Here is a 57,671-nt window from a genome sequence, read left to right as displayed (position 1 = left end):
TTGGTTCCATCTAACAAATACTGGTGGTTTGAATTGAAAAATCCGTCTATATTCATTTCTTCTACAGGAGGTGGTGTCTTTGCACCATATTTATACCTTCTTTCCGCTTCTGTTGTGTTAGAGAATGATAGTAAAACAATGACACCTACAATGATTGCGGGGATAATACGAAATGCTAACTGTTTCATTTTTTTCATCACCTTTCAACTGAGTATTCCTTTTAATAACACTTCAAAAGGTTGAAGGGTTACGAAAAATTTTTAAAAAACCGTAACCTTTCTTCGTGATAATTGTTTATTAAGTAAGACCTTACACAAAAGTTGATAGCTCACTAAAATTTTAGGTCTATGGTGTGGCTCAATCTAAGAATAAAAACATACTATTGAACAGCCAAAATGCCGAAAGAGGAGGTAATATATTTTATCTAATCACTCTTAGTTGTTGGTAGTAGCTTTGATTAAAAAAGTTAAAAGGAGGAGTAAGTTTGAAAAGGAAAACTTTAGTATCAAGTTTAATTATCTTGTTTGTGTTAATGGGTACAGCCTTTTCCTCTGTTTCTGCGGAATCAAACAACAAAGTCGATAACAACAACAGAGTTAGTAACGTCACCATCAATGAATATCAATGGGCCAAAAAGATGAATGAGCTATCAAGAGAGGAACTAAAAGATAAGGGGCTTTCGAACGAGGAAATAGATTCAATCAGAAGCTATAAGATGAAATTTAAAGATCACTATAAGAAAATGGCAAATATTCCTGAAAGTCAATTAGAGAATTTAGGTTATACGAAGGAACAAAGTTGAATTACTAAAGAAAAATAGAGGTAACTCTAACTACACCGAGGATGAAATGGTTTCTATGGCTGCTTCGGTGAATGTAACTCTTACAGTTGATAACTTTTACTATGATTCTAGCACTAACAGAACTAAAGCAAGATTGGATAGTAGGTTTCAATGGTCAGGTGTACCTTCCTTTAAAATGACAGATATTTTGGCTATAAGTTGGAATAACTATATGCAAACTGGAAAAGTAGGTGGAGTAACATATAGGCATATTTACGGAACACAATCTGATTACTTCAAATCAGCCACTTATTTACCGCCAGAGGGTGGCATGGAGTCTTATGGTGGTGGATATAAATGGAGTGTTTCAGAGCAAGACAATTATTTCTATACGTACAAAGGATATGCTATCTTTGTTATTGAAAAGGCTAACTACAATCATTTAGAAGCTTACACTGCCTATGGACACCAACAGGGTTATGCAAAATTATCATTTTCTGTACGTTCAGGAGTGGATGTTCAGTTCAATTTGCAGCGTAAAAACATTGGTGATGATTATTTTAGTGCAAGATATCCTTAAAAAACTGTAAGGTAATGTTCATTTTCAAACAAATTTTCCCTTTAGATAGCTGAAATAATCTATCTAAGGGGGACTTGAATGTTATATACTGGTTTGATCGAATATAATTATAAAACTTAAATTAATGTTATTATTGCTCAAAGGAGGTTGTGCTTTGAATAAGACTACACTTATTAAGATAACGGGTGGTTTAATAGTCGCATTCATTCTTATATTCACCTTTTTTAAAGCTTTCCACTACTTTTCATACAAGGAAGTGATTGAACAAAAAACACCCCCTCTTAATGTAACTGAGAAAAAAGACTTCGAGAGTTTGAGTAACGAAACGGTTCAGACACTTCAAAAGATGGGTTTCAACGAAATAGGGATAAGCACGATTAAGGAGTTATCGGGTGATTCACCCTTAAATGAAGTTATTACTTATTTAGAAGAGTTTGATAATCAGCAATTAAACATTAAGGATTTAAAGTCGATGGAACTTATCCTCAATTCAGAAAGAGAAGAAGGCGACAATCTTACTATTAATGTAAAACCTATAGCGAGTTTTTATACCAACAGTGAAAATGATGAGTATGAAACCTATTACACCAAAGTTCATTTTGCTGTTAACGTTAATAATCCTATGGTTTTCCAATCAAAAGATACATTTCAATTAGGTTTTAATGAGTGGTATCGAATGTTTGGATATGCAAAACTTCATTATGTTTCTAAAAGCGGGGAAAAGTATGACGAATACCGGTCAACGGTAAATAGTAGTACTAGAGAAGAAATGATAAAATTTGATGTGAGGAAAAGCGTAGATGGTACTACATATTATCTGTCTGGAATTACAGGGATTCATATTATTAAAGGATTAAATCATTTATCGCTTTATGCAGGATATAACCATTCTAAACTAATCAAAAATCAACCTATAAAGCAATACTGGGCAACATGGAATTAAATATTGAAAGTCATTTTAATTTTGTAATAGAAGGAGATTCTGTTTTTATAGTGGATCTTCTTTTTTCTTTAACCTGAATCCTAAAAGGAAAAAGTATAAAGGAAGTAAAAGAAAAACTAAGCAAAAAGGTAAAAGAAAATAAAGAACAAGATACTTTTACAATAAATACGGACTATTCTAGTTATACTAATGACGGATGGGATGATGCTGACGGTATTTGGCAAGGACAAACTTATATAATTTATGATGGGCTGACCTACAACGGTACTGAGTTCGAATATCGGCTATACAATAAATTCCGTTGGGACCAACAACCACGCGCAAACAAGAAAGATTTATTCGCTATCTCTTGGGGAAGTAATGCAACAAAAGTTGCATCACTTGACAGTAGCTCTGTTTATTGGAGATATGAAGATATATACGGTTCAACAAAATACGATTATTATAACGTTACTCATGATCCAACGGATTTAGAAGGTACTGATTGGTCATTTGATTTAGGTGAAACTTATACTGCTTTAGAGATTAACGGATTTGGAAAGGAAACATTAAGGATCCCGGAATCTAAGAGAGGACAAACCTTTACATTTGCAGGTGGATATTTCCATCCTTGGTATAGTGAGAAAGGTTTCATTTCATTCTGCGGAGTCGGGATAAACTTTTCGACACACACTGGCGATAAATGGGCATGGGATGAAAGTTTTGAGATTGGTAAATAAGAAGTAGAAGAGGTCTAAAAAGCAAGGAGAGAAATTATGCTCTACACTTTTTTAGTTATTCTTGGTTCATTTATATTAGGATTTATACTGTATCAAATTTCACCGATTCAAGTCATTTTTGAACACACAGACCTTTTAGGGATGTTTCAAATTGCTAACTTCATAATTTTGGTTGTTATTTTGTATCTGTTATTGAAAAAACGTAGTGAGTAATAAATTCTATATGTTTTATTAAATCTTAGTTCGGAAGTGATCTTATGTCTAAAAATAGGCGCCTTATTTGGATATCCCCCTCTGTTAGGATAGATGTCGTACGATACTTTAGTATTATAGTATGAATTAAAAAAGGGCACAAACAACCTGATCGAATTAGAAGACAGTATCCAAATATAACTAAAATGAGGTACAATAGAGTTAAGCACGAGACGTTGTGAGGGTGGGGACCACTCACTTTGACCTCTGGACACCAATTTTTAATGTAAGCATTAATTGGTGGAAGGAGGGATAATATTGGAAAACATCGCGGCAATATTTCTGATACTGTTTGCAGCTGGAACATTCTTTGTTACATTGCTCCAATACATCATGAATCTCATAAAAGATATGATAGACAAGAAATGAACCCCACCCCGCTGACTCGCAATCAATAGGGTAGGGTTCTTTCTTTGCTTCCTTGTTTTAAGGTAGTCCAGAGGGGATCTCCTCCCGAACTGCTTACCGTGCTAACCGAGAATGTGTCCTGCATTCTCGGTTATTTTATGTTTTCTTATAAGTAATTATAACCTCAAAAATAAGAAATGTCTAATTACCTACAAGCTGACAAAAGCTTATAACAGTATTCTTTCATTGCATCATCAGTACTAACAAGGTTATCCGTTAATACAGGTGGTATGAAAGTTACATGATACCATTGACAATGACCACTATAGGAGTTTTTTAATTCCCTAGTCACTTCCATTGTTCTTTTATTCACTTTGAATTTTGATTCATAAAATTTTTTCTCCTACTTTTAGAGTGGTATGTTCTGCAGTATCGTCCAAAATATCTGCTTCATATACAATGCCTTCTTGAATCACAAAAGGGGGGTCTTCTCGCCCGTAAAAAGATAAAGGATAAATAAATATTTAAGCCACGCTTTAATTGCGTGGCTTTCAATTGTTCCCCTGTGGAAAACTCTCGCTTTGGATTGGCTGCATTAACTTCATTACGACATCCTCCTTTTGTCTTATCGTTTACAGGTTCATATCGCGCTAATCATAAAAGTTTTTTTGTGAGGCAAAATATGTCTAGAACGTACTGATTACGTTAATCCGTCGAGAAGGAGGTTTGTGTAATGCACACCATGTGGAAGGGTACCATCAGCTTTGGGCTTGTGAATATTCCGGTCAAGCTTCATGCAGCGACAGAAAACAAGGATGTTAAACTTAGACAACTTCATAAAGAATGCCAATCACCGATCAAGTATGAACGAGTTTGTCCTGTTTGTGAAAAAGAAGTCAAGAACGATGAGATCGTGAAAGCATATGAATATGCAAAAAACAAATTTGTTATTTTAGATGAAGAAGAACTTGAGGAATTGAAAAAAGAGGAGACAGATCGATCGGTAGAAATCATGGATTTTGTCCAATTGGAGGAAATAGATCCAATTTATTTTGAACGTAGCTATTACCTGTCCCCAAATGAAGGTGGATCAAAAGCATACACATTATTAAGAAAAGCATTAAAAGATACTGGGAAAATTGGTGTAGCAAAAATGATGATTCGGTCAAAGGAACAACTGGCTGCCATTCGAGTATATGAGAACACATTAGTTGTGGAAACAATTCATTATCCAGATGAAGTAAGGGACGTACAAGATGTTCCAAACGTTCCAGAAGAAGCGGAAACGGCAAAAAAAGAGCTTGACACTGCTAAAATGTTAATTGAACAACTCACCACCACATTTGATCCAGAAAAATATAAAGACGAATACCGAACAGCATTGCTAGATTTAATTGAGGAAAAGAAAAACAAAGATCAAACCACAACTGCCAAAGATAAACCAGTACCTGACAATGTGACAAACTTAATGGATGCACTTCAAGCATCGTTAGACCGAGCCAAAAAAGATAAACCGAGTGCCAAGAAAAAGGCAACGACAGGCAAGAAAACAGCAGCATCCAAAAAAACAACTCCAGCGAAAAAGAAAGCACGAAAAAATGCATAAATGGTGGGGATAATTCCCCGCCGTATTAAAATAAAATAAACCTGCGAACCCACAGTTTAGAAGGCTGTTGATTTTGATAATTCCCCACCGTATTACAATAGTAACGATTTTTTCAATTACATAACAATTGGATTTTGTTCTGCTTACAATTGGTTAACGACGGTTCAAATTGTTTCATTACTATGCGAAAATTTGGTAAACAGGGTAGAAAGAAAGGAAATCCCCTGCTATTAAATTTTCTAAAAAGGAATGAGACATATGCAGCGTGATGCTTATATGGATAATGCAAGGCTGGCCTTGATCTTCCTTGTAGTCTTTGGGCATGTCATTCAACCGATGGTAAGTGAATCAAAAGCAATCGAGACCCTGTACCTCTGGATTTACTTTTTTCACATGCCCGCTTTTATTTTTCTTGCTGGTTTTTTTGCAAAAGGATTAGGTGATTTTACGTACATTGCGAAACTTGCAAAAAAACTGCTGTATCCGTACTTGTTTTTTCAACTTTTTTATACCGCCTATTTCTTTTTTATTGACAAAATCGACTGGTACAATACCTTGTTTTATCCACAATGGGCGCTTTGGTTTTTGCTAAGTTTGTTTTGTTGGCATATTTTGTTACTCCTGTACAAGCGGATATCCCCCCTTATTGGGATTATGACTGCAATTCTAGTCGGTATTTTCATTGGTTATATGAGTGATATTGGTCACATGTTCAGCCTGTCTAGAACCTTTGTATTCTTTCCATTTTTTTTAATCGGATACTGGGTAAAGAAGGAACACCTCGCACTACTTAAAACAAAAGCGGTTCGGCTAACAGGAATAGGCATCCTACTCCTTGCAGCAATAGGTTTAGCGATTTCACCTAGTTTTTCAGTTGGGTGGCTTCTTGAATCCAAATCCTATGCCACTTTAAACATGCCAGTGTACGGTGGTTTTATCCGATTAGGTGTGTATATACTTGGGTTTGCCATGTCAGTCAGTGTATTCGCGTTTATACCGAAAAAGCAGTTTCGATGGACCAGCCTCGGTCAAAGGACACTATATGTTTATCTGCTTCATGGTATTTTTATCTGGTTGTTTAGGACAACAGACTTGATACAGGTCGATAACCTATTAGACTTACTTGGTGCGGGAGTTGTTTCACTGACCATCGTTTTTGTACTCTCAAACAAATGGGTGGTAGGTATATGGCAGCCAGTTGTGGAAGGGAAATTAACATTCTGGAAGGAACTCCTTAAGCGCAATAAGAAAGTAAATTCGGCAATGAACGATCGAATGAACAAAAAGGGAACCAACACCTTTCCACAGAAAACGGGAAGTACCGTTAATCACAACTATTATACAAGGTAGGGTGATTCAAGAGTTCAGCTATTAGCTGCTCTCTTTTTTTTCTTTTGAAAAAACAGAATTCTAATGATTTTGACCCCCATAAAGATTTATTAAATACGAAAATTTTAAGAAAAAAGTAAAATTTTATTAAAATAAAGTTTAATTGGTTTTTTTGTAGGGTAATGAAGACATGGAGTTAACTTTGGCTATAACATAAAGATTGTACATAATTCTCTTCATTTTAATTTTGGGACATGAGTTTATAAACGAGAGGAGTGGTTGCTACTACATAGTAAATTGGAAATGATAGTCCATTAGTTCGATTTTTTAATGGCAATGGTAGCATAAAAAGGGAAATAAGTTGGAAAAAGACGGATGGTATTGTAATTAATTGGGTTTTTATGGGGTGAAATTCAGTGTATTCTAATATTATTTCTTAAATTTTGTTGAAAGTAGTAATGTGAAAGCGCTATACTTGATATAGTATACATAATCGGACGGGGTATAAAAGTACATATTCGGTGTTAGGGGGAATCGCTTCATATGATCAGCTTTAATAGCTTTGTGGGAGATATGGAGAAAGAACTAGAACGAAAGCTCATGGAAAACGAGTTAGAATTTGTACAATGGTTGTATGCTCGCTATGAAGAAGAAGAAGTAGAAGAAAGAATAAACGCTTAAAGCAATAGAATGAACGATACGAATGACATAGCATCGAGTGAAAGGTCTTGGGTCATGGGATACGACCGCAAGGCTTTTTTGGTTTTCTATAAGAGGATGTTCAAAATGAGGTTGGTGTACATTTCTGTTATACTATAAAAAGAAGGGAATAAAGTGTGGGAGATGATCAACGTGGCAATTTCCAATCGTGCTGTGTTAAAGAAAATGCAAATAGAAATTCAAGAGGCTCTAAGAAAAGAGCATACAGAGTTTGTGAGGGAGCACATTCGCGCGGTAAGGTTATTGTGTGATTTGGTTTTAGAGGAAGATAAGACTAACTCAGAAAACCCAAGCAAAAAAGAGCTGGATGCGATGATTGGTGATTCCACACAACCATTGAAACAACAAAACAATGTGATTTCGGATTCAAAAACCGGGGTACCAAAAATCAATGCTGAAGAGGCTAATGGGGAGTCTATTTTTGACTTTTAATTTCTTGAAGGGGATGTTAAACACTCGCTAGCGAACTCGTTTCAGCAGGCTGAAACATCGGGGAATCAGATGGAGTCTCGACTCCACCTGATTGGAAATTCCCACCTACGCTTCGCTTATAGGTGGGGGGGCTAAAACCATTTAAAGATAAAAAGAGAATTTCCACTAAATGAAAGGGGATAGGCATGAAATTATTTTTAATACTAGGTATTCTTAATGGCTTTTTGGCAGTGACTCTTGGTGCGTTTGGAGCACACGGACTTGATGGGAAAGTCTCAGACAGTGCACTAAAAATATGGGAAAAGGCAGTCAATTATCAAATGTTTCATACGATGGCGCTTTTTTTAACAGCTTTCTTAGTTGGAAAGGTACAAGCATCGAGCATTACAACGGCAGGATGGCTATTTTTTGTAGGTATTTTGCTTTTTTCAGGAACGTTGTACATATATGCGCCAACTGGTATAAAAGTGTTTGCGATGATCACCCCAATTGGCGGACTAGCCTTCCTCATTGGCTGGTTATTTCTTGGGTATGGTATCATAAAGTATTTGTAGTCCGTTGGTTTAAAAAAGAAATAAAAACCCTTGCTGTCTATTTGTTTAACAGCAAGGGTTTTGTATTGATAGTGCGTGTTCTATCTTGGTGGGTATGCTGCCATCTGCTGGTTGTTTGCATTAGCGTACGGATATTCATAGTTTAACTCTTCATCAAATGTAACGTAGTCCAGATACACCATTAATAGAAGGTAGCGTTTTCCTGATTCAGGGTCACTAAGAATGATATGATCCCTTCCAGCTGCCTCAACAATACCTTTAAAAACCTTCGCATTCCAGCGGTCATTGTTTTCGAAAGTCATATAAACTGTGGCTTGCTTTCCACGGTTTAGACGCAAAATGTTTTCGATGTACGATTGCTCAGCTGGTAATAATCCAGGTGCATCTGGGACTGATGGTACACTGCCTGTAGGTCCTGCAGGATATGGATAACCTTGGAAGTTGCCTTGCTGGAATCCTGGTGTCGGTGTTTGTGGATAGTAATATGGGCTTTGTCCATAGCCACCAAAATCATACCCTGGAAAAGCGTATTCAGGAGCATTTGCACCACCATATCCTGGAACCCCCGCAGCTCCGTAGCTGGGAACCGCACCAGCGCCATATCCTGGAACCCCCGCAGCGCCATAGCCAGGAGCACCTGCTGCATCAAAGCCTTGAGCCCCCGCAGCGTCAAACCCTGGAACTGCTGAAGTATACGGATTCCCTCCCGATGCTTGAGGATTACCCTCAGACTTTTTCCTTTCATTACTCATATTGAAACCTCTCCCTTCAAATAATAGAGATAAGGGCTGTCGGTACAACCCCCATCGCTTTAACTATTGTGTGAATCACTCACAACCTTGTATTTTTATGTGGCTAGCCGTGAGTTTAGTAAACGGCTGGACACTCGGCTGCTGTTGGTGCAAAGAAACAGTGGGACTTATATCTTCCCGTGTTCCATTGTCCGAACCATTGTGCTGGACAACTACCCTCTGGACGGAAAAACCATAAGGAATTACTAGCAGGATCATATTTCATTCCGTTAATTGCCTTCCGTGCTTGACGTTTATCTTGCTCTCTAGCCCTTTGGTAAAAATATCCTTTTTGAGTTGCTTCAAAACCTCCTGGACTTTGATAAACCATTTTTCTTATCGTAGTAATGTCAGTAAAATCAAGGCATTTAGATCGAACACGGTTCACCCCAGTATTGCCTACCATTAGCATACCAAGTCGACCGTCACCTTCAGCCTCAGCTCGCATTAAACGCGCCAATAAAGCTACATCTGCTTCTGTGTATTGTATTACAGCCATCTAGTCACCTTCCTTTAGAAGCAAGAAGTATATTAATAGAACATATATCTTTACGCATACATTCTCTAATAACTATCCATATGCAAAAGGCGCTCAAATGATGACACGAGCACAAGGGATTTTTGTGATCGCTTTTTTGATGATGGTAACTCCAAGTGAATGAATGACAAAATTCAAATTTAGATATCCATGCGGACTGAGAGGCCCTTATTTTGAGTAAACGGCATGATTTCCATGGTTAAGCGGACTCACAGGCCGCTATTTGTTCGAAAAGGGCTATTTACGGCTGGCTTTTCGGCAATTAAGGGCCTCTCAGTCCGCGAACCCCGTCAAAACCACGGTTTTCTGCCAAATAGCGTCCTCTGAGTCCGCTAAAAATTCGATGCGGACTCAGAGGCCCTTATTTTGAGTAAACGGCATGATGTCTACGGTTAAGCGGACTCACAGGCCGCTATTTGCTCAAAATGGGCTATTTACGGCTGGCTTTTCGGCAATTAAGGGCCTCTCAGTCCGCGAACCCCGCCAAAACCACGGTTTTCTGCCAAATAGCGTCCTCTGAGTCCGCTAAAAATTCGATGCGGACTCAGAGGCCCTTATTTTGAGTAAACGGCATGATTTCCATGGTTAAGCGGACTCACAGGCCGCTATTTGCTCGAAAAGGGCTATTTACGGCTGGCATTTCGGCAATTAAGGGCCTCTCAGTCCGCGAACCCCGCCAAAACCATGGTTTTCTGCCAAATAGCGTCCTCTGAGTCCGCTAAAAATTCGATGCGGACTGAGAGGCCCTTATTTTGAGTAAACGGCATGATTTCCATGGTTAAGCGGACTCACAGGCCGCTATTTGCTCGAAAAGGGCTATTTACGGCTGGCTTTTCGCCAATTAAGGGCCTCTCAGTCCGTGAACCCCGTCAAAACCACGGTTTTCTGCCAAATAGCGTCCTCTCAGTCCGCTGAACCCACCAAAACCCTGAATTTGTGCCAAATAGTGTCCTCTGGGTCTGAAGTTACCGAACAACAAGGTAATTCAATGTTGCTACAGGACGTCGCGCCTTCACCGAATCACTGACTTATCGTACGAGTGAGGGAGGCTCACTATAGCTTTAGCGCTGAAACCAGTCAGAGACAACTATTCGATCGTTATCGACATACAACCTCTATAAAAAAAGCTTCCTCTCTACATGTTTATGTAGTAAGAAAGCTTTCCATTAATCCAAATTCTGTTGTGGGGTTGCTTCAAACTCCGCATAGATAATAATGTGAAGTTTCGCCTATATCACTTTGTTATATTTGCAGATAGGAAGGGATTTCTTCTTTTTTTAGAATGTTCCCAACGAAAAATGCGCCGAATTCAGCGTAGCGCGCACTTACTTCATCAAATCGCATTTCATATACAAGCTTTTTAATTTCTAATACATCATGTGCAAAAAGAGTGACACCCCATTCCCAGTCATCAAATCCCATTGACCCAGTAATGATTTGTCTAATTTTCCCGGCATACTTACGACCTGTCTTACTATGTTCATACATCAGTTTCGAGCGGTCGTCCTTTGGCAGCATGTACCAGTTATCATTGCCTTGACGACGCTTGTCCATCGGGTAAAAGCAAATATGGTTCCATTTCGGCAACGTAGGCTTTAATCTAGCTTGGATTTCTGGATTTTGTTCAGGATCTTCGCCACCCTTTGCCATATATTTTGAAAGTTCGACAACAGACACATAAGAGTATGCTGGAACGGTATAGGCAGCAAATGTTGACTTATTAAACGCAGTTTCGACCTCTTGTAGCTCCTCCATTGTCGGACGCAAGATCATGAAAATAATATCAGCCTTTTGGCCGGTAATCCTGTACAAGGCATGACTACCATTTTTGCTACTTTCTACATCTTCCCATTTTGACACTAGCTGTTGTAATTCGTTGATCGCTGCTTGACGCTCTTCATTAGATGCAAGCTTCCATGACGTCCAATCAATTGTTCTTAAATCATGTAAACAGTACCAACCATCCATCGTTTCGACTGCTTCTGGCATTGCGAACGCCTCCTTTACATTTTCTAACACTGATTTTAATATAACACAATTGGGGAATGATAAACACGGTTAGCCCATCGGACGGCTATAGTCTTATATTATTGTCATGATTTTGACAAATATGGTTTTGTTCGTTTAATCATGCATACATAAAGATGGTGCAATCTCGGTAAAAACGAATTAGTTTTAATCATACACAAAAAATCGTATCATATATAACAGGATATTATCTAGGAGGGTTAAAATGAGTGATTTATTTTCTGATTTAAAACAAAAAATTGTTCATAAGAATAAGCGGATCGTATTTCCAGAAGGTTTAGATGAAAGAATTTTAACCGCAGCTAATAAACTAGGTGAAGAAGAATTACTTAAACCTGTATTAATTGGAAACAAGGATAAAATAGCACAGAAGGCTAAAGAAATGGAAACAGAACTGGAAAATGTCGAAATTATTGATCCAACTCGATATGATAAGATGGATAAAATGGTTCAGAGCTTTGTTAAACGTAGAAACGGAAAAGTAACCGAAGAGGATGCTCGCCGTATTTTACAGGATGAAAATTATTTTGGAACGATGCTTGTCTATTTAAGTGAAGCAGACGGCCTTGTTAGTGGTGCTGCACATTCAACCGCAGACACAGTTCGACCTGCCCTGCAAATTATTAAGACGAAACAAGGAATAAAAAAGACATCTGGCGTTTTTATCATGATTCGTGGAGAAGAAAAATACGTTTTTGCTGACTGTGCCATCAACATAGCACCAGATAGTCAGGATCTTGCCGAAATTGCGCTTGCAAGTGCTGATACGGCAGCGCTGTTTGATGTAGATCCCCGCGTTGCAATGCTAAGTTTTTCAACAAAAGGCTCAGCAAAATCGGAAGAGACAAGTAAAGTGGCAGAAGCGGTGAATATTGCCAGAGCAAACAATCCGAGTTTAGTTTTAGACGGCGAATTTCAGTTTGACGCAGCCTTTGTCCCATCGGTCGCAGCTAAGAAAGCACCGGATTCAGACATCAAGGGTGATGCCAACGTATTCATTTTTCCAGGTTTAGAGGCAGGGAACATTGGCTACAAAATCGCGCAACGACTCGGCAATTTTGAAGCAGTTGGTCCTGTTTTACAAGGATTAAACCGGCCAGTAAACGACCTATCAAGAGGTTGCAGTGCAGAAGATGTTTACAAACTAGCAATCATCACAGCAACACAATCACTAGAAAGCTCAGAGTAAGAAAGGCTTAAATCAGGCGATCACCCGAAAAAGAGGTGATCGCCGAAAAGTCAAATAATTGTTGATTTGCTAGCCGACCGGATCCCAATTTGCAGCATCCCGACCAGTCCGAGCACCCGCCCGACCCCAGCTCCCAGCTGGATCTGGCCATCCGTCCGAATCGAGCGCTCCTCCTACTTTATCCAAGTATTTTCTCATTCCTTTCCACCATCAAAGCATAGCGCTTTTGATACCATGCCAGTTCTTCCTCGATTAATTCATCCTGTGTGTATGTGCCGTTACAAAGCCTATCTAAGGACTTTTTTACCCGTTCGACTACTTCTCCTACTGTTATTTCCGTGCTTAGAAGTTCGGATAAGGACGCCATCGTATCAGGTACAACTTCAGGGTACTCAAAACGAGTGGTTCCGATTTGATCACCAAGTCCAACTGCATAGAAATCGCGAATGAGTGCTGCCCTGCTAGAACCACTGCCGTCTACACACAAATAAATTTGGACAGCACTCCCATTTTTAACCCTCCGTTGCGAAATCCCGGCAAATTTTAGCCCTTTCAAGCTTAGGTCATAATCCCCTGGGCAGTATGATCCTCTGACCTCACCTACCTCTATTTCCTTTGTTATATCGGCAAAAAGTTCCTTAATAAACCAAACCATTGCATCATACCCAGTATGGATATCGATTTGCTTTGCATCCGGTAAAACAAGCGAAAGATTTAACACACCAGCATCTAATAAAACAGCAAGTCCACCCGAGTTTCGGACGATTGCACTATATCCCTGTTTTTTCAACCATGAAAGCCCTCGCTCTATGTACGGTAATCTTGCATCAGGAATACCAAGTACAATGGTTTTTTCATATACCCAAAGCCGAGCAGTTGGAGGTGAAATCGTTTCTCCAACAGAAATCGTGAGTGCATCATCGATAGCAAACGATTCCATGGCAGGTGGGATGCTTAAAGGATCCGTACTTTCCTTTTGTTTGGCAGGAGAGGTGGGACGATCAATTGCTATTACATCCATATCCCCGCTTCCTACCTTTGATGTTGTATGATCTATTATTCGAAATGTATGATGTTTAAAAAATTGATTCCATTTATCCACAAATACGCACACCCTAACTATATTTTAAGAAGTTGTTCAAAAAGTCACCAAATGATAAGCGGCGCATCTCTTCGTTGGCTTGTTTTTCCGTTACTCACGTATTAAAAGCATATCCTTAGAAAAAGAAGAACACTTTTTCTTCGTGCGAGGTAATGCTTTCGAAGCAACAAGCTTTCGCTACGTTACTCAAAACAGCGCCGCCTTGACCTGCTTGCTTCTAATTTGCCGACTTTTTGAACACGCATTTTAACAAATATGCATAAAAAACTTTTTGTTATCTCCTATCTATTATATAATAAACCTATCGAATAGAAACGGGATGGTCAAAAAATGACATATAAAGACCAGCAATTAAGTGAAGAAAAGGTGTTTAAGGATCCAGTACATCGATATATCCATGTTAAAGACCAAGTAATATGGGATTTAATTGGTACACCAGAATTTCAAAGACTCAGGCGAATCAAACAGCTCGGAACCTCTTATGTAACCTTCCATGGTGCCGAACACAGTCGATTTAATCATTCTTTAGGAGTGTATGAAATCGTCCGTCGAATCCTTTCCAATTTTGAGGGGAAGCCCTTCTGGAATCAAGAGGAGCGATTGCTTTGCTTATGTGCGGCACTGCTTCATGACCTTGGCCATGGGCCGTTTTCTCACTCCTTTGAAAAAGTTTTTAAACTAGATCATGAAGCATTTACAAGAGCGATAATTTTAGGGAATACGCATGTCCATCATATATTGCAAAGGGTGGAACAGAATTTCCCGCAAAAGGTAGCTGACGTGATCAACAAAACGTATGAGGATAAGCTTGTCATTAGTTTAATCTCAAGCCAAATCGACGCAGATCGAATGGACTACCTGCAGCGTGACGCCTACTATACAGGGGTGAGTTATGGACACTTTGATATGGAGCGGATTCTTCGGGTCATGCGTCCGACAGAGGATCAATTAGTAATAAAAGATACTGGAATGCATGCAGTAGAGGATTACATCATGAGCCGATATCAAATGTATTGGCAGGTTTATTTCCATCCTGTTACTCGAAGTGCGGAGGTCATTCTATCTAAAATTTTACACCGATCAAAATATTTATTTGAAAACAACTACACATTTAAACTCAATCCGATCCATTTTTTATCCTTTTTTACAGAACAGGTGCAATTAGAAGAATACTTGAATCTCGACGAATCGGTTGTACTTTACTATTTCCAAATGTGGAAGGAAGAAGAAGATCCGATCCTCAGTGATTTGTGTAATCGTTTCATTAACCGACAATTGTTTAAGTATATCGAGTTTAATCCAAATCAACAAATGGTCGCGTGGCAAGAGTTGTATTCTTTGTTCCAAGAGGTGGGGATCGATCCATCGTATTATCTGGTTGTTGATTCTTCCTCCGATTTGCCATACGATTTTTATCGGCCAGGTGAAGAGGAAGAACGGCTGCCGATTCATTTATTGACGAAAAAAAATGAATTACGAGAGCTGTCCAGATTGTCAGACATTGTCGAATCCATTTCTGGTAAAAAAAGAACGGATAATAAGCTTTATTTTCCACTCGATTTTTTGGAAGCATTACCAAGTGGTAGTAAAGCAAAAAAAAGGATTTTTGAAATACTGCGGTGAAGCTGAGACTTCCAAGGGGCATGGGTGGTTATCGAACAAGCAATGCAGGAAAGAGATAAAGAAAACGCATCAAATAAGAGAGCAGCAGTCTTCCAATGGGAATTAAGGCCCGGCTCTTATAAAAGAAAAAGGAAGCATGGCGTCATTCCATTGAGTGGCTGCTACGCTTCCTTTTTTAGTTTTCAGTCAATCAATTAGACGTTTTCCTGCAACACCGTAGTCATTTTTGGACATTTCTTCAATGAAAACGGTGACTTTTTCCTTTGACGCTCCCGTTGATTCTACAACAGCATCTGTTACTTTTTCTACTAAAGCTTTTTTCTGATCATCGTTTCTTCCTTCTAACATTTTAACAGTTACATATGGCATTCGTTTAACCTCCTCAACTATTTCAGTTCAAAAAGTCGCCGCCTATCATTTGATGACTTTTTGAACCTCCTCTACTAGTATTCCCGATCATGAAACGAAAAACAAGTTGTAAGTACGAATACAAGCAAATGTCCAATTGTTCACGAACCACAGAAGATGATACCGGTTATGGAATTATGCTACAATATTTAACACAGTCATAGCATGGAAGGAGAATCATGAACATGAGTGAAGATCAATCCCCTAAAAAGAAAAATAATGCGTTTACGATCATGAAGGATGATTCAACAGATGGACATGGTGGGTATGGGGTAGGCTCTATCAGCTTAGAGAATGTATCCCCTGTTATCATTGATCCAAATGAAGATCGCGCATTTGTTGATATGGGAGCAATGCATGCCAGAAGTGAAGTGGAACGACGTGTTAAATTTTTACCAGATAAAGATGCAGTGCCGAATGGTAAACTATACTGGATTGTGTGGGTAACTGTGGATCGAAAAGAATCGGGTCCATACTATGCTGGAGTTGCAGGAAGTGAAATTCGTGTAGATCGACCGATAAAGCGTGCCTACAAATCGATGCCAGAACATGTGACACATTTAGATAAATCGATGAAGGGAAAAATCATTGTCGACCATATGGATGATCATTCAAAAAAACTACTGAGGGATTTCCTGAAGGAGTTTCGACCAGAGTTGTGGGAAAACTCGACGGATGAGTTAAAAAATGCTTTATGAGGTTGTTCAAAAAGTCACCAAGTGAAAGGCTACGCATCAGCTTGCCCACGACGCTTGTTACTCATTTACTGGCTTTTTGAACACGTAGATTTGAACAAATTGTGACTGAATTTTGAACTTTTCTTAAAACAATTGAGGTTTTCGTTTGAAATTTGTACAATAGAAAACACATGGATTATACATGTTTACTAGGACAAAGAAAAAGGTCGGATTCTTGCATCCGGCCTTTTTCTTACTTAATTCATGGAATTTTAATCTTTAAGTGGATTAGACCCTACCTGATTCCCCGATGTTTCAGCGTGCTGAAGCGAGTTCGCCTCTTTTCTCCCAAGCAATATGTCGTCAAGAGAGCATATCCTTCAACAACTCCCAGAATCCTTTTTTCTTTTTGCTCTTGTTTGGTGCGTTCTCCTCTTTACTTTTGTCTTGCTCCTTCGGCTTTTGTTCCGTACAGTAGGATGTTGGTTGAGTACCTTCAACAAAGTACATAAGGCGCTGCGGCTCACAATTACGTGTGGCAAGGTCTCCTGTTTTTGGATCGATCAACACAGAAATAACACCATCAGGCTTTTTAAATTGTTTAGTTGGAATTCCCTCATGAGCCTCTTCCATAAATCCGGCCCATATCTCCTTTGCATATTGTTTCTCCTGTGTTTTTTCAATCGGTTTATTCTGATCATACCCAGTCCAAACTCCTGTAACAATATCGGGGCTAAAACCGATCATCCAGCTATCCGTGTCGGTTGTACCTGATTTCCCAGCGTATGTCCTAGTTAATTGATCGGCAATCGATGCTCCAGTCACGCGCATGTATCCATTAAGAGATTCGTCAAACATCCCTGTCATTAGTTGGCTAAGAATGAACGTTTGTTTTGGATCTAATACAGGATCTTTCTCGGGAAGTTCTTTTTCATAGATGACATTCCCTTTAATATCGGTTATTTTTTCTATCGTATAGGCATCTACAGGAATCCCTCCATTGGCGATTCTACTGTATCCAGTTACCATCTCTTCCACGGATACGGAGGAAGTTCCCAGTGCGAGCGATGGAACGGGCTGTAGTTTGCTATCAATGCCAAATTTCTTCGCTGTTTTGACAAGACGGTCCGGACTTAAGTAAAGGTTCGTTTTCACCGCATAGATGTTATCTGACAAAGCAAGTGCTTGTGCTAGTGTTATTGGCTCATAGGCATAGTATCCGTTGTAGTTACTTGGTTGATAAACTTGACCATTTGCTAGTTTAAAATTAGTCGGTTTACTCATTAAAGTCGTAGTAGGCGTATAACCGCTAGTTAACGCTGCGTAGTACAAAAAAGGTTTGAACGAGGAGCCGGGCATCCGCTTTGCCTGTACGACTCGATTAAACTGACTCTTCTCATAATTGCGTCCTCCCACCAATGATAGAATACCACCTGTTTTTGGGTTCATAGCTAGTGCGCCGACTTGCATCGTTGCACTACTCTTCATCTTTTTCTGGATTTGTTGCTCGAGTATGCGCTGTTTATCGCGATTAAGAGTAGTGTAGACCTGGTAACCACCCGACCTTATTGTTTCGATATCTTCATCTAAGATGTTCTTCAATTCTTCTAGGACCACATCTTGGAAATAAGGTGCGACTGCAATTTTTTTTCTTTCCTTTTGTTTGCTGAGGGCAAGTTTTTCACGAGTTGCCAAATATTTATCTTGTTCCGTAATTTGACCGCGTTCTTCCATGGCTGCTAATATTTGCGCTTGTCTTTCTTTGGCATTTTCGTAATCTCGGAATGGAGAGTAATAGGATGGGCCTTTTGGAATACCAGCCAATAGCGCAGATTCAGCTAATGTTAATGCATTCGCAGACTTGTTAAAAAAATATCGACTAGCAGCCTCAATCCCATATGAGCCATGACCATAGTAAATCGTATTTAAATAACCTTCTAAAATTGTGTCTTTATCGTAAAACATTTCCAGTCGAATCGTATAAATGGCTTCTTTAAACTTTCTTGTCCACGTTTTTTCCTGGGATAAATAAAGGTTTCGGGCGTACTGCTGGGTGATGGTGCTTGCTCCTTGGACCATGGACATACTTGTTAAATCCTGAAATGCAGCAGACAATATTCGGGTAAAATCAAATCCGAAGTGCTGATAAAAATCACGATCCTCTGTAGTTAAAGTTGCTTGAATGAGCGAAGGAGAGATGTCCTCTAAGTCGGTCCAATAGCGATTTTCCATTCCATGCTCTTCCCCGATCACCTTGCCTGATTGGCTGTAGTAGATCGTGTTCTGGTCATTTTTTAATGGTGGTGGTCCAAGGAAATAACTGACTGTTAGGACACTAACCATTGCTACAATACTAATAAACACCAACAAAATCGTACCAATGACAGTCCACCTTAAGGCTTTATTTTTAATGTTTCCATACTTGTTTAATGTTTTTAACATCGGGAACTCTCCTAAATAAGAAAAAAATATACGAAAAAATATTATGTTCTTATCATTATAGGGGAAAATAGAGAGAAATAAACGTTTGGAAATTACTTGATTTTTTCATTCGTTTCTCTATAATTTTAAGGAATCAGTGAATATTTGAAGGCATCGTTTGAACAACGATTGAAAAGGAGTTTTACTACATGGATTTATGGTTTACTGAAAAACAAACAGAAAAATTTGGTATTACAGCAAAAGTGAAACAAACATTGCACACGGAGCAGACGGATTTTCAAAAGCTGGACATGATCGAAACAGAGGAATGGGGAAACATGCTTGTGCTTGATGGCATGGTAATGACAACTCAAAAAGATGAGTTTGTCTATCATGAGATGATCGCACACGTTCCATTATTTACACACCCCAGTCCAAAACATGTGTTGGTCGTTGGTGGTGGTGACGGTGGGGTAATCCGCGAAATTCTCAAACATAAACAAGTGGAAAAGGCTACATTAGTAGAAATAGATGGGAAAGTAATCGAATACTCCAAAAAATACATACCGAAAATTGCAGGTGCATTAGATGATCCACGAGTAGAGGTGAAAGTTGCCGATGGATTTAAGCATATAGCCGAAAGTAAACGAGCTTATGATGTCATTATGGTTGATTCAACGGAGCCAGTTGGACCTGCTGTCGGTTTATTTACAAAAGGGTTTTATGATGGGATATCAAAAGCTCTGAAGGAAGATGGTATTCTTGTCGCACAAACGGACAACCCGTGGTTTAAAGCAGATTTAATAAAACAAGTATACGGGGATGTGCAAGAAATTTTCCCTATTACAAGACTGTATACGGCGAACATTCCGACCTATCCGAGTGGGCTTTGGACATTTACAATGGGAAGTAAAATCCATGACCCGTTAAAGGTGAAAGAGGAGCGCTTTACAGAAATCGAAACGAACTATTATACAAAAGAACTTCACTATGCATCCTTTGCACTTCCGAAGTTTGTCAAGGATTTAACCGAGTAAGGGGAGGGAATCAAGAAATGCGGTTTGATGAAGCATATTCTGGCAAAGTATTTATTATGGCTCGACCAGACCATAAGCAGGCAGATGCCATTTTATACGGTATGCCAATGGATTGGACAGTAAGTTTTCGACCAGGTTCTCGATTTGGACCTAGCAGAATTAGGGAAGCTTCCATTGGCTTAGAAGAATATAGCCCATATATGGACAAGCACTTAGAAGAGGTGAACTACTTTGACGCTGGAGACATTCCACTACCATTTGGGAATCCGAAACGCAGCTTGACGATGATTTATGACTATGTAAAAAAAATACTCGACATGGACAAATTTCCATTAGGACTAGGTGGAGAGCATCTCGTTAGCTGGCCGATTATACAAGCAGTATATGAAAAATACCCAGATATAGCGCTTATCCACATTGATGCACACGCAGACCTAAGGGAAGAGTATGAAGGAGAACCACTATCCCATTCCACACCAATTCGGAAGGCATGTGCATTAATCGGACCTTCCAATGTGTACTCATTTGGTATTCGTTCTGGCATGCGAGAAGAATTTCAATATGCGAAAGAGAGTGGTATGCACATGGCAAAATTTGATGTTGCTGCCCCGCTACGAGAGATTCTTCCATCATTAAAAGGAAGAAATGTATATGTAACGATTGATATAGATGTGTTAGATCCAGCTTATGGACCTGGGACTGGTACAGCAGAAGCAGGGGGAATAACATCAAAAGAACTGCTCGAGGCCATTCAACTTATTGCAGAAGCACCGATTCATGTGATTGGTGCAGACCTGGTCGAAGTTGCGCCGGCATATGATCCGACAGAACAAACTGCCATTGCCGCAAGCAAGTTTGTCCGCGAAATATTGTTAGGCTGGGTAAATAGAGCTAAATAATTGTATTATTTTATATAAATATGTCGAAAATGAACACCTCGTGGTACAATAAGGAAAATAGTAAGGTGTGGTAACGATGTTCAATAACCATCATGATATGAAATCCTTGGATGGGCAACAGCCTTTGATGAATAAATCGATCTTTCAGGAGCAATTTGTCGTGAACGGTGAAGAGCTCCCACTAAATCTTATCATCAAAATGTTGTCCGCGAGATACGCGCCAGCTGAAGTAATGGAGTTGATGCGTGCTGTTTGTCTCCATGTAACATCGGATGACAATTTACGTGTTAGCTTAGAATTTTTGTACACAAACGGATTTTTAGACGACGTAGCCATATTGATAAACAAAAACAAGCAGGTCCATAACGCCAGAAATCACAATTGGGCTAGTGTCTATCAAGTAATTTTAGATCGACGTAAAAATAGAACAAAACCACACCGGTATTTGTCCATGCTGAGCAGCTTAAAGCTAGAAGAAGATGTGCTTTTATGCTTGCGTGATTTTTTACACGTCTATGCTTATTATGAAATGTGTCAATACGGAATGCTTGGAAAATATTTAGATTCTTTAACAGAAAACCTTGCAACGATAGAGGAACCACTTATAAAAGAACTTTTCTCGTTGCGGTTAGATGAAGTGCTATTGACCTATCATTGGAAAAGAAACGAAATGGTGATGGCTAGAAAATATGGTTTTCGTCTGTTAAACAACACATACAACCCCAGGAAGAAAACGGATATTCATAATACGATGGCCCTAGGCTATGTGTTTGATCGCTACCAACAGGCAATGTCTCACGCCAATGAAGCATTAACCATTGCCCATTCCATAAACCATAGCCCAGGTGTCTACGGTATCACCAATTATACGATTCCATTTATTTCGGCCTATCATGGGGTAACGGACGGGGTCACTTCTGATGATGAAGCGGAACAAGCCCATCTTGCATTAGCTAGAGGTGACAATGCAGCGTGTATCGAAATTATTGCTAACATCGAATTTAAAACACCCTTTCAAATGTATTATTTAGGAAAAGCAATGCAGGATAAGCGATTATTAGAAAAATCTTACGTGCGGTTTATTGAAGAGCGGAGCGACTATTTTTTTGCTAGACTACCACTCCTCGAGCTTAATAGGCTAAACTAACAAGCGCTTCCGAATAGTTGGGAGCGTTTTTGCACTTTTGGTAAAATAGAATTAGAATATTTCATATGACTGACATTTGGATGGGAGTTTACAAACGTGGTGCAAAAAATTCCAGTCTCAATAGACTTAACAACCGAGATACGAGAGCTAGATCATGTAGAATCGATAACGATAGAAGAGTCGGGTACCTTAATAAAAAAGGGAAATATAAACGTTCTGACCTTTGTTGAGCACAGAGAAGAGGCAGAGGATATTCTAGCGTTGATCACAATTCAACCTGGTAAAGTAAGCGTAAAACGGAGTGGTGGTGTGGAAATGCACCAAGTATTTAAAAGAAAGCAGACAACAGAAAACGTTTATCGCCACGAATATGGAACCTTACATATGGAAACCTATACGGATCAAATAAGCTACCACCAGCTTGGCAATCAAAAAAAGGGAGAGCTTTTTGTAAGCTACCAGGTCAAGTTGAACGGTGAACAGAAGAGAAAACATCGATTGACGTTATCTTTTAAGGAGGAAACCAAGGATGAACATTATGGAGGAGACACAGAATAGATTAAAATTTGAAATTGCTCAAGCCGTTTTAAAGGCAGGTCTCGCAACCGAAGAAGAACTACCGGATGTTGTGCTCGATCAGCCTAAGGATAAAACACATGGTGATTACGCTACCAACATCGCGATGCAGCTAGCTAGAATCGCAAAAATGGCACCAAGAAAGATTGCAGAAGACATTGTGGCACAGTTTGATGAAACAAGAGCATCGATCAAAAAGATGGAAATAGCGGGACCTGGGTTCATTAACTTTTTTATGGACAATCATTATTTAACCAATCTCATCCCGAACATATTAAAAGCTGGGGAGACATACGGTAAAACAAACACTGGAAACGGTCATAAAATCCAAGTCGAATTTGTTTCTGCTAATCCTACAGGGGATCTGCACTTAGGGCATGCGCGTGGTGCGGCTGTTGGTGATGCACTGTGCAACATCCTAGAAAAAGCAGGCTATGATGTCCAGCGCGAGTACTATATTAACGATGCTGGTAATCAAATGATGAATTTGGCGCTATCTGTTGAAGCTCGCTATATGCAGGCACTAGGGGAAGAATGGGACATGCCTGAAGATGGTTATCATGGAAAGGACATCATCGAGTTAGGAATGGAAATCGCGAATAAGGATGGAGATAAGTGGGTCCACCAATCCGAAGAAGCACGCCGCAAATTTTTTCGTGAATATGGTTTATCCTATGAGGTACAAAAACTAGAAAACGATTTGAGGCAATTTGGCGTAACCTTTCATAACTGGTTTTCCGAAACGTCTCTTTATACAGAAAATAAACTGAAACCAACACTTGAAAAGTTGAAGGAAAAAGGCTATATATACGAGAAAGACGGTGCAACTTGGTTTCGATCAACCGACTTCGGCGATGACAAAGATCGTGTCCTTATTAAACAGGATGGAAGCTACACGTACTTAACACCAGATATTGCATACCATAAAAATAAATTAGATCGTGGTTTTCAGACGTTAATCAACATTTGGGGTGCAGATCATCACGGTTATATTCCGAGAATGAAGGCGGCCATTCAAGCATTAGGGTACGAGGCCAACACATTAGAAGTAGAAATTATTCAAATGGTGAACCTTTTTCAAGATGGACAGAAGGTGAAAATGAGTAAGCGTACAGGAAAAGCGATCACATTAAGAGAGCTTATGGAAGAAGTTGGGGTTGACGCAATGCGTTATTTCTTTGTAATGCGCTCTAGTGATTCCCATCTCGATTTTGACATAGATGTAGCTCGCTCCCAGTCAAATGAAAATCCTGTTTATTATGCCCAATATGCACATGCTAGAATTTGTACGATGCTAAAGCAAGCACAGGAAAAAGGTTTAGATGTTAATGCACAGTACAATGCTTCTCTTCTCATCACAGAAAAAGAAGAAAATCTGCTTAAACGTTTAGGGGAATTCCCGCAGGTTGTCGCCGATGCCGCAGAAAAACGGACACCACATCGGATCACCCAATACATTTTTGAATTGGCTTCAACATTACACAGCTTCTATAACGCAGAAAAAGTGTTGGATCAAGATAACATCGAACGGACGAAAGCAAGGATTGCCTTAATGAAAGCTGTAAGGATCACACTTGAAAATGGCCTTACACTTATTGGTGTCAGTGCACCAGAAAAAATGTAAAACACAAAAAACGGAGTATTCGAACATGAATCGAACACTCCGTTTTTTTACGTATAGTGCGTGTTCAAAAAGTCGGCAAATTAGAAGGTCGACTAATATCGCCACGTCCTGTGGCAACGTCGACACTAGCACGTCCTGTGCGTCGCAAGCAGGTCGAGGCGGCGCTGTTTTGAGTAACGGAGCGTATGCTTTTAATACGTGAGCAAAAGGAATGCTTCCCTGAATATACTTCGCACGCAGGAAAAGCGGGTTTCTTTTCCAAGGAACGGAAAAACAAGCCATTTAAGGAATACAGGCTAAGACCGCCACGTCCTGTGGCAACGCCTGCATGACCCACATCGTGTGGGCCCGAGATGCGACGCTTATCATTTGGTGACTTTTTGAACAACCTCGTATAGGTTAAAATAGTTCACGTTACCATGTAAAAATTCTACTAAGTACAGGGCTAACAAATTGAAACAGTTTGAATCCAGCATATATACCAACAATTCCTGCTACACCTGCCAAAGCAGGTGGCGCTGGGATCGGGAGTTTAATCCATGCAAAAATAAAACCAACTACTAGTCCAGTTAGTAAAGCTAATATAAGTTCCTTCACTGTAATTCCTCCTTAAAAACAATTCGTGAACACATTATTATAGCAAAGGTTTAATACATTTTGCGAGAACACCGCTAATTTTGGAAGAAAACGAACGTTTTTTTAAGCCATTCTCCGTTAATGGAATGCTAGCATTTCGATCCTGGATAAACGAGCTTCTTATTTCATGAATGAACGTATCGCTATCCGTGAAAACAGCACTTACTTCTTTATTCAGAAAAAGACTTCTTTGATCCAAATTAGCCGTTCCGATTTCGCAAAGCTCTTGATCCACAATCATCACTTTTGCATGATAAAAACCTTTGTCATATAAATAAACGTGTCCTCCAGCATTGGAAAGCTCCCGATAGTAGGGAATACTAGCAGGCTTAACAAATGGATGGTCCCCTTTTAACGGAGCGACTAGTGTAACCTCGACCCCACGCTTGATCGCTTGTACGAACGCTTCAAACAATCGTTGGGTTGGTATAAAATAAGGTGAAGCAAGTAAAATTTCAGAATGCGCTTGATTCACGCGATTAACGAGAATATCTTCAAGTTGGCCCGTCTCAGTAGCACTTAATTTTATATGGCTTGTTCCCTCATTGGTAGAACCGTTTTCATCTTTCGGAATCGAAGGGGTCCCCGACATATTTTCCTTCCAGTCATGTTGGAATAAGAACGCCAAGTCCTGAACAATTTCTCCAGTCAGTCGTAAATGATAATCTCTCCACGGACCGAAATAGGCATCCTTGCCGAGGTATTCCTTCCCAATATTAAAACCACCTACATAGCCGATCTTATGATCAACCACGGCAATTTTTCTATGGTTACGTCGGTTAAGTTTGTAAAAATAATAAGGAAATCGTGGTTTATCACTGAACATGACGTTAACGCCAGCGTCCCGAAGATCGTTTGCAATTTTTTTACGAACCTTCAGTCCACCAATGCGATCAATCAGTAATCGCACCTGTACTCCATTTTTTGCTCTTTCCTTTAGTAAATCAAATAATGTTTTGCTTACCTCATCATTTCGAACAATATAAAATTGGACATCAATTTTTTTTTGCGCTTCCATGATATCTTGAAAAAATTGATCAAATAACTTGTTTCCATCTGAAAAAAGGGAATAATCACCTTGCTTCCTACTAAAATCTAATGCGGAGATTGATTTTGTAGCGGCCTTTTTTCCAAGTCTAAAATCAAGCCAAAGTAATAAAATGAATAGAACGAGACTGCTAACAATAAATAAAATAGCCAAATATAACGTCTCCTCTCTTATAGCAATAGAAGTTCATTTTTTATCATTCCCAAATCAGGTAAAAAAGATAATGAAATAAATAGACAAAATGTGTTGACTGAATGCTCATTCATAATATAAAGTATAAGTAAGAGTACAAGAAGTCAATAAAGAGAAAAAGTACCGATCATCAATTGATGACTTTTCAAACATCCTCGAACTAATTGACAAAATTCTGAATTTTAGGCAGGATGTACACATAAGGCAGAAAAAGGGGTATACACGAACAGGGGGAGTTTCACATGAACAGCTGGCTATTTATCAATTGGCTCTTATTTTTAGCAGTCACTGTATACGGCTTATATTTGTTTGTCCGTGTTGTTCGGACGCGTATTGCCTACATCAAACTGGGGAAGAAAGTTGAGTTTGATGGAGAAATTAAGAAACGTTTCGAAAAGATTTGGATATATGTTTTTGGTCAGAAGAAACTGCTAAAGGATAAAAAATCGGGCGCCATCCACGTCATGATGTTTTACGGGTTTCTTTTAGTTCAATTTGGCGCGATTGACTTTATTGTAAAAGGTCTTTCACCTGGATCGAACTTACCACTAGGCCCTTTTTATCCAGGATTTACTTTTTTCCAGGAGCTTGTCACACTAACCATTTTAGTCGCGGTCGTATGGGCATTTTATCGTCGCTATATCGAAAAGCTTGTCCGTCTAAAACGAGGCTTTAAAGCTGGGCTTGTTTTACTCTTTATTGGAGCCTTAATGGTATCGGTGTTAGTTGGTAATGGCATGGCACTCATCTGGCATGGGGAGGAAGGTAGCTGGACAGAACCAATTGCAACCTTGATTGCAAACGCTTTCGCTTGGATGCCGCCAACAGCAGCTGCTGCAATCTTTTTTATAGCTTGGTGGATTCACTTACTTGTATTGTTAAGCTTTTTAGTATACGTACCACAGTCTAAGCACGCACACTTGTTGGCGGCGCCAGTAAACGTGTTCCTTAGCCGTGAAACACCACCAGGAAAATTATCTAAAATAGACTTTGAGATCGACGAAGCCGAAACAGATGCTGAAGAAGTTTCCTTTGGGGTTGGAAAAATAGAGGATTTCACACAACATCAAATGATTGACTTATATGCCTGCGTAGAGTGTGGGCGTTGCACGAATGTTTGCCCTGCTACAGGTACGGGCAAAATGCTGTCACCTATGGACTTGATCATCAAATTAAGGGATCATTTAACTGCCACAGGTGCTGCAGTAACAGGCCAGACACCATGGGTTCCGAGTTATGCTTTTGCCCATACAGAAGGAAATCGCTTGGCAAAGATGGCTGGGGGTTCAGCAGAGCAAGAAGTAGCTGCTGGCCTTGATACATTACAACAAACGAGTTTAATTGGTGATGTGATTACCGAAGAGGAACTCTGGGCATGTACGACCTGTCGTAACTGTGAGGATCAATGTCCAGTGATGAATGAACACGTCGACAAAATCATTGACTTACGTAGATACCTCGTCTTAACAGAAGGGAAAATGGATCCTGATGCGCAGCGTGCAATGATGAATATCGAACGTCAGGGAAATCCTTGGGGACTATCGAAAAAAGAACGCGTAAACTGGCGTGACCTTGACGATTCCGTCCACATTCCTACTGTAAAGGAATTGAAAAAAGAAGGAGAAACATTTGAATACCTTTTCTGGGTCAGCTCAATGGGTTCTTACGACAATAGAAGTCAGAAAATTGCATTGGCTTTTGCTAAACTGATGAATCAAGCTGGCATCAAATTTGCTATCTTAGGAAACAAAGAAATGAATTCCGGCGATACCGCACGCCGAATTGGAAATGAATTTTTATTCCAAGAGCTTGCCGAGAAAAACATAAAAGAATTTGAAAAGAACGATGTCAAAAAAATCGTTACGATCGATCCACATGCATATAATATTTTTAAGAATGAATATCCTGATTTTGGTTTTGAAGCAGAGGTTTATCATCATACCCAGCTCCTATTTGATTTGGTTAGTGAAGGAAGAATTAAGCCACAGTCTGCTATCAATGAAACACTAACGTATCACGATTCCTGTTATTTAGGTCGATACAATGGGGTGTATGATCCGCCAAGAGAAATATTAAAATCGATTCCAGGCCTTAAACTAGTAGAAATGGAACGAAGCGGTGAAAATGCAATGTGCTGTGGTGCAGGTGGAGGTCTAATGTGGACCGAAGAAAAAACCGGCAACAGGATTAATGTTGCTCGGACGGAACAGGCGATGGCGGTTAATCCGACGATGATTTCGAGTGCGTGTCCATTCTGTTTAACGATGTTAAGCGATGGAACGAAGGCAAAAGAGGTGGAGGAAGACATTAGCACGATGGATGTAGCGGAAATCTTAGCGTTATCTGTTTTTGAAGATAAAGAGGAAAAATCGGCATGATGGTAGAATAAGAGTATAATAGATTTTATACCTTCGTCTTTAGTGATTTCCAATCAGGTGGAGTCGAGATTCCATCTGATTCCCCGATGTTTCAGCTTGCTGAAACGAGTTCGCTCTTGCAAAGGGAGGGCCTCTATTTTAAGAAAAGAGAGCCCTTCTCTTTTGAATCTTTACCGAGCGAACGTTCAGTCACCTTTATGTAAGCGATGTCAAGTACTGTACTTTAATGAAAAGAGGAGGAATTTAAATGGGAAAAACAGTGATCGTTTCTGGAGCAAGAACGCCTTTTGGCAAACTAGGGGGAGCCATTAGCCCGTTAACGGCTGCACAATTAGGAGGAAGTGTGATCAAAGAAGCGCTGTCACGCGGTAACGTGGCGGCTGAGGTCGTTCATGAGGTTATTATCGGAACGGTGCTACAAGGAGGACAAGGACAACTTCCGTCACGTCAAGCTGCAAGAGAGGCGGGTATTCCGTGGGAAGTGAAAACCGAAACGATTAACAAAGTATGTGCGTCAGGTATGCGCAGTGTCACCCTTGGCGATCAACTCATTCGTCTTGGTGAGGAGGAAGTCATTGTGGCAGGTGGTATGGAAAGCATGAGCAATGCGCCTTACTTTTTGCCGAATGCGCGAACTGGATTTCGCATGGGAGATCAAACAGTAAAGGATATGATGATTCATGATGGGCTTACTTGTTCCTTCGAAGGCGTCCACATGGGTAATTACGGAAACGATACGGCAGAAGAATATGGCCTATCAAGAGAGGCACAGGATGAATGGGCATACCGTAGTCACCAGCGTGCCGTTCAAGCAAGGAAAGATGGAAAGTTTGCACAAGAAATTGTTCCAGTTGAAATCCCGCAGCGCAAAGGAAATCCAATCATCGTCGATCAAGACGAAGCCCCGCGAGAGGATACGACAGTTGAAAGACTTGCAAAATTGCGACCAGCATTTGATCCTAACGGGACAATCACCGCTGGAAACGCACCAGGAGTAAACGATGGAGCTTGTGCATTCGTGTTAATGTCGGATGAGAGAGCAAAAAGCGAGGGTAAAACGCCATTAGCTATTATCCATGCCCATGATGAGGTTGCAGTTGAGGCAAAAGATTTTCCGAAAACGCCAGGCATTGTCATCAATTCTTTACTTAAAAAGACTGGTAGAAAGATAGAGGAAATCGATCTGTTTGAAGTGAACGAGGCCTTTGCTGCTGTGTCCCTTGCAAGCGGAAAAATTGCTGGATTAGATCCAGAAAAGATGAACGTGAATGGTGGTGCTGTAGCACTAGGACATCCAATTGGCGCAAGCGGTGCGCGGATCATCCTAACGTTAATCTATGAACTAAAACGCCGTGGCGGTGGGCTTGGAATCGCCTCGATTTGTAGTGGCGGCGGCCAAGGGGATGCCGTATTGATCGAAGTACCAAAACAAAGTTGAGCATATTTGCAACGGGAGCTCTAAGCGTATTGCGACAAAAGCAGAGTATACCGCTGTAATAGTCGAGCGCCCACCGAAAGTCGAATGCAAACCACACTTCGAACGTATTTTCTAAAGCGCAGATCCACAAGTGAAAGGAGCATTAAGATGAGTATTAAAAAGGTAATGGTAATCGGCGCAGGCCAAATGGGAGCAGGAATTGCCCAAGTATGTGCCCAAGCTGGTTTTAACGTTTTGCTTTATGACGTCTCAGATAAAGCGTTAGAGAAAGGATTAGAAGGCATCAAACAAAGGTTAACAAGGGCGGTAGACAAACAACGGACCACAGAAGCGGATAAAGCCGCCACCCTTGAGAACCTCCAAGCTGCAGCAAGTATAAACGATGCTGCTGATCGAGATCTTGTAATAGAAGCAGCTGTTGAAAACATGGAAATAAAGTCAACATTATTTGCTCAATTAGACAAAATTGTTCCTACCCACGCCATTTTAGCAACAAACACCTCATCCTTGCCGATAACCGAGATAGCGGCGACAACGAATCGTCCAGAGCAAGTGATCGGGATGCACTTTATGAACCCTGTGCCAGTAATGAAGCTGGTTGAAATTATCCGTGGTCTTCAAACGAGCGACGAAACATTTAAAGCGATCGAATCGATGACAAAGGAATTAGCCAAAACACCAGTAGAAGTCAACGATTTTCCTGGTTTTGCAGCGAACCGAATTTTGATGCCAATGATTAACGAAGCGATTTTTGCCGTATATGAAGGGGTAGCAAGCCCTGAGGATATTGATACGGTAATGAAGCTAGGCATGAATCACCCAATGGGGCCACTCACACTAGCTGATTTTATTGGGCTGGATACCTGTCTTTACATTATGGAAGTTCTATACGAAGGCTTTGGAGATAGTAAGTATCGTCCATGTCCATTGCTGCGTAAGTACGTAAAAGCTGGCTGGTTAGGGAAGAAAACAGGTCGCGGATTTTATGTATATCAATAAAGGAGTCTAAGCCTATGAACCTATTATTTACAGACGAGCAAGAAATGATGCGAAAGATGGTTCGGGACTTTGCAGAAAAAGAAGTGGCCAAAGAAATTCCTCGTATGGAAAAAGAAGATCGCTTCCCAACTGAAGTTGTCAAAAAAATGGGAGAACTCGGCTTAATGGGGATTCCAATTTCCGAACAATACGGGGGAGCAGGAATGGACTACACATCCTACATCATAGCCCTCCATGAATTGTCAAAAGTAAGCGCAACAGTCGGGGTTATTTTGTCCGTCCATACTTCCGTAGGTACGAACCCGATTTTATATTTTGGGACAGAGGAGCAAAAGAATCACTACATTCCAAAGCTTGCTTCTGGAGAATACTTAGGTGCATTTGCCTTAACAGAACCAGGTGCAGGATCGGATGCGGCGAGTTTAAAAACACGGGCGAAAAAAGATGGCGATCGTTATATCCTAACTGGATCAAAGCTATTTATAACGAATGGTGGAGTAGCAGATACGTACATCGTATTCGCTCGGACAAGTGAAGAAAAGGGATCGAAGGGTGTTAGTGCCTTTATTATCGAAAAAAATACTCCGGGGCTTGTCGTAGGTAAAAAAGAAAAAAAGATGGGCTTGCACGGTTCCAATACAGTTCCACTCACCTTTGACCAATGTGCCATTCCCACATCACAATTACTAGGCAAAGAAGGAGACGGCTTTAAAATTGCGATGGCCAACCTGGATTTTGGGCGAATCGGAATTGCGGCCCAAGCACTAGGCATTGCCGAGGCAGCTTTAGAATATGCAGTAAGGTACGCAAAAGAACGGCACCAATTCGGTAAAGCAATTGCCAATCAGCAAGGAATATCTTTTAAGCTAGCAGACATAGCTACCGAGGTCGAGGCAGCAAAACTACTAACCTATCATGCTGCATCACTACGTGCGCGCGGTATTGCTTGTGGAAAAGAAACATCGATGGCAAAACTATATGCTTCAAAAGCAGCGATGAAGGCAGCCATTGAAGCAGTGCAAATTTATGGAGGCTATGGCTATACAGAGGACTATCCAGTTGAACGATTTTTTCGTGACGCCAAGATTACACAAATTTATGAAGGAACGAGCGAAATTCAACACATGGTCGTCGCGAAACATTTATTAAAGGAGTAGGAATTCAAGGAGGAATCGAGCGTGAATTTTAAACTTACAGATGAACAGAAAATGCTGCAAAAGGTAGTACGAGACTTTGCCAAAAAAGAGGTGGAGCCGACTGCTGCTGAGCGCGATGAAGAGGAGCGCTTTGACCGTGCTATTTTTGACAAAATGGCGGAACTTGGCCTAACAGGAATTCCGTGGCCAGAGGAATATGGAGGGATCGGAGCCGACTATGTAAGTTATGTCATTGCTATAGAAGAGCTTTCGCGTGTTTGTGCATCAACAGGGGTGACGTTGTCCGCACACCTGTCACTTGCAAGCTGGCCGATTTTTAAATATGGATCAGAGGAGCAAAAACAAACCTTCCTCACCCAATTGGCAACAGGTGAAAAACTTGGTGCCTATGCGCTATCTGAGCCTGGTGCGGGAAGTGATGTTTCATCGATGCGAACAACAGCAAAGCTTGATGGTGACCATTACGTACTTAACGGTAGTAAAGTATGGATTACAAATGGTGGGGTAGCAGACGTATATGTTGTTTTTGCAAAAACAGATCAAGATGCCAAGCATAAAGGAATTACCGCGTTTGTTGTAGAAAAAGGAACAGAAGGCTTTACGTTTGGGAAAAAGGAAAAGAAGTTAGGTATTCGTTCGTCCCCTACAACAGAATTGATTTTTGAGAATTGTAAAGTACCAGTCGCCAATCGATTAGGGGAAGAAGGAGAGGGCTTTAAAATTGCTATGACCACACTTGATGGTGGTCGCAACGGTATTGCTGCTCAAGCGCTTGGGATTGCCCAAGGCGCATTAGATGCAGCAGTTGACTATGCAAAGGAACGAGAGCAGTTCGGTAAGCCAATCGCACAAAACCAGGGCATTTCGTTTAAATTAGCAGATATGGCAACCGAAATAGAAGCATCGCGTTTGCTTACGTATCAAGCTGCATGGTTAGAGTCAGAGGGTCTCCCATACGGCAAAGCTTCTGCGATGTCAAAGCTTTTTGCAGGAGACACCGCTATGCGTGTAACTGTAGAAGCCGTTCAAGTTTTTGGTGGTTATGGATATACGAAAGACTACCCAGTTGAACGCTATATGAGAGATGCGAAAATAACACAGATTTATGAAGGAACAAACGAAATTCAGCGGCTCGTCATTGGCCGGATGTTAACGAAGGAATAGCGAACAAAGGATGAATGGAACATGCACCCATTAGCCGAACGAATTCAAAACAAAGATATACGAGCACTTGCAAAAGCCATTACCATGGTAGAAAATGATCATCCTGAGAAATTGGAGTTACTTAGTGATGTTTTTTCGATAAAAAATAATGCACACTATATCGGGATCACAGGGTCACCTGGTGCAGGAAAAAGCTCTCTCGTTAATCGGTTAATCACACACGTTCGGAACAAAGGCCTGACGATTGCCGTAATTGCTGTTGATCCAACGAGTCCATTCAGTGGTGGTGCATTGCTTGGCGACCGCGTCCGGATGAACCAACACTTCACCGATCCTGGTGTTTACATTCGAAGTATGGCAACAAGAGGTAGTCTTGGTGGTCTGGCTCGAGCGACAAAGGATGCAATCCGAATTTGTGATGCATACGGGTTTGATGTCGTCTTAGTCGAGACGGTTGGTGTAGGTCAATCCGAGCTAGACATTATGAAGGTGGTCGACACAACAGCACTTGTATTGACACCAAATAGTGGGGATGTCCTTCAAGTGTTTAAAGCAGGTATTATGGAAATTGCCGACATTTTTATCATTAACAAGGCAGATCTACCTGGCGTGGAAAAACTTAAAATCTTATTAAAGGATTTTATGATGATTACGAAAAAAGAAGAAGGCCATATTCCACCAATCGTAACGACGATTTCCACCGATAATGTGGGAGTGGAAGAGATGTGGGATCACCTCAAGGAACACCACACGTATTTGTACAATACAGACCAAGGTGATCAAAAACGCCAAGAGCAGTTCAAGCTGGAAGTACAAGAATTAATTCGGGAGGAAATGTGGCGAGATGTAGCCCGATTTCTAGATGGGTTTGAAAAGGAGTATACGATCGATCAGGTAAAGTACAAGGATCCATATTTACTTGCTGCAAATTGGTATGAAAAATGGAAACAGGAAGGAGACAAATAAATGCCAAATAAAAAAGTAGCTTCTTCCGTCAAAGACCAGGAACTCATTCAATTACGGCGTGACCAAATGATTAAAGGTGCTGTCACCTTATTTATAGAAAAAGGATTTCACCGAACGACAACAAGAGAAATTGCGAAGGCATCAGGCTTCAGCATTGGAACCTTATACGAATATATTCGAACGAAGGAGGACGTCCTTTTTTTAGTAGTAGACTCCATCTATATGCGAGTAAAGGAACGGATGGAAGCACTATTTGATACAGAGACAGCAAGCATCAGTAGCTTAGTGGATGCTGTTCGAAGTTATTTTCAATTGGTGGACGACATGCAGGATGAGGTGATGGTGATGTATCAAGAAGTTAAATCATTGCCAAAGGATGCAAAAGAGTATGTCCTCCAAAAAGAAAAAGGGATGGTTGCCATGCTAGAGCGTGTGATAGCGAATAGCCTCCCATACACACTAAGCAAGGAAGACGTGTCACTCCTGGCCAACAACATATTTGTGCAAGGACAAATGTGGAGTTTCCGGAGATGGATGCTCCAAAAGGAATTTACACTAGATACGTATATCGATCGACAGGTTCATTACTTTTTAAAGAGCGTTCAAGAAGTTGGGAATTTGCAAGCGTAATTGATTGGAGGGAAGAAAATGGAGGAAATAGAACAATACAAGCCAACACATCCAGTTCGGTTTGTGACTGCATCTAGTCTGTTTGATGGACACGATGCGTCGATTAATATTATGAGAAGAATTTTACAAGCAAGTGGAGCAGAAGTTGTTCATCTTGGACACAATCGTTCCGTCGATGAAATAGTGAACGCAGCCATTCAAGAAGATGCCCAGGGGATTGCGATTTCTTCCTATCAGGGGGGGCATGTCGAGTACTTCAAATATATGATCGATTTATTGAAAGAAAAAGGAGCATCCCATATCCGTGTATACGGTGGGGGTGGGGGTGTTATTATCCCGAAAGAAATACGAGAACTCCACGAATATGGCGTAGCTCGGATCTTTTCGCCGGAAGATGGTCGTTCGTTCGGGCTTCAAGGTATGATTAACCAAATGCTGAAGGACTGTGACTATTTACCACCATTTCAACCAGATGCAGATATAGAAAAAGTAAAGCAGGGACAGCCACAAGCGATCGCCCGTATGATAAGCTATGTTGAAAATAGCAAGGAAGATGAGTCGGCATTGAGTGCTTTACCTTCCACTCAAGCAAAAAAAACGATACCAGTTCTCGGGATCACAGGAACAGGTGGTGCAGGGAAAAGTTCCCTTACAGATGAGCTGATTCGCAGGTTCATTAATGAGATCCCTGACAAAAAAGTCGCAATATTATCTGTAGATCCAACGAAAAAGAAAACAGGTGGAGCCCTTCTAGGGGATCGAATACGGATGAATGCTATCTTTTCGGATCGTGTCTATATGCGTTCTTTAGCAACGAGAGATTCTCGAAGTGAGCTTTCCAAATCGATTCAAGAAGCGATCCAAGTTGTTAAACTTGCAGGGTATGATTTTATTATTATTGAAACAAGTGGAATCGGCCAAGGAGATGCGGCGATTACCGATATTTGTGATTTGTCGATGTATGTGATGACAGCCGAATTCGGGGCCCCGTCACAGCTCGAAAAGATTGATATGATCGATTTTGCCGATTTTATCGTCATTAATAAATTTGAGCAGAAAGGCTCTGAGGATGCAATGAATCAAGTTCGAAAGCAATACGAACGGAGTCATATGCTTTTCCATCAAGATCAAACAAATTTTCCAGTGTATGGAACAATTGCAAGCCAGTTTAACGATGCCGGAACGAATGCTTTATTTGCCGCCTTAGTCGATAAGTTGAACGAGGGATATGGATGGCAAGAAACGACACCATTTAATCGCTCGGCCCAGGTCGAGAAACAAAATGTGATCATTCCAAATGAAAGGCGCCACTATTTAAGAGATATCGCCAGTTATGTTCGTAACTATCACAAAAAAGCGGAAGAACAAGGGGAAGTGGCACGTAAACTTTATCAACTACAAGGAACATTGGAAACGGTTGAGCACGAGGAAGCGAAAACCGAATTAGCAAAATATGTTGCTCAATATGAAGACCAATTAGATCAAGAACCGAAACAGCTACTACAAAAATGGGATGAGACGAAAGAAGCGTATAACAAGGACGAACTGACCTTTAAAGTGCGCGACAAAGAGATCACAATGGACATTAAAACAGAAAGCCTTTCTGGTCTTAAAATACCTAAGGTGGCATTCCCTTCCTACCATGATTGGGGGGATCGGTTAGTTTGGTTGCTAAAGGAAAATGTCCCAGGCGCATTTCCGTTTACAGCAGGCGTTTTTCCGTTTAAGAGGAAAGGCGAGGATCCAACCCGTCAGTTTGCAGGAGAGGGGACACCAGAGCGAACCAATCGCCGCTTTCATTATTTATCAAAAGGGGATGCTGCCAAAAGACTCAGTACTGCTTTTGACTCTGTCACCCTTTACGGGGAAGACCCTGACGAACGCCCTGATATTTACGGGAAGGTCGGAGAAAGTGGTGTGAGCATTTGCACATTGGATGACATGAAAAAGCTATACGATGGCTTTGATTTAACAGATCCATTAACTTCTGTCTCCATGACCATTAACGGACCTGCACCAATTATTTTAGCGATGTATTTTAATACGGCCATTGACCAGCAAATTGAAAAATTCAAGCAAGAAAAGAACAGAGAACCGAACGATGATGAACAACAAGAGATAAAAAACAAAACCATTGCTGTTGTAAGAGGAACGGTTCAAGCGGATATTTTAAAAGAGGATCAAGGTCAAAATACATGTATTTTCTCAACCGAATTCGCTCTTAGAATGATGGGCGACATCCAACAGTACTTTATTGATCACAATGTGCGCAACTATTATTCTGTATCGATTTCTGGCTATCACATTGCAGAAGCGGGTGCTAATCCAATCACTCAGCTTGCCTTTACACTAGCGAATGGGTTTACCTACGTTGAATATTATTTAAGTAGGGGAATGGATATTAATAAATTTGCACCAAATCTATCTTTCTTCTTTTCGAACGGACTCGATCCTGAATATACGGTTATTGGGCGGGTTGCACGAAGGATTTGGGCAATCGTCATGCGCAATAAATACGGTGCAAATGAACGCAGCCAAAAACTGAAATACCACATTCAAACATCCGGAAGGTCGTTACACGCTCAAGAAATTGATTTTAATGATATTCGCACGACGTTACAGGCATTGATTGCCATTCAAGATAACTGTAATTCCCTACACACGAACTCGTATGATGAAGCGATTACGACACCGACAGAGGAATCGGTAAGACGCGCAATGGCCATTCAGATGATCATTAACAAGGAATTCGGTTTAACAAAAAATGAAAACTCACTACAAGGATCTTATATTGTCGAACAATTAACCGATATGGTCGAAGAAGCGGTTTTACAAGAATTCGAGCAAATGAATGATCGTGGTGGTGTATTAGGTGCAATGGAACGTCAATATCAACGTGGCAAAATCCAAGAAGAATCTTTATATTATGAAGGAAAAAAACATTCTGGGGAGCTACCGATCGTTGGCGTGAATACGTACTTGAACCCAAATCCGCCATCCAGTGATCAAATTGATTCAATGGAGATTGCCAGGGCGTCTAAGGATGAAAAGGAACACCAAATTACCGAGCTTCGTAAGTTCCAGAAAGCCAATGCAAATCAAGCAGAAATTGCGCTGAAACGTCTAAAAGAAGTTGCTGCATCGGGTGGAAACATTTTTGCGGAATTGATCGAAACGGTGAAGGTTGCCAGTCTAGGACAAATCACAAATGCACTTTATGAAGTTGGCGGTCAATACCGCCGAAATATGTAAAGAGTCATAAAAACGGTATCAGCAAAGTATGGATAAAAAAGAGTGCCTCTACTTAGCTGATGCCTTTTTGTGTGATTTTACATTTTTTTGTATTAAAAACCTACTAAACTACTATATTATATGACATAATAGGTATACATTGTAAAAAGATTGTAATATTTTTAATCTTAGGGGGATTCGAATGGGGATACGAAACCAACTATTAGGAATGACGTTTCTATTTGCGGTCGCAGGTTGTAGTTCGATTGAAACCGAGACAAACGCCGATCAAAAGGAAACGAAACAAGAAGACCCACCCTCTGTGGTAACCAAACAGGAAGAAGAAAAGGGTCCGCCAACAGATTCATATGTAAAAACGGATAATTCATTTGAGGGAATAGGGTACATAATGGAGAGGGAACGAGAATCAAAGGAAAAGAAACAACAAGAAACAACAGATCTAATTGATGCACCGCTAATTGCCCAAATGCCAGAATTACCACGAGGCTGCGAGGTGGCGACACTGGCAATGATGCTAGGGCAAGCAAGGATAGAAGTGAGTAAGATGACATTAGCAGAGGAAGTAAGAAAAGATCCAACCCCTTATTCTAAGAAAAACGGGCAGGTATATTTCGGAAATCCAAATACGGGCTTTGTTGGGAATATGTACACGTTTGATAAGCCAGGATATGGTGTTTATAATGGGCCAATAGCTGATTTAGCAAGAGAATATTTAGGAGAGCGCGTCATAAACTTATCCGGAAATAATTTCGATGCTGTGTTAAATCAGGTCGATAAAGGAAAGCCGGTTTGGGTTGTGAACACAAGTTTGTTCAAGCGTCTCCCTGAAAGTTACTGGAGAACATGGAACACGCCAACAGGTAAAGTTAAAATCACTTACAAAATGCATTCCGTTTTAATTACTGGATACGATGAAGATTATATTTATTTTAACGATGCATTAGCCAATCAAAAAAATCGAAAGTCTTCTAGAAATAACTTTGTCGCAGGCTGGGAACAATTTGGCAAACAAGCAGTGAGTTATAATTAGGGTTTTAGGCCCCCACCTCTAAGCGAAGCGTAGGTCGAGTTCGCTTTGACTAAGATCGCATGATCATTCAAGTATAGAATGTATGGTGCGATCTTTTTTGGTTATGCTTATATGGTTACTCATTTTTTCATTAACTTACTCTTGTATTGCAATTTAGTATTGGTAACAATATAATGTATTGGAGGATTTACAAATTAAATCTAATTCGCCGTATTTTCAACACACATTTAAAGGCTTCACATCAACAATCAACATATGAATATACATATAATCATTATTTTTACATAAAGGGAGTGCTAGACCGTGGGCTTGAAAAAGTATAACCAGGTTCAAACTGAAGAAATGTCTATGATAGAATTGGCTAAAGTAATCCTTTCAGAAGAAAAAAAAGCGATAAATTTCCAGGATATTTATGACCAAATCTCTACGATTAAAAATTACACCAAAGAACAAAGAGATCACTATATTGCACAGTTTTATACAGATTTAAATATCAACGGGCAGTTCATGACAGTTGGCTCTAATTTGTGGGGACTCAAACGCTGGTACCCAGTTGAACAATTTGAAGAAGAAATCACAGCAGCCCCTAAAAAGAAGAAGAAGAAAAAGGCTGCCGCCAAACGCAAGAAAAAAGAACCTGTTTATGAGGAATCCTTGGATGAAGACCTTGAGCTAGAGGATGACATTCTAGATGTGGATGATGACTTTGACGATCTTGATGAGATAGATGACGACTTCGAAACAGATGACGATACCTCAAAAGAGGAAGAATATGGCGATGACGATGATGACATCGATGATAGCGCCGATGAGAATGATGATGTAGACGATGATGATGATGAGGAATAAATAGGGTTGACTTTATCGGTGGATATCAGTAATATTTTATTTGGGCTCCATAAACGTGATGACATGAAATATAGCGCTCCCCTAACGAACGGGGGGCGCTTTTCTTGTTTTCAGGTGATTCAGACAAGCAATCGAACAGGATAAAAAGGATACAATTTAAAGATAAACAACGGGAATGAAACATAGAAAGAGGGATGAAGTGTGACAAAATATATTTTTGTAACAGGTGGAGTCGTTTCTTCACTTGGAAAAGGAATTACAGCAGCCTCCTTAGGAAGACTACTTAAAAATCGAGGGCTAAGCGTTACAATTCAGAAATTCGATCCATATATTAATGTTGATCCAGGGACAATGAGCCCCTACCAGCATGGGGAAGTATTTGTAACAGAAGACGGTGCAGAAACAGACTTAGATCTAGGCCATTATGAACGCTTTATCGATATTAACTTGAATCAGTACAGCAATGTAACAACAGGTAAAATCTATTCGACCGTTATCAAAAAAGAACGCCGCGGTGATTACTTGGGTGGTACAGTTCAAGTCATCCCACACATAACGAACGAAATTAAGGACAAGGTATTTCGTGCTGGTCAGCAAACAAATGCTGATGTGGTGATCACCGAAATCGGTGGTACAGTCGGAGACATCGAATCCTTACCTTTTTTGGAAGCAATCCGCCAAATAAAAAGTGATATTGGAAAAGATAATGTTATGTATATTCATTGTACACTCGTTCCTTATTTAAAAGCAGCTGGGGAGTTAAAAACAAAACCTACCCAACACAGTGTAAAGGAACTACGATCGCTAGGAATCCAACCTGATGTGATCGTTTTACGAACAGAAATGGCGTTAAGCCAAGACATGAAGGAAAAGATTGCCTTGTTTTGTGATATTGATGAAAAATCTGTCATTGAAGCAAGAGATGCTGAAACACTTTATGATGTTCCACTATCGTTACAGGAACAAAACCTAGATCAGATTACGTGTGATCATTTAGGATTAGATTGTCAGCCGGCTGACATGACAGAATGGAAGCAGCTCATTGATAAAGTGTTAAACCTGTCTAAAACCGTCACAATTGGACTAGTTGGAAAATATGTAGAACTTCCAGATGCCTACATTTCAGTGGTTGAAGCATTAAAGCATGCCGGATATGATTTTAATGCAGATGCGTGTGTTCGTTGGATCAATGCAGAAGAAGTAACCCCTGAAAATATGGAAGAGCAGCTTGACGGTGTTGACGGGGTACTAATCCCGGGCGGCTTTGGTGACCGGGGTATTGAAGGTAAAATAGAAGCAATTCGATTTGCAAGAGAAAATAAAATTCCTTTGCTCGGCATTTGCTTGGGCATGCAGCTTGCGACTGTTGAATTTGCACGTAATGTTATTGGTTTAAAAGGGGCGCATTCAGCTGAAATCGACCCATCCACACCATATCCAATTATCGATTTGCTTCCAGAACAAAAAGATATTTCTGATTTGGGTGGTACGCTAAGACTAGGTGTATATCCATGTCGTTTAAAAGAAGGCACGAAAGCAAGGGCAGCATACAATGATGAGGATGTCATTTATGAACGTCACCGTCATCGCTATGAATTTAATAATCAATTCCGAGATCAGTTTGAACAAAGTGGATTTGTTTTTTCTGGAACTAGTCCAGATGGTAGGCTGGTGGAAACAATCGAATTAAAAGATCACCCATGGTTCGTTGCATCCCAGTACCATCCTGAATTTAAATCTCGACCAACTAGATCACAGCGCCTGTTTCACGGATTTATTGGCGCAGCTGTAGAAAATCGCGAAAAAAACAAAAACTAAAATTTTAGTAAAAAATCCTTGTCCAACTTTTTAGGCAAGGATTTTTCTCTTTTTTCCTGTCTGATTTCGTGTAGTTAGTTGATCCAATGAAAAAGCAGGAATATTGTAGATGTGTATCGAATTGGTATAGGGTCTATCATAACAATCTTAGTGTGGATGCGCATATGCTGTCTTATAGTGCGTGTTCAAAAAGTCAACAAATTAGAAGCAAGCAGGTCGAGGCGGCGCTGTTTTGAGTAACGGAGCGAAAGCTTGTTGCTTCGAAAGCATTACCTCGCACGAAGAAAAAGCGTTCTTCTTTTTCTAAGGATATGCTTTTAATACGTGAGTAACGGAAAAACAAGCCAACGAAGAGATGCGCCGCTTATCATTTGGTGACTTTTTGAACATCCTCTTATGGTTTTCTTTACATATACATAGTTTAGGAAGGATTGAACATAATGAAAAAAAAGGTAATGATTGTCGATGATCAACCCGGAATTCGCTTACTTTTAGAAGAAGTGCTGAAAAATGAAGGCTATGAGATTATTACCGCTGAAAATGGGAAGCAAGCATTGGACAAAGTGCTTACAACAGAACCACCCGATCTTATTATTATCGACTATAAGTTGCCGATTATGGATGGCTCAACAGTAATAAAAGAACTAGATGCACGAGGGATCAAAACTTCTGTTATTATTATGAGTGGTCTTGCAGAAGAAGCGATAAGAGAGAAGGATAATTTTGATATGGTGAAAGACGTATTTGCGAAGCCATTCAATATTGAAGACGCTCGTGAAACAATAAAAAAAATCGTCGAAGCATCTGATTGATCTAAGTTGAAAAAAATAGATAAATAGCTCTGCCCTATTTCTTGTATTGTTGCACCTTTCCATCGTACTTGGTATTCTTATATTGAAGTGCGATCATTAGAATTGTTATGTGAATGGAATCATAAAAGGAGGAATTATAGTAATGCCACTTGTCTCAATGAAGGAAATGCTTGAAGATGCCAAAGCAAATAGCTATGCGGTAGGTCAATTTAATTTAAACAACTTGGAGTATGCCCAAGCTATTTTACAGGCTGCTGAAGAAGAAAAGTCCCCAGTTATCCTTGGTGTATCAGAAGGTGCTGGTAAATACATGGGTGGATTTCGTGTCGTTGTAGCCATGGTGAAAGCTTTAATGGAAGAATACGGTACAACCGTGCCAGTAGCCATCCATCTTGACCATGGCTCAAGTTTTGAGGCATGCGCAAAAGCGATCCAAGCAGGATTTACTTCTGTTATGATTGATGCATCGCACGGTCCATTTGAAGAAAATATTGCGATTACTTCTAAAGTGGTAGAATTAGCACATATCCATGGAATATCCGTTGAAGCAGAATTAGGTACAGTTGGTGGTCAAGAGGATGACGTCATTGCAGATGGTGTCATTTACGCAGATCCAAAAGAATGTCAGGAACTTGTTGAGCGTACAGGTATCGACTGCCTTGCACCAGCACTAGGATCTGTTCATGGACCATACAAAGGTGAACCGAATCTTGGGTTTAAAGAAATGGAAGAGATCGGCGCAGCGAGTGGTGTACCACTTGTCTTGCATGGTGGTACAGGCATACCAACAAAAGATATAAAACGTGCCATTTCTTATGGGACATCAAAAGTGAACGTAAATACAGATAACCAGATTTCCCAAGCAAGAAGAGTTCGCGAAGTATTAAACGAAAAACCAGATCTTTATGATCCAAGAAAGTATCTTGGGCCAGGTAGAGAAGCAATTAAAGAAACCGTTATAGGGAAAATGCGTGAGTTTGGTTCCTCCAATCAAGCGTAATGAGAAGAAAGGAAGCTGCTAAATTCGGCAGTTTCCTTTTCCACAATCAGAATCGGTGTTGCACTAAAGGATACATAGGAAGCACCCGATTATTAGGTATGACGTTCTATAATACGAGGAGGTATTCCAATGAAATTTTTCGTTGATACAGCAAATATTGATGACATCCGTGAGGCAAACGCTTTAGGTATTTTAGCAGGGGTAACAACAAACCCAAGCCTTGTTGCAAAAGAGGGCGTATCTTTCCATGATCGGCTCAGAGAAATTACCGCAGAAGTTTCGGGGTCAGTGAGTGCAGAGGTCATCGCCGAAGATGCAGAAGGAATGATTGAAGAAGGAAAGGAACTGGCTGCCATTGCTCCAAACATTACCGTAAAGGTTCCAATGACACTTGAAGGACTAAAAGCAGTCAAAGCGTTTAGTGATCTTAATATTAAAACAAACGTTACACTCATTTTTAACCCAAACCAAGCACTACTTGCTGCAAGAGCTGGGGCAACCTATGTATCTCCATTTTTAGGTCGCCTTGACGATATCGGTCATAATGGATTGGAATTAGTTGGGACTATTTCTGAGCTTTTCGACCGCCATGGTATTGATACACAAATAATTGCAGCATCCATTCGACACCCGCTTCACGTCACAGAAGCTGCATTAAATGGTGCGCATATTGCAACAGTACCATTTAATATACTAGGACAACTCGTTAAACACCCCTTAACAGATCAAGGTATTGAGAAATTCCTAGCAGATTGGAATAATCGCAAATAAGAGCAAAATTTATTCGTATTGTTTTGGTAAAATTGTGCAAACTAAGCCCACACTCAAAAATATGTGAACAATCTCTAAAAGCGAGGAGTTCCTTATGCAAAAAATACTAGTTGAAGGTGGCAATCCTTTAAATGGACAAGTAAGAATTAGCGGTGCAAAAAATAGTGCAGTAGCGCTATTGCCTGCTGCCATTTTAGCTGACTCAACCGTAACAATTGAAGGGCTGCCTAGAATCTCAGACGTTGGAATATTAGGAAACCTATTAGAAGAAATCGGTGGTACAGTGACATGGGATGATCAAACGATCCATATTGACCCATCAAAAATGACGGCTATGCCACTTCCAAATGGAAAAGTAAAAAAACTTCGTGCCTCCTATTATTTCATGGGGGCTATGCTGGGGCGTTTTAAAAAAGCTGTGATTGGTCTACCAGGGGGCTGTCATCTTGGACCACGCCCGATCGATCAGCACATAAAAGGCTTTGAGGCATTAGGTGCACAAGTGACAAATGAGCAGGGGGCAATCTACCTCCGTGCCAACGAATTAAGAGGTGCTCGTATTTATTTAGACGTTGTTAGTGTAGGAGCTACGATCAACATTATGCTAGCAGCCGTTAAGGCAAAAGGAAAGACGATTATCGAAAATGCGGCAAAGGAACCAGAAATTATCGATGTCGCTACAATACTTACGAGTATGGGAGCAAAGATCAAAGGTGCTGGTACAGATGTAATTCGGATTGAGGGATGCGAAACATTGTCAGGCTGTACACACACGATTATTCCAGACCGAATTGAAGCAGGAACCTATACCATCATGGCTGCTGCTCAAGGCGAAGAAGTGCTAATTGATAATGTTATTCCCCAGCACTTGGAGTCTGTTCTGGCAAAACTTCGAGAAATGGGAATCTCGATTGAAGAGGGTGATGAGCAATTATTAATTCGCCCTAGAAAAAACATAAAAAGTGTTGATATCAAAACACTCGTACATCCTGGTTTTCCAACAGATCTACAGCAGCCGTTTACATCATTGTTAACACGAGCAACCGGTACGGGAGTCGTAACAGACACGATTTACCAAGCTCGTTTTAAACACATCGATGAACTGAGACGCATGAACGCCAAAATAAAGGTTGAAGGTGGCTCAGCCATTGTTTCAGGTCCTGTTCAGCTGGAAGGTGCAAAGGTAAAGGCAAGCGATCTCCGGGCTGGTGCAGCGTTAATCATTGCCGGCCTAATGGCAGATGGAATTACGGAAGTTACTGGTATAGAGCACATTGAACGCGGATATGAACATATAACAGACAAGCTGACAAGTATGGGAGCAAAAATTTGGCGTGAAGAAATGTCACGAGAAGAAGTAGAGCAATTTCAGAATTCTTAAAGAGGTTATAGTAAGGAATGGACGTATTTTAAAGGCTTCCATGGAGATGGGGGAATAATTTACGGGGAGGAATGACCATGGAAAGAAGCTTATCAATGGAATTAGTTCGAGTGACCGAGGCGGCAGCATTGTCTTCCGCACGATGGATGGGGAGAGGAAAGAAGGAAGAAGCAGATGATGCCGCAACTAGCGCAATGCGCGCTGTATTCGATACGATTCCGATGAAAGGAACTGTTGTAATCGGAGAAGGGGAAATGGATGAGGCTCCGATGCTATATATCGGGGAAAGGCTTGGCAACGGATACGGACCTAGAGTGGATGTGGCAGTTGATCCCCTAGAAGGAACCAACATTGTTGCACAAGGTACATGGAATGCATTGGCAGTAATTGCAATTGCGGATCACGGTCGCTTATTGCATGCACCCGACATGTACATGGATAAGATTGCTGTTGGGCCAGAAGCAGTTGGAAAGATCGATATTAATGCCTCTGTTACCGACAATTTGCGAGCAGTAGCAAAAGCGAAAAATAAAGACATTGAAGATTTAGTCGCCGTTGTGCTGAATCGGAAACGCCATGAAAAGATGATTGATGAAATTCGGGAAGCAGGAGCGCGTATTAAACTGATTTCTGATGGAGATGTCGCCGCAGCCATTAACACTGCTTTTGACGACACTGGAGTAGACATCATGTTTGGTATTGGTGGTGCCCCTGAGGGTGTTTTAGCAGCAGTTGCACTAAAATGTCTTGGTGGTGAAATCCAAGGGAAATTGATGCCGTCTAATGATGAAGAAAAATTACGCTGTGAAAAAATGGGCATTGATGATATGAACCGTGTCCTTTACATGGAAGATTTCTGTGGTGGCGACGACGCAATCTTTGCCGCAACAGGTGTAACAGATGGTGAACTATTAAAAGGCGTTCAGTTTAAAGGGACAAAAGCAACCACACAAACAGTCATTATGCGTGCGAAAAGTGGTACAGTACGCTTTATCGATGGCGAACACAGCTTGAAAAAGAAGCCAAACCTAGTCATAAAGTAAACTTTCTTGATAGGTCCGTTTACCCAAACCATAACAGTGGAGAAAGGGAGCCAACTAGTAGTGGGCTTCCTTTTCCATTTTCCTATGAAGAAGGATGTGCTCACTCCCACAAATACATGAGTGAAGAGTGTGTTCACTTCAAAAAATGGAGAGACAACGCACAAGTATTCATACGAAATTTGCATTTTTTTTATTAATATTTAAATAAATCTTGAATAATCCAAGTTAAAAAGGTAATATTGTGTTTAGTTGATGCTGAAATGAGTTCGCTATGGTGATGTTTAAAGAGAAAAAAATTTGGTAACCCTAATTGTGAAAACATAAAACTTCTATTCTATCGTTTTTGTGCCTTCTTTGTTTCTTGGAATGGGTATTTTTCCAACATTTATGCTTGCTAAGATGAATAAAACCCCTGTATCACCGTTAGAACAAATAGAAAACCCCTATCCAAAAGTACTTCAATTCAAACTCGCGATCAAAACCGTTAATGGAATAAAAAGAACGATCACGCGTTACAGTAGTATGTTATTCTCTTAAAGATAAACACGAAGGCATTAAGATGGCCGAGTTTTTTAAAATAAACAAACGACTAAAAAAATTAATAGGTGTGGTGATTTTGTGGCTGAACTAACAATTTCTCAATTAGAGACACTAACTTTAAAGGAACTCTATGCGAGAGCCAGAGAATACAAGGTTTCGTATTATGCGAAATTGACAAAGAGAGAGCTTATTTTTGCTATTTTAAAAGCACAAGCTGAAAAAGACGGTTTTTTGTTCATGGATGGCATTTTAGAAATTATTCAGTCAGAAGGATTTGGATTCCTCCGACCGATCAACTATTCTCCAAGTGCAGAGGACATTTATATTTCTGCATCTCAGATTCGACGTTTTGACTTGCGGAATGGAGACAAGGTTTCTGGTAAGGTACGTCCGCCAAAAGAGAATGAACGATATTACGGTCTGTTGCACGTCGACGCAGTAAATGGAGAAGATCCAGAAATTGCTAAGGAACGTGTGCATTATCCTGCCCTAACCCCGTTATACCCAGACCGCATCATGCAACTGGAAACAGAATCAAAAAAAGTGTCAACCAGAATTATTGACTTAATGACACCGGTAGGCTTTGGACAGCGTGGACTAATTGTTGCACCGCCTAAAGCAGGTAAAACGATGCTCCTGAAACAAATAGCGAATAGTATCTCGACAAATCATCCAGATACAAAACTGATCATTTTACTAGTGGACGAGCGTCCAGAAGAAGTAACCGACATTGAGCGTTCTGTCAATTCGAATGTGGACGTTGTCAGTTCCACCTTTGATGAGGTTCCAGAAAACCATATTAAAGTAGCAGAGCTTGTTTTAGAACGCGCGATGCGACTAGTGGAACACAAAAAAGATGTTGTCATTTTAATGGATAGTATTACGAGATTAGCACGGGCCTATAACCTCGTTATTCCTCCGAGTGGGCGGACGCTTTCAGGTGGTATCGATCCTGCAGCATTTCACCGACCAAAGCGATTTTTTGGTGCAGCTCGGAACATCGAGGAGGGCGGAAGCTTCACTATTTTAGCAACTGCACTCGTCGAAACTGGTTCACGAATGGACGAAGTAATTTATGAGGAATTCAAAGGCACTGGAAACATGGAGCTTCACTTGGATAGAAGCCTTGCCCAACGCCGAATTTTCCCTGCAATCGACATATTGAAGTCTGGTACACGTAAGGAAGAGCTTCTATTAGAGAAATCACATCTAGACAAAGTATGGGCAATCCGTAAGACGATGCAGGATTCACCAGACTTTCTTGAGCGTTTTTTACGCAAAATAAAGGCTTCTAAAAATAACGAAGAATTCTTCCAAAGTATTGAAGAAGAAATGAAGCGAAAAGGGATGAATCGAAGGGGCTCCTAATCGCTGCATGATCCGTTATCCAGACACGAAACGTAAATCGGTTAAATCAATACTTGCAATCAAAAAATGGCACTGTTATAATCATTTTATGTGATTCAAGGTTTAACATGCATCGAACTGACTAGTAAAAAGATGTGTTACTCGCATTTTTTGCACAATTAACTCTGTTTCTATGGGATTCAGGGCATAAAGGAGTGGAAAGACATGAAGGAAGGACTTCATCCTAAGTACCAAAAAGTTGTATTTTTAGATACAAGTACTGATTACAAGTTCTTAAGTGGTTCAACACAAAGCTCAAATGATACAATCGAATGGGAAGATGGGAACTCATACCCGTTAATCCGTGTTGAAATCAGTTCAGCTTCACACCCATTTTATACTGGGAAACAAAAAGCTGATAAAGCTGGTGGCCGTGTAGATCGCTTTAAGAAAAAATATAATCTTGGATAAAGAAACGAATCAATTTAATTCCATAAGTATGAAGAAACAGGCAAAATGTCTAACACTTGCCTGTTTTTTATGCCCTTATAGTGCGTGTTCAAAAAGTCGGCAAATTAGAAGGTCGACTAATGTCGCCACGTCCTGTGGCAACGTCGACACTAGCACGTCCTGTGCGTCGCAAGCAGGTCAAGGCGGCGTAGTTTTGAGTAGCGCAGCGAAAGCTTGTTGCTTCGAAAGCATTACCTCGCACGAAGAAAAAGTGTTCTTCTTTTTCTGAGGATATGCTTTTAATACGTGAGCAAAAGGAATGCTTCCCTGAATATACTTCGCACGCAGGAAAAGCGGGTTTCTTTTCCAAGGAACGGAAAAACAAGCCATTTAAGGAATACAGGCTAAGACCGCCACGTCCTGTGGCAACGCCTGCATGACCCACATCGTGTGGGCCCGAGATGCGCTGCTTATCATTTGGTGACTTTTTGAACAACCTCTTATACGTTATAGTAATAGATAATAGACACTGTTTAGCTTTGGAAGGAGAGACCCGATCGTGTATGTCATGAAGCAAAGTGGATGGGTAGAAGTGATATGCGGTAGTATGTTTTCAGGTAAGTCAGAGGAATTAATACGCCGGGTCCGACGTGCTACATATGGGAACCTGACAGTACGAGTATTTAAACCTATGATAGACAATAGATTTGCAGAAGAATCCGTCGTCTCACATAATGGTAATTCTTTTTTGGCCATTCCTGTAGACAGATCAAAGGATATTTTAAAAAATATAGATCAAGACATTGATGTCATTGGTATTGATGAAATACAGTTTTTTGATGATCAAATTGTTGAGATCGTTGATGAACTAGCGAACTATGGCCACCGTGTTATTGTAGCAGGACTGGATACCGATTTTCGCGGTGAACCATTTGGACCAATGCCTAAGTTAATGGCTCTCAGTGAATCCGTTTCAAAACTAAATGCGATTTGTCCAGTCTGTGGATCGCCTGCCAGTAGAACACAGCGATTACTAAATGGACAACCTGCCTCTTACGATGATCCAATTATTTTAGTAGGTGCTTCTGAATCATACGAACCAAGATGCCGCCATCACCATGAAGTACCAAATAGACCCAGGCAACCGCTAAATCTTAGCATTTCGAGTGTATCCAATTAATTTGTTGAAATTTTATTTTGAGTCGAGCGGACATTTGTTCCATTATTGCATCGCCAATGTCCCGCTTAGCCATGGATTTTTATAGAAATGAGAGCGTGTGAGTCCGCCTAGCCAAGCGGTTTGTGAAAATAACGGCCTCTGAGTCCGCCTAGCATTTTTAGCGGACTGAGAGGCCGCTATTCGTCAAAAAACCACTGATATGGAGTGTTTAGCGGACTGAGAGGCCGTTAATTGCCAAAAATCCAGCCAATATAAGCCCAATTAGAGCAAATAAGGGTCTGTGAGTCCGCTTAACCAAGGAAAACAGTCCGATATGTGAAAATAACGGCCTCTGAGTCCGCCTAGCATATTTTAGCGGACTGAGAGGCTCTTATTCGTCAAAAAACCACTGATTTGGAGTGTTTAGCGGACTGAGAGGCCGTTAATTGCCAAAAAACCAGCCAATATAAGCCCAATTAGAGCAAATAAGAGCCTGTGAGTCCGCTTAGCCATGGAAAACAGCCCGATATGTGAAAATAACGGCCTCTCAGTCCGCCTAGCATATTTTAGCGGACTGAGAGGCTCTTATTCGTCAAAAAACCACTGATTTGGAGTGTTTAGCGGACTGAGAGGCCGTTAATTGCCAAAAATCCAGCCAATAAATGCCCAATGAGAGCAAATAAGAGCCTGTGAGTCCGCTTAACCATGGAAAACAGCCCGATTACTGAAAATAACGGCCTCTCAGTCCGCTTAGCATATTTTAGCGGACTCACAGGCCGCTATTCGTCAAAAAACCGCTGATTTGGAGTGTTTAGCGGACTGAGAGGCCGTTAATTGCCAAAAACCCAGCCAATATAAGCCCAATTAGAGCAAATAAGGGTCTGTGAGTCCGCCTAACCAAGGAAAACAGTCCGATATGTGAAAATAACGGCCTCTCAGTCCGCCAAGCATATTTTAGCGGACTTCACAGGCCGCTATTCGTCAAAAAACCGCTGATTTGGAGTGTTTAGCGGACTGAGAGGCCGTTAATTGCCAAAAATCCAGCCAATATAAGCCCAATTAGAGCAAATAAGAGCCTGTGAGTCCGCTTAACCATGGAAAACAGCCCGATTACTGAAAATAACGGCCTCTCAGTCCGCTTAGCATTTACCCAGGCTGGCTTTTTCAGCTTACGCATAGGGTTGCCCAAAAAACCAAAAACAAAAAATGAAGATAGATTGTTATAGAAGAACCAGTCAAAAAAGCTTAGTTATTTTATAAGTCCGTGCGCGTTCTTTTCCGCTTGCAATGGTTAGGAGTTGTAAATCAACAAGTTTATGCAAGATGCGTCTAGTCTGGCGATCACCTATCCTCAGGTGATTCATAACTTCAAGTGGAGTAATCGGACGTAACGTACGGTGAGCAAATCTTATGACTTCTGCTTCAAGCCAAGTTAACTGTGAAGGTGCATCAGTCGAGATGAATTTGCCAATAAAAGCAAGGAGGAGCTGCTGGCATAGTTTAGTCTCCTCTTTAATCGATAAATAAGCAATAGGTAGAAAAGTCCAACCATCTAAAGCCAACAAAGAATGTCGCCAGCATAAATCTTTAAATCTTCTGACATCCAGATCTCTGGCATGAGGGCCGTATCCTTGAATCTCGATTCCACCCTTAGCACCACCAGGCATGTAGGCAAGATCAAGGTAGCGGTAACCATTGTTGAAATCACGAACTTCCCACTCAGGGTACAAATGATTGAAATTGCCGATGGTTGGAAACCAGATGAGCCGCAGAAATTCAACGGTTCCATGCCCTAATCCTTTCTGTAAAATTTCTCGTCTCCTGTGATTCTTCTCTTCAGCAATGTTTTTTTGAATCCAGTCGTTCAAAGCTTGTTCAAATTGTGGCATGGTAGCACGTCCTTTTGGAGGGGATTTTAATGAGTCAAAAAGTACTTGGGTTTGATGTTGATTCGGAGGTAAGTAAGGAATGTGTAAAATGGTAGAGTGGAAGGGGAAATCTATTATTTTCTTTCAACATTTGTATAGTAACGTATATGTTGAAATTTAGCAATTAAATATTTAAGTATTGAAAGTTGTTTATTGTAACCGATTGCCTATCTTCCTCAAACGGGTGCTTGTTAAATAAAAAAATGTCTTTTGGATACTCTCCATGTCCGTACAGGTTTACCCTGTTTCTAGTACTAGGGGGGTAAGAATTCATACAAAAACAGATTACGTCTGATGTCGGCTTAAAAATGCTACTGCAGGAACAAAAAAGTAAAAAAATCAATGTGTACAAACATTGATTTCGTGGTATAATTAACATAGAAAGATGATAATTGCATACATTAATAAAGACCGCCCATGCTGATACATGGAACGGTCATAATAGACCGAACCCCATCAAGAGGGGCTAGGCAGCATTTTGGAAAAATAATCCCTCAGCGCCTGTCAAACGCATAGGAGGGGTTATTTTTTGTGGTTATTATCAGAAACGATAAACGCTACTAACATCCCAAAGGATATCATGAGCGTTAGCGCACTAACAATGTCCACTGGCAAGCACCTCCCTCCCTGGGAAGTAAAGGTTCCTTTGCTATAAAATGTGAAGGGACCTTTTATTTATCTATCTTTTTTAAAGAGTGCTCTAAACGGTTAGCATTCTTGAGAAATTTTCGACTGAGTATAATCAGATCTTTAGAAATGACGTATAACAAAAAGATTCGTCCCTCCTTTGGACATAATTTCTACTCATAATGGTAAAACTAACCGTAACAATTCTTGGAGGAGGGAATGATCATGCGAGAGTTAAATCACAAAGTAGTCCGATCAATAGGTACTGTTTTCACTATCCTTCTTGTTCTTTTACTAACTGCATGTGGCCAAAATCAAACGGAGTCTTTGCAAGAAGGGCCATTAAACGTTAACAATCCAGGTCAATTTGAAACAACAGAAGAAGGCAATGTACCGATCGAGCAGAATACGACGCCATTGTCTACAGAGCAATCGAATCAAAATCAAGATAAACAAACGATCAAGGAAGCAGCGGAAGAAGTGCCAGGTACGGAAGTCACATCTGTTACATTTGATGGTAAGAAAGTTCGAGTAACTGTACGTGTAGAGGAAGATTTAAATAGTGATGAACGAATTGCTTGGAGCAACAATATTAAATCGGCAATCAAGGGCGCAACCAACCAGTACAATGTCCAAGTAATCGTAAATTAATCTACGGTAATCCTGGGAAAAAGACAGTCCCCCTAGCGTCATCGTCAAAAATGGGCTTGAGCATTTTTGACGATTTTTTTCTCCTAAGCTATAATAAGAATGCTGACGTGTGTTTTACAATGCGAAAGAAAGAGGCGTGCATGGGCATGTCTTTTTTTCGCTACAACACACTGATAAGGAGAAAGAGGTGGCCAGCTTGTTAGACCGATTACAAACATTAGAGGATCGTTACGAAAAGCTAAATGAATTATTAAGTGACCCAGAAATTATTAGTGACCCAAAAAAATTACGAGAATATTCCAAAGAGCAATCCGATCTTGAAGATGTCATTCAAACGTATCGAGAGTATAAAAACGTTACGACCGAATTGGATGATGCAAAAGCAATGCTTGATGACAATCTAGATGGCGATATGTACGATATGGTCAAAGCAGAAATTAGTGAGCTTTCAAATACGAAAACGGAATTAGAGGAAAAATTAAAATTACTTTTATTACCTAAAGATCCAAATGATGACAAAAACGTGATTATGGAAATTCGTGGTGCTGCAGGTGGTGATGAGGCGGCATTGTTTGCTGGGGATCTATATCATATGTATGCGCGTTATGCGGAGGCACAAGGGTGGAAAATGGAAGTCATTGAGGCCAATGCAACAGGAATTGGCGGTTATAAAGAAATCATTTTTATGATAAATGGGGACGGAGCCTTTTCAAAACTAAAATATGAAAACGGTGCCCATCGAGTACAGCGCGTACCCGAAACGGAATCAGGTGGCAGAATTCATACATCGACTGCAACTGTTGCTGTTATACCAGAAGCAGAAGAGGTCGAAGTAGACATTCATGAAAAAGATATCCGTGTTGATACATTTGCCTCAAGCGGACCAGGAGGACAAAGCGTTAACACCACAATGTCAGCAGTGCGCCTGACCCATGTACCAACAGGGATTGTCGTCTCCTGTCAGGATGGCAAATCACAAATTAAAAACAAAGAAAAGGCGATGACAGTACTTCGCGCCCGCATTTACGACAAATTTCAGCGAGAGGCTCAAGCAGAGTATGATGATGCTAGAAAATCAGCAGTCGGAACAGGGGACCGTTCGGAGCGAATTCGCACGTACAATTTTCCGCAAAACAGGGTGACAGACCACCGAATCGGATTAACGATTCAAAAGCTAGATCAAATTTTGACGGGCAAAATTGATGAATTTATCGATGCATTAGTCATTGAAGAACAAACAAAAAAATTGGAACAGCTTGGTGAATAACACATGGAAAACAACGATACGACGATACAGGGAGCCCTCCATTGGGCTTCTCTTTTTTTAACAGAACACCATCGTGAGCAAAATGTCGCTGAAATTTTGTTGTGCCACCATTTAGGGGTACCACGCTCAAAATTTTTCGCTATACTGCGTGAAAAAATTCCAGTACAGGTGCAAGAGAAGTTCGTTCAAGACATTAAAGCTCACGCGAAAACAGGTATACCTGTTCAGCATTTAACTGGCTATGAAATGTTTTATGGACGTTACTTTCATGTGAATGACAAGGTGTTAATTCCTCGTCCTGAAACAGAGGAGTTAATCCTCGGGCTTAATAGCTATATCGCGCATATTTCATCTGCGGGACAGCCGATCAACATGATCGACTTAGGTACGGGAAGCGGGATCATTGCGGTGACGTTAAAGCTGGAGTGGCCGGCAACAAAAGTATACGCTACAGACATTTCTGCAGATGCGCTAATGGTTGCTAAGCAAAACGCAGTAAGTCTGGGGGCAGACGTAATTTTTATGGAGGGAAACTTTTTACAGCCAGTCCTTGATTCAAGACAGCAAATAGATGTGATCGTATCCAATCCGCCCTACATTTCCTATGCTGAAAAAGATACATTGGATGATACCGTGAAAAATTTCGATCCAGAGCTAGCATTGTTTGCAGAGCAGGACGGTTTGGCCGCATACCACACCATTTTAACGCAAGCACAAAAGGTGGTAGCAGATACTGCCATACTCGGATTCGAAATCGGGCATCAGCAGGGCACCAAGGTGGGCGAGCTGGTGAGCCGATTTTTTCCGAACAGCGATGTAGAGGTGCGACAAGATATAAATGGGAAGGATCGGATGGTTTTCGCAACCGTTAAAAAGGACAAAAGTACGAGTAGCTGACTATCAATAGTCATATTCAGAAGGTAATTCATATTATACTATATATTTGACGCCTTCTCTTAGTTCGGCATAAATACCGTCCAAGAGAATTGGTACCGAATATCGACCATCCTTAATAAACTGTGCGAATACCGGTTCATCCCTATGTATGACTTTGAAAACTAGGCAATATAGGGGAGAAATGGTAAGATGATAAACAAAGAAAGATTATAGGGGATGGTTTCAATGAGCGATAATTATGATGAAATAATTAAAAAAGCAAAAGACTTTTTCAGAAAGGAAATAGCTCCTAGTCATATTGCTAACACAAAAAAGCTCACTAAATTAAAAGAGTTTAATCTTAATCCATTTTTAGACAAGTACAAAGCAAGTTTCTTAACAGGCAATGATAACCCTAAGAGCATAGCAAAAGCTCTAGTCTATCCAAGAGTATTAGGTACATCCATAAATACTACTTTTGGTAACAAGCTACAAAAGTTTTGTAGTGAAGTTTTAGAAGGTTTTGCATCAACTACATCAGGGATTGACATAGAATTTATTGATAAGGTAGATGGCAGGAGAAAGTATTGTCAAATTAAGGCAGGACCAAATACAATCAATAAAGATGATGTAGAGACAATAAATGGGCATTTTGCAGGAGTTAAAAACCTTGCAAGAACAAATAATCTGAATGTTGGATTTAATGACCTTATTGTAGGTGTCTTTTATGGCGCTCCTGAGGATTTAAGTGGACATTATAAAAAGATTGCTAAAGAGTATCCTGTCATTATTGGGGCTGAATTTTGGTACAGGCTAACAGGTGACCAGGACTTTTATCAAAGGTTAACTAATGCTATTGGTGATGTTGCATCTGAATATGATAGTTCTGAACTGATGGACAAAGTTATCAACTCATTGGCAAAAGAGATTGAGAAAAGTCTAGATCCCAAGCAGCAGTTGGATATAGAGGTTAGGGAAGTAGCAGATGGAAAAGGTACATATGATGTTTAATTGAAAAGAGGGAGGATGCCATTTACAGCATCTACCCTTTTTCACTGCAGTTTATTTAAAGTATTAACAATAGAAAGTCCAATAGCTTTAGCCATGTTTACAGGAACTGCATTTCCTATCTGTTTATAAGCATTTCCTGTTGAGCAGTCAAACTCCCAACTGTCAGGAAAGCTCTGTATCCTTGCATACTCTCTAACTGTAAAAGGTCTAGTTTCATCAGGGTGACACCTTTCAGTTTGTTTTTGAGCAGGCGAGCAGGTTAGAGTTAATGATGGCTCATCCCATGAGAGTCTCCTTGCCATCCCTGTTCTTCCTCCTCCTGAATAATAACTCTTACCCATGTAATCTCTAGCTATATCATCAGGAAGGTCTCTCCAATAGCCACCAGGAGGTACTAGGTCTAAAACTTTCTTTTTGGACTCAGGATACTTTGTTCCTTCAGACTCAGGTACATCTTTAAGGATGTCCTTTAGAGTAAGCTCATAGCCATAAGGCATAGGGAATAGATATTCTAACCCCTCTTTATTTACCAAATCTTTCCTGACCCCTACAATTACGATTCTTTCTCTTTTTTGAGCTACGTCATAATCTAATGCCCTGAGAACTTTCCGTTTTACTGTATATCCAATATCAGCAAAAACATCGAGCATCGTCTTTAAAGTGTTTCCTCCATCATGATTAACAAGCCCTTTTACATTTTCAGCTAGAAACATTTTGGGCTTCAGTTTATCAAGGATTTTAGCATAGTGGAAAAACATTGTACCTCTAGCATCCTGTAATCCACCTTTTTTACCTGCATAGCTAAATGCCTGACAAGGGTAGCCTCCAGATAATAAATCAAGCTCTCCAACATCAGGAGCATCAATATAATGCTCTATACCATTTTTAGTTACTTCCTCAATATCTTCCTCAATTACATTCCAATTG

At 40.4% G+C, this 57,671-nt stretch carries 52 protein-coding genes (2 of these 52 cut by a window edge); 40 read left to right on the top strand and 12 right to left on the bottom strand.

Going from position 1 to position 57,671, the window contains the following annotated elements; genetic code table 11:
- On the bottom strand, window positions 1–188 hold the 5' end (the start) of the coding sequence (locus NC797_RS11330) for a hypothetical protein (protein ID WP_272436895.1). 295 nt of this gene lie to the left of the window's left edge; only the first 188 of its 483 coding nucleotides appear in the window; it begins with the start codon at window positions 186–188; its stop codon lies off the left edge, out of view.
- 296 nt (window positions 189–484) lie between these two features.
- Here NC797_RS11330 and NC797_RS11325 point away from each other — a divergent pair, with 296 nt between their 5' ends.
- The 9 genes from NC797_RS11325 (at window position 485) to NC797_RS11285 (ending at window position 8,264) form a co-directional block, all read left to right on the top strand.
- Entirely contained in the window at window positions 485–802 is a 318-nt protein-coding gene (locus NC797_RS11325; protein WP_272436894.1) for a hypothetical protein, read from the top strand.
- Window positions 803–857: 55 nt separating this feature from the next.
- Window positions 858–1,361, top strand: a complete 504-nt coding sequence (locus NC797_RS11320; protein ID WP_272436893.1) for a hypothetical protein — start codon at window positions 858–860, stop codon at window positions 1,359–1,361.
- 154 nt (window positions 1,362–1,515) lie between these two features.
- Entirely contained in the window at window positions 1,516–2,304 is a 789-nt protein-coding gene (locus tag NC797_RS11315; RefSeq protein ID WP_272436892.1) for a hypothetical protein, read from the top strand.
- Between the two features lie 755 nt (window positions 2,305–3,059).
- The gene (locus NC797_RS11310) at window positions 3,060–3,236 is read left to right on the top strand and encodes a hypothetical protein (RefSeq protein ID WP_272436891.1); all 177 of its coding nucleotides are present in this window, start codon (window positions 3,060–3,062) and stop codon (window positions 3,234–3,236) included.
- Between the two features lie 1,120 nt (window positions 3,237–4,356).
- Window positions 4,357–5,229 carry a non-homologous end joining protein Ku gene (gene ku, locus NC797_RS11305; protein WP_272436890.1) on the top strand — a complete coding sequence of 291 codons (873 nt, stop codon included), beginning with the start codon at window positions 4,357–4,359 and terminating at the stop codon, window positions 5,227–5,229.
- 258 nt (window positions 5,230–5,487) lie between these two features.
- Complete coding sequence (locus NC797_RS11300; protein ID WP_272436889.1) at window positions 5,488–6,579, top strand: acyltransferase family protein; 1,092 nt, start codon at window positions 5,488–5,490, stop codon at window positions 6,577–6,579.
- A 522-nt stretch (window positions 6,580–7,101) separates the two neighbouring features.
- Window positions 7,102–7,239 carry a hypothetical protein gene (locus NC797_RS11295; RefSeq protein ID WP_272436888.1) on the top strand — a complete coding sequence of 46 codons (138 nt, stop codon included), beginning with the start codon at window positions 7,102–7,104 and terminating at the stop codon, window positions 7,237–7,239.
- Between the two features lie 171 nt (window positions 7,240–7,410).
- The gene (locus NC797_RS11290) at window positions 7,411–7,710 is read left to right on the top strand and encodes a YwdI family protein (protein ID WP_272436887.1); all 300 of its coding nucleotides are present in this window, start codon (window positions 7,411–7,413) and stop codon (window positions 7,708–7,710) included.
- A gap of 185 nt (window positions 7,711–7,895) precedes the next feature.
- A complete protein-coding gene (locus tag NC797_RS11285; RefSeq protein WP_272436886.1) occupies window positions 7,896–8,264 on the top strand; it encodes a DUF423 domain-containing protein in 369 nt (122 codons plus the stop codon).
- An 80-nt stretch (window positions 8,265–8,344) separates the two neighbouring features.
- Here NC797_RS11285 and gerQ read toward each other — a convergent pair whose 3' ends face one another.
- The 3 genes from gerQ to hemQ form a co-directional block, all read right to left on the bottom strand.
- Window positions 8,345–9,016 (bottom strand): spore coat protein GerQ, encoded by a 672-nt coding sequence (gene gerQ, locus NC797_RS11280; protein ID WP_272436885.1) that lies wholly within the window; start codon window positions 9,014–9,016, stop codon window positions 8,345–8,347.
- A gap of 115 nt (window positions 9,017–9,131) precedes the next feature.
- The gene (locus NC797_RS11275) at window positions 9,132–9,554 is read right to left on the bottom strand and encodes a cell wall hydrolase (RefSeq protein ID WP_272436884.1); all 423 of its coding nucleotides are present in this window, start codon (window positions 9,552–9,554) and stop codon (window positions 9,132–9,134) included.
- A gap of 1,281 nt (window positions 9,555–10,835) precedes the next feature.
- Complete coding sequence (hemQ, locus tag NC797_RS11270; protein WP_272436883.1) at window positions 10,836–11,582, bottom strand: hydrogen peroxide-dependent heme synthase; 747 nt, start codon at window positions 11,580–11,582, stop codon at window positions 10,836–10,838.
- 244 nt (window positions 11,583–11,826) lie between these two features.
- Between hemQ and pta the strand changes: the two genes are divergently transcribed.
- Window positions 11,827–12,810 carry a phosphate acetyltransferase gene (gene pta / locus NC797_RS11265; RefSeq protein ID WP_272436882.1) on the top strand — a complete coding sequence of 328 codons (984 nt, stop codon included), beginning with the start codon at window positions 11,827–11,829 and terminating at the stop codon, window positions 12,808–12,810.
- 69 nt (window positions 12,811–12,879) lie between these two features.
- On the opposite strand, the gene NC797_RS11260 is transcribed toward pta, so the two are convergent.
- Together NC797_RS11260 and NC797_RS11255 are read right to left on the bottom strand one after the other, a co-directional pair.
- The gene (locus NC797_RS11260) at window positions 12,880–13,008 is read right to left on the bottom strand and encodes a hypothetical protein (RefSeq protein ID WP_272436881.1); all 129 of its coding nucleotides are present in this window, start codon (window positions 13,006–13,008) and stop codon (window positions 12,880–12,882) included.
- Complete coding sequence (locus NC797_RS11255) at window positions 12,989–13,912, bottom strand: lipoate--protein ligase family protein (RefSeq protein ID WP_272436880.1); 924 nt, start codon at window positions 13,910–13,912, stop codon at window positions 12,989–12,991. The genes NC797_RS11260 and NC797_RS11255 overlap by 20 nt, the downstream gene beginning before the upstream one ends.
- A gap of 330 nt (window positions 13,913–14,242) precedes the next feature.
- Between NC797_RS11255 and NC797_RS11250 the strand changes: the two genes are divergently transcribed.
- The gene (locus NC797_RS11250; protein WP_272436879.1) at window positions 14,243–15,535 is read left to right on the top strand and encodes an HD domain-containing protein; all 1,293 of its coding nucleotides are present in this window, start codon (window positions 14,243–14,245) and stop codon (window positions 15,533–15,535) included.
- A gap of 186 nt (window positions 15,536–15,721) precedes the next feature.
- Here the strand turns inward: NC797_RS11250 and NC797_RS11245 are convergent, their stop codons facing one another.
- Window positions 15,722–15,904 carry a 2-hydroxymuconate tautomerase gene (locus NC797_RS11245; protein WP_272436878.1) on the bottom strand — a complete coding sequence of 61 codons (183 nt, stop codon included), beginning with the start codon at window positions 15,902–15,904 and terminating at the stop codon, window positions 15,722–15,724.
- 224 nt (window positions 15,905–16,128) lie between these two features.
- Here NC797_RS11245 and NC797_RS11240 point away from each other — a divergent pair, with 224 nt between their 5' ends.
- A complete protein-coding gene (locus NC797_RS11240; RefSeq protein WP_272436877.1) occupies window positions 16,129–16,641 on the top strand; it encodes a YwhD family protein in 513 nt (170 codons plus the stop codon).
- 342 nt (window positions 16,642–16,983) lie between these two features.
- Here NC797_RS11240 and NC797_RS11235 read toward each other — a convergent pair whose 3' ends face one another.
- The gene (locus NC797_RS11235) at window positions 16,984–19,062 is read right to left on the bottom strand and encodes a transglycosylase domain-containing protein (protein ID WP_272436876.1); all 2,079 of its coding nucleotides are present in this window, start codon (window positions 19,060–19,062) and stop codon (window positions 16,984–16,986) included.
- Between the two features lie 188 nt (window positions 19,063–19,250).
- Here NC797_RS11235 and speE point away from each other — a divergent pair, with 188 nt between their 5' ends.
- The 5 genes from speE to argS all read left to right on the top strand — a co-directional run bounded on the left by speE (window position 19,251) and on the right by argS (window position 24,324).
- Window positions 19,251–20,078: a polyamine aminopropyltransferase gene (gene speE, locus NC797_RS11230; RefSeq protein WP_272436875.1), complete on the top strand. Its 828-nt coding sequence runs from the start codon at window positions 19,251–19,253 to the stop codon at window positions 20,076–20,078.
- A 17-nt stretch (window positions 20,079–20,095) separates the two neighbouring features.
- Window positions 20,096–20,977: an agmatinase gene (speB, locus tag NC797_RS11225; protein WP_272436874.1), complete on the top strand. Its 882-nt coding sequence runs from the start codon at window positions 20,096–20,098 to the stop codon at window positions 20,975–20,977.
- 76 nt (window positions 20,978–21,053) lie between these two features.
- On the top strand, window positions 21,054–22,124 hold the full coding sequence (locus NC797_RS11220; RefSeq protein WP_272436873.1) for an AimR family lysis-lysogeny pheromone receptor: 1,071 nt from the start codon (window positions 21,054–21,056) through the stop codon (window positions 22,122–22,124).
- Window positions 22,125–22,220: 96 nt separating this feature from the next.
- Window positions 22,221–22,682 carry a YwiB family protein gene (locus NC797_RS11215; RefSeq protein ID WP_272436872.1) on the top strand — a complete coding sequence of 154 codons (462 nt, stop codon included), beginning with the start codon at window positions 22,221–22,223 and terminating at the stop codon, window positions 22,680–22,682.
- Window positions 22,654–24,324 carry an arginine--tRNA ligase gene (gene argS, locus NC797_RS11210; protein WP_272436871.1) on the top strand — a complete coding sequence of 557 codons (1,671 nt, stop codon included), beginning with the start codon at window positions 22,654–22,656 and terminating at the stop codon, window positions 24,322–24,324. The genes NC797_RS11215 and argS overlap by 29 nt, the downstream gene beginning before the upstream one ends.
- 414 nt (window positions 24,325–24,738) lie before the next feature.
- Here argS and NC797_RS11205 read toward each other — a convergent pair whose 3' ends face one another.
- Complete coding sequence (locus tag NC797_RS11205) at window positions 24,739–24,921, bottom strand: XapX domain-containing protein (RefSeq protein ID WP_272436870.1); 183 nt, start codon at window positions 24,919–24,921, stop codon at window positions 24,739–24,741.
- Between the two features lie 37 nt (window positions 24,922–24,958).
- Window positions 24,959–26,161, bottom strand: coding sequence for a cardiolipin synthase (gene cls, locus NC797_RS11200; protein ID WP_272436869.1), 1,203 nt, complete (start codon window positions 26,159–26,161; stop codon window positions 24,959–24,961).
- Window positions 26,162–26,442: 281 nt separating this feature from the next.
- Between cls and NC797_RS11195 the strand changes: the two genes are divergently transcribed.
- From NC797_RS11195 to NC797_RS11105, 19 genes are all read left to right on the top strand, one after another.
- On the top strand, window positions 26,443–28,578 hold the full coding sequence (locus NC797_RS11195; protein WP_272436868.1) for a (Fe-S)-binding protein: 2,136 nt from the start codon (window positions 26,443–26,445) through the stop codon (window positions 28,576–28,578).
- A gap of 247 nt (window positions 28,579–28,825) precedes the next feature.
- Window positions 28,826–30,016 carry an acetyl-CoA C-acetyltransferase gene (locus NC797_RS11190; protein ID WP_272436867.1) on the top strand — a complete coding sequence of 397 codons (1,191 nt, stop codon included), beginning with the start codon at window positions 28,826–28,828 and terminating at the stop codon, window positions 30,014–30,016.
- 147 nt (window positions 30,017–30,163) lie between these two features.
- Entirely contained in the window at window positions 30,164–31,015 is an 852-nt protein-coding gene (locus tag NC797_RS11185) for a 3-hydroxybutyryl-CoA dehydrogenase (protein ID WP_272436866.1), read from the top strand.
- A 14-nt stretch (window positions 31,016–31,029) separates the two neighbouring features.
- Window positions 31,030–32,172 carry an acyl-CoA dehydrogenase gene (locus NC797_RS11180; RefSeq protein ID WP_272436865.1) on the top strand — a complete coding sequence of 381 codons (1,143 nt, stop codon included), beginning with the start codon at window positions 31,030–31,032 and terminating at the stop codon, window positions 32,170–32,172.
- 21 nt (window positions 32,173–32,193) lie between these two features.
- Window positions 32,194–33,336, top strand: coding sequence for an acyl-CoA dehydrogenase (locus tag NC797_RS11175; RefSeq protein WP_272436864.1), 1,143 nt, complete (start codon window positions 32,194–32,196; stop codon window positions 33,334–33,336).
- Window positions 33,337–33,357: 21 nt separating this feature from the next.
- Complete coding sequence (meaB, locus tag NC797_RS11170; protein ID WP_272436863.1) at window positions 33,358–34,302, top strand: methylmalonyl Co-A mutase-associated GTPase MeaB; 945 nt, start codon at window positions 33,358–33,360, stop codon at window positions 34,300–34,302.
- Entirely contained in the window at window positions 34,303–34,932 is a 630-nt protein-coding gene (locus NC797_RS11165) for a TetR/AcrR family transcriptional regulator (RefSeq protein WP_272436862.1), read from the top strand. It begins immediately after the preceding gene.
- 18 nt (window positions 34,933–34,950) lie between these two features.
- The gene (gene icmF, locus NC797_RS11160; RefSeq protein WP_272436861.1) at window positions 34,951–38,184 is read left to right on the top strand and encodes a fused isobutyryl-CoA mutase/GTPase IcmF; all 3,234 of its coding nucleotides are present in this window, start codon (window positions 34,951–34,953) and stop codon (window positions 38,182–38,184) included.
- Between the two features lie 181 nt (window positions 38,185–38,365).
- Window positions 38,366–39,214, top strand: a complete 849-nt coding sequence (locus NC797_RS11155; RefSeq protein WP_272436860.1) for a C39 family peptidase — start codon at window positions 38,366–38,368, stop codon at window positions 39,212–39,214.
- Window positions 39,215–39,517: 303 nt separating this feature from the next.
- Complete coding sequence (gene rpoE / locus NC797_RS11150) at window positions 39,518–40,063, top strand: DNA-directed RNA polymerase subunit delta (RefSeq protein ID WP_272436859.1); 546 nt, start codon at window positions 39,518–39,520, stop codon at window positions 40,061–40,063.
- A gap of 201 nt (window positions 40,064–40,264) precedes the next feature.
- The gene (locus NC797_RS11145; RefSeq protein ID WP_272436858.1) at window positions 40,265–41,881 is read left to right on the top strand and encodes a CTP synthase; all 1,617 of its coding nucleotides are present in this window, start codon (window positions 40,265–40,267) and stop codon (window positions 41,879–41,881) included.
- A gap of 440 nt (window positions 41,882–42,321) precedes the next feature.
- Window positions 42,322–42,693 (top strand): response regulator, encoded by a 372-nt coding sequence (locus NC797_RS11140; RefSeq protein ID WP_272436857.1) that lies wholly within the window; start codon window positions 42,322–42,324, stop codon window positions 42,691–42,693.
- 142 nt (window positions 42,694–42,835) lie between these two features.
- A complete protein-coding gene (locus NC797_RS11135; RefSeq protein ID WP_272436856.1) occupies window positions 42,836–43,693 on the top strand; it encodes a class II fructose-bisphosphate aldolase in 858 nt (285 codons plus the stop codon).
- Between the two features lie 129 nt (window positions 43,694–43,822).
- The gene (gene fsa / locus NC797_RS11130; RefSeq protein ID WP_272436855.1) at window positions 43,823–44,464 is read left to right on the top strand and encodes a fructose-6-phosphate aldolase; all 642 of its coding nucleotides are present in this window, start codon (window positions 43,823–43,825) and stop codon (window positions 44,462–44,464) included.
- Window positions 44,465–44,558: 94 nt separating this feature from the next.
- Entirely contained in the window at window positions 44,559–45,845 is a 1,287-nt protein-coding gene (locus NC797_RS11125) for a UDP-N-acetylglucosamine 1-carboxyvinyltransferase (protein ID WP_272436854.1), read from the top strand.
- Between the two features lie 77 nt (window positions 45,846–45,922).
- Entirely contained in the window at window positions 45,923–46,888 is a 966-nt protein-coding gene (gene glpX / locus NC797_RS11120; protein ID WP_272436853.1) for a class II fructose-bisphosphatase, read from the top strand.
- Between the two features lie 618 nt (window positions 46,889–47,506).
- Complete coding sequence (rho, locus tag NC797_RS11115) at window positions 47,507–48,796, top strand: transcription termination factor Rho (RefSeq protein ID WP_272436852.1); 1,290 nt, start codon at window positions 47,507–47,509, stop codon at window positions 48,794–48,796.
- Window positions 48,797–49,000: 204 nt separating this feature from the next.
- Complete coding sequence (locus tag NC797_RS11110; RefSeq protein WP_272436851.1) at window positions 49,001–49,246, top strand: type B 50S ribosomal protein L31; 246 nt, start codon at window positions 49,001–49,003, stop codon at window positions 49,244–49,246.
- 538 nt (window positions 49,247–49,784) lie between these two features.
- Window positions 49,785–50,405, top strand: a complete 621-nt coding sequence (locus NC797_RS11105) for a thymidine kinase (protein ID WP_272436850.1) — start codon at window positions 49,785–49,787, stop codon at window positions 50,403–50,405.
- 1,214 nt (window positions 50,406–51,619) lie between these two features.
- On the opposite strand, the gene NC797_RS11100 is transcribed toward NC797_RS11105, so the two are convergent.
- Window positions 51,620–52,273: a transcriptional regulator gene (locus tag NC797_RS11100; protein WP_272436849.1), complete on the bottom strand. Its 654-nt coding sequence runs from the start codon at window positions 52,271–52,273 to the stop codon at window positions 51,620–51,622.
- An 891-nt stretch (window positions 52,274–53,164) separates the two neighbouring features.
- On the opposite strand from NC797_RS11100, the gene NC797_RS11095 reads away from it, so the two are divergent.
- The 4 genes from NC797_RS11095 (at window position 53,165) to NC797_RS11080 (ending at window position 56,744) form a co-directional block, all read left to right on the top strand.
- Window positions 53,165–53,590 (top strand): hypothetical protein, encoded by a 426-nt coding sequence (locus tag NC797_RS11095; RefSeq protein ID WP_272436848.1) that lies wholly within the window; start codon window positions 53,165–53,167, stop codon window positions 53,588–53,590.
- Between the two features lie 196 nt (window positions 53,591–53,786).
- On the top strand, window positions 53,787–54,857 hold the full coding sequence (prfA, locus tag NC797_RS11090) for a peptide chain release factor 1 (RefSeq protein ID WP_272436904.1): 1,071 nt from the start codon (window positions 53,787–53,789) through the stop codon (window positions 54,855–54,857).
- A gap of 3 nt (window positions 54,858–54,860) precedes the next feature.
- Window positions 54,861–55,754 (top strand): peptide chain release factor N(5)-glutamine methyltransferase, encoded by an 894-nt coding sequence (prmC, locus tag NC797_RS11085; RefSeq protein ID WP_272436847.1) that lies wholly within the window; start codon window positions 54,861–54,863, stop codon window positions 55,752–55,754.
- A gap of 225 nt (window positions 55,755–55,979) precedes the next feature.
- Window positions 55,980–56,744 (top strand): PmeII family type II restriction endonuclease, encoded by a 765-nt coding sequence (locus NC797_RS11080; protein ID WP_272436846.1) that lies wholly within the window; start codon window positions 55,980–55,982, stop codon window positions 56,742–56,744.
- Window positions 56,745–56,785: 41 nt separating this feature from the next.
- Here the strand turns inward: NC797_RS11080 and dcm are convergent, their stop codons facing one another.
- A protein-coding gene (gene dcm / locus NC797_RS11075; RefSeq protein ID WP_272436845.1) for a DNA (cytosine-5-)-methyltransferase crosses the window boundary here: on the bottom strand, window positions 56,786–57,671 show its 3' portion. It continues 458 nt past the right edge of the window; only the last 886 of its 1,344 coding nucleotides appear in the window; its start codon lies beyond the right edge, outside the window; its stop codon occupies window positions 56,786–56,788.

Origin of the sequence: Terrihalobacillus insolitus, from assembly GCF_028416575.1 — a bacterium.
Lineage (GTDB): Bacteria > Bacillota > Bacilli > Bacillales > Amphibacillaceae > Terrihalobacillus > Terrihalobacillus insolitus.
Note: the sequence above shows the minus strand (reverse complement) of the source record. Positions and strands in the feature narration are given on the sequence as shown.

Coding starts and splice junctions, on each gene's coding strand:
- NC797_RS11275 (WP_272436884.1), bottom strand. CDS start 9,554: ATGGCTGTAATACAATACACAGAAGCAGATGTAGCTTTATTGGCGCGT.
- prmC (WP_272436847.1), top strand. CDS start 54,861: ATGGAAAACAACGATACGACGATACAGGGAGCCCTCCATTGGGCTTCT.
- NC797_RS11295 (WP_272436888.1), top strand. CDS start 7,102: ATGATCAGCTTTAATAGCTTTGTGGGAGATATGGAGAAAGAACTAGAA.
- NC797_RS11165 (WP_272436862.1), top strand. CDS start 34,303: ATGCCAAATAAAAAAGTAGCTTCTTCCGTCAAAGACCAGGAACTCATT.
- glpX (WP_272436853.1), top strand. CDS start 45,923: ATGGAAAGAAGCTTATCAATGGAATTAGTTCGAGTGACCGAGGCGGCA.
- NC797_RS11310 (WP_272436891.1), top strand. CDS start 3,060: ATGCTCTACACTTTTTTAGTTATTCTTGGTTCATTTATATTAGGATTT.
- meaB (WP_272436863.1), top strand. CDS start 33,358: ATGCACCCATTAGCCGAACGAATTCAAAACAAAGATATACGAGCACTT.
- NC797_RS11250 (WP_272436879.1), top strand. CDS start 14,243: ATGACATATAAAGACCAGCAATTAAGTGAAGAAAAGGTGTTTAAGGAT.
- NC797_RS11220 (WP_272436873.1), top strand. CDS start 21,054: ATGTTCAATAACCATCATGATATGAAATCCTTGGATGGGCAACAGCCT.
- fsa (WP_272436855.1), top strand. CDS start 43,823: ATGAAATTTTTCGTTGATACAGCAAATATTGATGACATCCGTGAGGCA.
- NC797_RS11140 (WP_272436857.1), top strand. CDS start 42,322: ATGAAAAAAAAGGTAATGATTGTCGATGATCAACCCGGAATTCGCTTA.
- NC797_RS11235 (WP_272436876.1), bottom strand. CDS start 19,062: ATGTTAAAAACATTAAACAAGTATGGAAACATTAAAAATAAAGCCTTA.
- NC797_RS11320 (WP_272436893.1), top strand. CDS start 858: ATGGCTGCTTCGGTGAATGTAACTCTTACAGTTGATAACTTTTACTAT.
- NC797_RS11185 (WP_272436866.1), top strand. CDS start 30,164: ATGAGTATTAAAAAGGTAATGGTAATCGGCGCAGGCCAAATGGGAGCA.
- ku (WP_272436890.1), top strand. CDS start 4,357: ATGCACACCATGTGGAAGGGTACCATCAGCTTTGGGCTTGTGAATATT.
- NC797_RS11155 (WP_272436860.1), top strand. CDS start 38,366: ATGGGGATACGAAACCAACTATTAGGAATGACGTTTCTATTTGCGGTC.
- NC797_RS11125 (WP_272436854.1), top strand. CDS start 44,559: ATGCAAAAAATACTAGTTGAAGGTGGCAATCCTTTAAATGGACAAGTA.
- pta (WP_272436882.1), top strand. CDS start 11,827: ATGAGTGATTTATTTTCTGATTTAAAACAAAAAATTGTTCATAAGAAT.
- NC797_RS11195 (WP_272436868.1), top strand. CDS start 26,443: ATGAACAGCTGGCTATTTATCAATTGGCTCTTATTTTTAGCAGTCACT.
- gerQ (WP_272436885.1), bottom strand. CDS start 9,016: ATGAGTAATGAAAGGAAAAAGTCTGAGGGTAATCCTCAAGCATCGGGA.
- icmF (WP_272436861.1), top strand. CDS start 34,951: ATGGAGGAAATAGAACAATACAAGCCAACACATCCAGTTCGGTTTGTG.
- NC797_RS11300 (WP_272436889.1), top strand. CDS start 5,488: ATGCAGCGTGATGCTTATATGGATAATGCAAGGCTGGCCTTGATCTTC.
- speB (WP_272436874.1), top strand. CDS start 20,096: ATGCGGTTTGATGAAGCATATTCTGGCAAAGTATTTATTATGGCTCGA.
- NC797_RS11180 (WP_272436865.1), top strand. CDS start 31,030: ATGAACCTATTATTTACAGACGAGCAAGAAATGATGCGAAAGATGGTT.
- NC797_RS11260 (WP_272436881.1), bottom strand. CDS start 13,008: ATGAGAAAATACTTGGATAAAGTAGGAGGAGCGCTCGATTCGGACGGA.
- NC797_RS11240 (WP_272436877.1), top strand. CDS start 16,129: ATGAGTGAAGATCAATCCCCTAAAAAGAAAAATAATGCGTTTACGATC.
- NC797_RS11080 (WP_272436846.1), top strand. CDS start 55,980: ATGAGCGATAATTATGATGAAATAATTAAAAAAGCAAAAGACTTTTTC.
- NC797_RS11190 (WP_272436867.1), top strand. CDS start 28,826: ATGGGAAAAACAGTGATCGTTTCTGGAGCAAGAACGCCTTTTGGCAAA.
- NC797_RS11245 (WP_272436878.1), bottom strand. CDS start 15,904: ATGCCATATGTAACTGTTAAAATGTTAGAAGGAAGAAACGATGATCAG.
- NC797_RS11095 (WP_272436848.1), top strand. CDS start 53,165: ATGCGAGAGTTAAATCACAAAGTAGTCCGATCAATAGGTACTGTTTTC.
- argS (WP_272436871.1), top strand. CDS start 22,654: ATGAACATTATGGAGGAGACACAGAATAGATTAAAATTTGAAATTGCT.
- NC797_RS11135 (WP_272436856.1), top strand. CDS start 42,836: ATGCCACTTGTCTCAATGAAGGAAATGCTTGAAGATGCCAAAGCAAAT.
- NC797_RS11110 (WP_272436851.1), top strand. CDS start 49,001: ATGAAGGAAGGACTTCATCCTAAGTACCAAAAAGTTGTATTTTTAGAT.
- speE (WP_272436875.1), top strand. CDS start 19,251: ATGGATTTATGGTTTACTGAAAAACAAACAGAAAAATTTGGTATTACA.
- NC797_RS11100 (WP_272436849.1), bottom strand. CDS start 52,273: ATGCCACAATTTGAACAAGCTTTGAACGACTGGATTCAAAAAAACATT.
- NC797_RS11285 (WP_272436886.1), top strand. CDS start 7,896: ATGAAATTATTTTTAATACTAGGTATTCTTAATGGCTTTTTGGCAGTG.
- hemQ (WP_272436883.1), bottom strand. CDS start 11,582: ATGCCAGAAGCAGTCGAAACGATGGATGGTTGGTACTGTTTACATGAT.